This window comes from Brevundimonas sp., assembly GCF_035626535.1.
Lineage (GTDB): Bacteria > Pseudomonadota > Alphaproteobacteria > Caulobacterales > Caulobacteraceae > Brevundimonas.
Genome location: NZ_DASPNO010000053.1, coordinates 1 through 56,163, shown reverse-complemented (window position 1 = coordinate 56,163; position 56,163 = coordinate 1). Strand labels below are relative to the sequence as shown.

General features: G+C 67.4%; 53 protein-coding genes. 28 read left to right on the top strand and 25 right to left on the bottom strand.

Annotation, left to right across the window (positions count from 1 at the left end; genetic code table 11):
- Positions 1-54: 54 nt before the first annotated feature.
- A complete protein-coding gene (rpoZ, locus tag VEC04_RS07715; RefSeq protein ID WP_324775494.1) occupies positions 55-414 on the bottom strand; it encodes a DNA-directed RNA polymerase subunit omega in 360 nt (119 codons plus the stop codon).
- A gap of 85 nt (positions 415-499) precedes the next feature.
- Positions 500-1,057, bottom strand: a complete 558-nt coding sequence (gene folK / locus VEC04_RS07710; RefSeq protein WP_324775493.1) for a 2-amino-4-hydroxy-6-hydroxymethyldihydropteridine diphosphokinase — start codon at positions 1,055-1,057, stop codon at positions 500-502.
- Here folK and VEC04_RS07705 point away from each other — a divergent pair.
- The 3 genes from VEC04_RS07705 (at position 1,056) to VEC04_RS07695 (ending at position 2,603) form a co-directional block, all read left to right on the top strand.
- Complete coding sequence (locus VEC04_RS07705) at positions 1,056-1,625, top strand: NYN domain-containing protein (protein WP_324775491.1); 570 nt, start codon at positions 1,056-1,058, stop codon at positions 1,623-1,625. The genes folK and VEC04_RS07705 overlap by 2 nt on opposite strands.
- Positions 1,622-2,266, top strand: coding sequence for a uracil-DNA glycosylase (locus VEC04_RS07700; RefSeq protein ID WP_324775489.1), 645 nt, complete (start codon positions 1,622-1,624; stop codon positions 2,264-2,266). The genes VEC04_RS07705 and VEC04_RS07700 overlap by 4 nt, the downstream gene beginning before the upstream one ends.
- 133 nt (positions 2,267-2,399) lie before the next feature.
- The gene (locus tag VEC04_RS07695) at positions 2,400-2,603 is read left to right on the top strand and encodes a hypothetical protein (RefSeq protein ID WP_324775487.1); all 204 of its coding nucleotides are present in this window, start codon (positions 2,400-2,402) and stop codon (positions 2,601-2,603) included.
- Here VEC04_RS07695 and smpB read toward each other — a convergent pair.
- Both smpB and dapA read right to left on the bottom strand, forming a co-directional pair.
- Positions 2,600-3,070, bottom strand: coding sequence for an SsrA-binding protein SmpB (gene smpB, locus VEC04_RS07690; protein ID WP_324775486.1), 471 nt, complete (start codon positions 3,068-3,070; stop codon positions 2,600-2,602). The genes VEC04_RS07695 and smpB overlap by 4 nt on opposite strands.
- The gene (gene dapA / locus VEC04_RS07685) at positions 3,070-3,957 is read right to left on the bottom strand and encodes a 4-hydroxy-tetrahydrodipicolinate synthase (protein WP_324775483.1); all 888 of its coding nucleotides are present in this window, start codon (positions 3,955-3,957) and stop codon (positions 3,070-3,072) included. Before dapA ends, smpB begins: the two co-directional genes overlap by 1 nt.
- Before the next feature lie 112 nt (positions 3,958-4,069).
- Between dapA and VEC04_RS07680 the strand changes: the two genes are divergently transcribed.
- The gene (locus VEC04_RS07680) at positions 4,070-6,139 is read left to right on the top strand and encodes a lytic transglycosylase domain-containing protein (RefSeq protein ID WP_324775481.1); all 2,070 of its coding nucleotides are present in this window, start codon (positions 4,070-4,072) and stop codon (positions 6,137-6,139) included.
- Here VEC04_RS07680 and VEC04_RS07675 read toward each other — a convergent pair.
- Genes VEC04_RS07675 through VEC04_RS07660 form a run of 4 tightly spaced genes read right to left on the bottom strand, consistent with a single transcriptional unit; the run spans position 6,094 to position 9,324 of the window.
- Positions 6,094-6,873, bottom strand: a complete 780-nt coding sequence (locus VEC04_RS07675; RefSeq protein ID WP_324775701.1) for an ABC transporter ATP-binding protein — start codon at positions 6,871-6,873, stop codon at positions 6,094-6,096. The two genes, VEC04_RS07680 and VEC04_RS07675, sit on opposite strands and share 46 nt — an antisense overlap.
- A gap of 14 nt (positions 6,874-6,887) precedes the next feature.
- Complete coding sequence (locus VEC04_RS07670; protein ID WP_324775479.1) at positions 6,888-7,877, bottom strand: iron ABC transporter permease; 990 nt, start codon at positions 7,875-7,877, stop codon at positions 6,888-6,890.
- A complete protein-coding gene (locus VEC04_RS07665; protein ID WP_324775477.1) occupies positions 7,874-8,695 on the bottom strand; it encodes an ABC transporter substrate-binding protein in 822 nt (273 codons plus the stop codon). Before VEC04_RS07665 ends, VEC04_RS07670 begins: the two co-directional genes overlap by 4 nt.
- Positions 8,692-9,324: a TetR/AcrR family transcriptional regulator gene (locus tag VEC04_RS07660; protein WP_324775475.1), complete on the bottom strand. Its 633-nt coding sequence runs from the start codon at positions 9,322-9,324 to the stop codon at positions 8,692-8,694. Before VEC04_RS07660 ends, VEC04_RS07665 begins: the two co-directional genes overlap by 4 nt.
- 179 nt (positions 9,325-9,503) lie before the next feature.
- On the opposite strand from VEC04_RS07660, the gene VEC04_RS07655 reads away from it, so the two are divergent.
- Complete coding sequence (locus tag VEC04_RS07655; protein WP_324775473.1) at positions 9,504-10,487, top strand: glycosyltransferase; 984 nt, start codon at positions 9,504-9,506, stop codon at positions 10,485-10,487.
- A 959-nt stretch (positions 10,488-11,446) separates the two neighbouring features.
- Entirely contained in the window at positions 11,447-11,575 is a 129-nt protein-coding gene (locus VEC04_RS07650) for a hypothetical protein (RefSeq protein ID WP_324775471.1), read from the top strand.
- A 509-nt stretch (positions 11,576-12,084) separates the two neighbouring features.
- Here the strand turns inward: VEC04_RS07650 and VEC04_RS07645 are convergent.
- A complete protein-coding gene (locus tag VEC04_RS07645; RefSeq protein ID WP_324775469.1) occupies positions 12,085-18,762 on the bottom strand; it encodes an RHS repeat-associated core domain-containing protein in 6,678 nt (2,225 codons plus the stop codon).
- 155 nt (positions 18,763-18,917) lie between these two features.
- Between VEC04_RS07645 and VEC04_RS07640 the strand changes: the two genes are divergently transcribed.
- Both VEC04_RS07640 and VEC04_RS07635 read left to right on the top strand, forming a co-directional pair.
- Entirely contained in the window at positions 18,918-19,280 is a 363-nt protein-coding gene (locus VEC04_RS07640; RefSeq protein WP_324775467.1) for a hypothetical protein, read from the top strand.
- Positions 19,277-20,080 (top strand): RHS repeat domain-containing protein, encoded by an 804-nt coding sequence (locus VEC04_RS07635; RefSeq protein WP_324775465.1) that lies wholly within the window; start codon positions 19,277-19,279, stop codon positions 20,078-20,080. Before VEC04_RS07640 ends, VEC04_RS07635 begins: the two co-directional genes overlap by 4 nt.
- Positions 20,081-20,083: 3 nt before the next feature.
- Here the strand turns inward: VEC04_RS07635 and VEC04_RS07630 are convergent, their stop codons facing one another.
- The 3 genes from VEC04_RS07630 to gspG are packed head-to-tail and all read right to left on the bottom strand — an operon-like array spanning position 20,084 to position 23,209.
- Positions 20,084-20,749, bottom strand: a complete 666-nt coding sequence (locus VEC04_RS07630; RefSeq protein ID WP_324775463.1) for a hypothetical protein — start codon at positions 20,747-20,749, stop codon at positions 20,084-20,086.
- The gene (gene gspD / locus VEC04_RS07625) at positions 20,727-22,754 is read right to left on the bottom strand and encodes a type II secretion system secretin GspD (protein WP_324775461.1); all 2,028 of its coding nucleotides are present in this window, start codon (positions 22,752-22,754) and stop codon (positions 20,727-20,729) included. The genes VEC04_RS07630 and gspD overlap by 23 nt, the downstream gene beginning before the upstream one ends.
- Positions 22,751-23,209, bottom strand: a complete 459-nt coding sequence (gene gspG / locus VEC04_RS07620; protein ID WP_324775459.1) for a type II secretion system major pseudopilin GspG — start codon at positions 23,207-23,209, stop codon at positions 22,751-22,753. Before gspG ends, gspD begins: the two co-directional genes overlap by 4 nt.
- Before the next feature lie 73 nt (positions 23,210-23,282).
- Between gspG and VEC04_RS07615 the strand changes: the two genes are divergently transcribed.
- The 8 genes from VEC04_RS07615 to VEC04_RS07580 are packed head-to-tail and all read left to right on the top strand — an operon-like array spanning position 23,283 to position 29,232.
- Positions 23,283-24,980, top strand: coding sequence for a GspE/PulE family protein (locus VEC04_RS07615; protein ID WP_324775457.1), 1,698 nt, complete (start codon positions 23,283-23,285; stop codon positions 24,978-24,980).
- The gene (locus tag VEC04_RS07610; RefSeq protein WP_324775455.1) at positions 24,977-26,167 is read left to right on the top strand and encodes a type II secretion system F family protein; all 1,191 of its coding nucleotides are present in this window, start codon (positions 24,977-24,979) and stop codon (positions 26,165-26,167) included. Before VEC04_RS07615 ends, VEC04_RS07610 begins: the two co-directional genes overlap by 4 nt.
- Positions 26,157-26,543 (top strand): hypothetical protein, encoded by a 387-nt coding sequence (locus tag VEC04_RS07605; RefSeq protein ID WP_324775453.1) that lies wholly within the window; start codon positions 26,157-26,159, stop codon positions 26,541-26,543. The genes VEC04_RS07610 and VEC04_RS07605 overlap by 11 nt, the downstream gene beginning before the upstream one ends.
- Positions 26,543-26,800: a hypothetical protein gene (locus VEC04_RS07600; RefSeq protein WP_324775451.1), complete on the top strand. Its 258-nt coding sequence runs from the start codon at positions 26,543-26,545 to the stop codon at positions 26,798-26,800. The genes VEC04_RS07605 and VEC04_RS07600 overlap by 1 nt, the downstream gene beginning before the upstream one ends.
- A complete protein-coding gene (locus VEC04_RS07595) occupies positions 26,770-27,546 on the top strand; it encodes a hypothetical protein (RefSeq protein WP_324775449.1) in 777 nt (258 codons plus the stop codon). The genes VEC04_RS07600 and VEC04_RS07595 overlap by 31 nt, the downstream gene beginning before the upstream one ends.
- Positions 27,543-28,028: a hypothetical protein gene (locus VEC04_RS07590; protein ID WP_324775447.1), complete on the top strand. Its 486-nt coding sequence runs from the start codon at positions 27,543-27,545 to the stop codon at positions 28,026-28,028. Before VEC04_RS07595 ends, VEC04_RS07590 begins: the two co-directional genes overlap by 4 nt.
- Before the next feature lie 47 nt (positions 28,029-28,075).
- Positions 28,076-28,492 (top strand): hypothetical protein, encoded by a 417-nt coding sequence (locus VEC04_RS07585; RefSeq protein WP_324775445.1) that lies wholly within the window; start codon positions 28,076-28,078, stop codon positions 28,490-28,492.
- Positions 28,489-29,232: a prepilin peptidase gene (locus VEC04_RS07580; RefSeq protein WP_324775443.1), complete on the top strand. Its 744-nt coding sequence runs from the start codon at positions 28,489-28,491 to the stop codon at positions 29,230-29,232. Before VEC04_RS07585 ends, VEC04_RS07580 begins: the two co-directional genes overlap by 4 nt.
- 31 nt (positions 29,233-29,263) lie before the next feature.
- On the opposite strand, the gene VEC04_RS07575 is transcribed toward VEC04_RS07580, so the two are convergent.
- Both VEC04_RS07575 and VEC04_RS07570 read right to left on the bottom strand, forming a co-directional pair.
- The gene (locus tag VEC04_RS07575) at positions 29,264-31,945 is read right to left on the bottom strand and encodes a type IV secretory system conjugative DNA transfer family protein (RefSeq protein ID WP_324775441.1); all 2,682 of its coding nucleotides are present in this window, start codon (positions 31,943-31,945) and stop codon (positions 29,264-29,266) included.
- Between the two features lie 3 nt (positions 31,946-31,948).
- Positions 31,949-32,323 carry a hypothetical protein gene (locus VEC04_RS07570; protein ID WP_324775439.1) on the bottom strand — a complete coding sequence of 125 codons (375 nt, stop codon included), beginning with the start codon at positions 32,321-32,323 and terminating at the stop codon, positions 31,949-31,951.
- Between the two features lie 366 nt (positions 32,324-32,689).
- On the opposite strand from VEC04_RS07570, the gene VEC04_RS07565 reads away from it, so the two are divergent.
- The 5 genes from VEC04_RS07565 (at position 32,690) to VEC04_RS07545 (ending at position 34,750) form a co-directional block, all read left to right on the top strand.
- A complete protein-coding gene (locus VEC04_RS07565) occupies positions 32,690-33,151 on the top strand; it encodes a helix-turn-helix transcriptional regulator (RefSeq protein WP_324775437.1) in 462 nt (153 codons plus the stop codon).
- A 23-nt stretch (positions 33,152-33,174) separates the two neighbouring features.
- On the top strand, positions 33,175-33,504 hold the full coding sequence (locus VEC04_RS07560; protein WP_324775435.1) for a hypothetical protein: 330 nt from the start codon (positions 33,175-33,177) through the stop codon (positions 33,502-33,504).
- Between the two features lie 19 nt (positions 33,505-33,523).
- Positions 33,524-33,952, top strand: coding sequence for a hypothetical protein (locus tag VEC04_RS07555; RefSeq protein ID WP_324775433.1), 429 nt, complete (start codon positions 33,524-33,526; stop codon positions 33,950-33,952).
- 68 nt (positions 33,953-34,020) lie between these two features.
- On the top strand, positions 34,021-34,290 hold the full coding sequence (locus tag VEC04_RS07550; RefSeq protein WP_324775431.1) for a hypothetical protein: 270 nt from the start codon (positions 34,021-34,023) through the stop codon (positions 34,288-34,290).
- 67 nt (positions 34,291-34,357) lie between these two features.
- Positions 34,358-34,750, top strand: coding sequence for a helix-turn-helix transcriptional regulator (locus tag VEC04_RS07545; protein WP_324775429.1), 393 nt, complete (start codon positions 34,358-34,360; stop codon positions 34,748-34,750).
- Between the two features lie 41 nt (positions 34,751-34,791).
- Here VEC04_RS07545 and VEC04_RS07540 read toward each other — a convergent pair whose 3' ends face one another.
- From VEC04_RS07540 to VEC04_RS07530, 3 genes are all read right to left on the bottom strand, one after another.
- Entirely contained in the window at positions 34,792-35,301 is a 510-nt protein-coding gene (locus VEC04_RS07540; protein WP_324775428.1) for a hypothetical protein, read from the bottom strand.
- Positions 35,298-35,639 (bottom strand): helix-turn-helix transcriptional regulator, encoded by a 342-nt coding sequence (locus VEC04_RS07535; protein ID WP_324775426.1) that lies wholly within the window; start codon positions 35,637-35,639, stop codon positions 35,298-35,300. The genes VEC04_RS07540 and VEC04_RS07535 overlap by 4 nt, the downstream gene beginning before the upstream one ends.
- A 136-nt stretch (positions 35,640-35,775) precedes the next feature.
- Positions 35,776-37,083 (bottom strand): hypothetical protein, encoded by a 1,308-nt coding sequence (locus tag VEC04_RS07530; protein WP_324775424.1) that lies wholly within the window; start codon positions 37,081-37,083, stop codon positions 35,776-35,778.
- Between the two features lie 376 nt (positions 37,084-37,459).
- Between VEC04_RS07530 and VEC04_RS07525 the strand changes: the two genes are divergently transcribed.
- Entirely contained in the window at positions 37,460-39,397 is a 1,938-nt protein-coding gene (locus VEC04_RS07525; RefSeq protein WP_324775422.1) for a ParB/RepB/Spo0J family partition protein, read from the top strand.
- A 242-nt stretch (positions 39,398-39,639) separates the two neighbouring features.
- Positions 39,640-41,397, top strand: a complete 1,758-nt coding sequence (locus VEC04_RS07520; protein ID WP_324775420.1) for a recombinase family protein — start codon at positions 39,640-39,642, stop codon at positions 41,395-41,397.
- On the opposite strand, the gene VEC04_RS07515 is transcribed toward VEC04_RS07520, so the two are convergent.
- Together VEC04_RS07515 and VEC04_RS07510 are read right to left on the bottom strand one after the other, a co-directional pair.
- Positions 41,330-42,640 (bottom strand): nucleotide-binding domain-containing protein, encoded by a 1,311-nt coding sequence (locus VEC04_RS07515; RefSeq protein ID WP_324775419.1) that lies wholly within the window; start codon positions 42,638-42,640, stop codon positions 41,330-41,332. The genes VEC04_RS07520 and VEC04_RS07515 overlap by 68 nt on opposite strands.
- A 1-nt stretch (position 42,641) precedes the next feature.
- On the bottom strand, positions 42,642-43,151 hold the full coding sequence (locus VEC04_RS07510) for a hypothetical protein (protein WP_324775417.1): 510 nt from the start codon (positions 43,149-43,151) through the stop codon (positions 42,642-42,644).
- Positions 43,152-43,878: 727 nt separating this feature from the next.
- On the opposite strand from VEC04_RS07510, the gene VEC04_RS07505 reads away from it, so the two are divergent.
- On the top strand, positions 43,879-44,586 hold the full coding sequence (locus VEC04_RS07505) for a hypothetical protein (protein WP_324775415.1): 708 nt from the start codon (positions 43,879-43,881) through the stop codon (positions 44,584-44,586).
- Positions 44,587-45,387: 801 nt separating this feature from the next.
- Positions 45,388-46,218 (top strand): transglutaminase family protein, encoded by an 831-nt coding sequence (locus VEC04_RS07500; protein WP_324775413.1) that lies wholly within the window; start codon positions 45,388-45,390, stop codon positions 46,216-46,218.
- Positions 46,219-46,774: 556 nt separating this feature from the next.
- Here the strand turns inward: VEC04_RS07500 and VEC04_RS07495 are convergent.
- From VEC04_RS07495 to VEC04_RS07480, 4 genes are all read right to left on the bottom strand, one after another.
- Complete coding sequence (locus VEC04_RS07495; RefSeq protein WP_324775411.1) at positions 46,775-47,581, bottom strand: hypothetical protein; 807 nt, start codon at positions 47,579-47,581, stop codon at positions 46,775-46,777.
- A 124-nt stretch (positions 47,582-47,705) separates the two neighbouring features.
- Entirely contained in the window at positions 47,706-49,163 is a 1,458-nt protein-coding gene (locus VEC04_RS07490; RefSeq protein ID WP_324775409.1) for a hypothetical protein, read from the bottom strand.
- A gap of 37 nt (positions 49,164-49,200) precedes the next feature.
- Positions 49,201-50,013 (bottom strand): hypothetical protein, encoded by an 813-nt coding sequence (locus VEC04_RS07485; RefSeq protein WP_324775407.1) that lies wholly within the window; start codon positions 50,011-50,013, stop codon positions 49,201-49,203.
- 68 nt (positions 50,014-50,081) lie between these two features.
- Positions 50,082-50,540, bottom strand: coding sequence for a hypothetical protein (locus VEC04_RS07480; protein ID WP_324775405.1), 459 nt, complete (start codon positions 50,538-50,540; stop codon positions 50,082-50,084).
- 444 nt (positions 50,541-50,984) lie between these two features.
- Between VEC04_RS07480 and VEC04_RS14205 the strand changes: the two genes are divergently transcribed.
- Positions 50,985-51,614 carry a putative immunity protein gene (locus VEC04_RS14205; protein ID WP_414642660.1) on the top strand — a complete coding sequence of 210 codons (630 nt, stop codon included), beginning with the start codon at positions 50,985-50,987 and terminating at the stop codon, positions 51,612-51,614.
- Positions 51,615-52,048: 434 nt separating this feature from the next.
- Here VEC04_RS14205 and VEC04_RS07475 read toward each other — a convergent pair whose 3' ends face one another.
- Entirely contained in the window at positions 52,049-54,100 is a 2,052-nt protein-coding gene (locus VEC04_RS07475; RefSeq protein ID WP_324775403.1) for a PAS domain S-box protein, read from the bottom strand.
- Between the two features lie 242 nt (positions 54,101-54,342).
- On the opposite strand from VEC04_RS07475, the gene VEC04_RS07470 reads away from it, so the two are divergent.
- Entirely contained in the window at positions 54,343-54,642 is a 300-nt protein-coding gene (locus VEC04_RS07470) for a hypothetical protein (RefSeq protein ID WP_324775401.1), read from the top strand.
- A 156-nt stretch (positions 54,643-54,798) separates the two neighbouring features.
- Here the strand turns inward: VEC04_RS07470 and VEC04_RS07465 are convergent, their stop codons facing one another.
- Positions 54,799-55,128 (bottom strand): hypothetical protein, encoded by a 330-nt coding sequence (locus VEC04_RS07465; RefSeq protein ID WP_324775399.1) that lies wholly within the window; start codon positions 55,126-55,128, stop codon positions 54,799-54,801.
- A gap of 113 nt (positions 55,129-55,241) precedes the next feature.
- Here VEC04_RS07465 and VEC04_RS07460 point away from each other — a divergent pair, with 113 nt between their 5' ends.
- Complete coding sequence (locus VEC04_RS07460; protein ID WP_324775397.1) at positions 55,242-55,658, top strand: hypothetical protein; 417 nt, start codon at positions 55,242-55,244, stop codon at positions 55,656-55,658.
- Positions 55,659-56,163 lie beyond the last annotated feature (505 nt).

Genomic DNA, 56,163 nt, shown 5'->3' with positions numbered 1-56,163 from the left:
CGGGCTGCGAGGTCCGCGCCGGCAGGATGGTGATACCTTTGGCGGGTTCGGCCGTCAGTACCGCTCCTCCTGGCCGCCGTCGCGATCGCTTTGCAGCGCGCGGATCAGCTCGGCTTCCGCCATGTTCATGTGCTGCGGCTCGGCCAGCAGGGCCACGACCTCGGCCTCGTCCTCGGCTTCGGTACGCTCGTCGACGCGCTGCAGGGTGACGACGATGTTTTCCTGCAGTTCGTCCGGGCTGACGGTGTCTTCCGCCAGTTCGCGCAGGGCGACGACCGGGTTCTTGTCGTTGTCGCGATCGATGGTCAGCGGCGCGCCGTTGGCGATGGAGCGGGCGCGGTGGCCGGCCAGCAGAACCAGACCAAAACGGTTCGGCACCTTCTCGATGCAGTCTTCGACAGTGACGCGGGCCATGAAATTCCTCGAGCGCGGGGGAGAACCGCACAAAATATAGGGTCGGAGGCCATTGTGCAACGCCGCATAGGCGGGAATGAGGCGATCAGCGCGCTGGAGCCGCGTCCTGCCCGATGGTCGCCCTCTCCGCCAGTTCGGCCGCATGGGCGCCGTCGGGATGTTCCCACTCCGGCGCGATCTCCGCCAGCGGGCCCATCACGAACTTCCGTTCCGCCGCCCTTGGGTGGGGCAGGATCAGGCCGTCGAGGTCGCCGCTCAGCCGGCCGTAGGCGATCAGGTCGAGATCGAGGGTGCGCGGGGCGTTCCGCGCGCCGCGCCGCCGGCCGAAGGCCTCCTCGATCCGGCCCAGGGCCGCCATCAGGCCGTGCGGGTCATGAGCCGTGCGCACCACGACCACGCCGTTCAGGAACGGCGGTTCGTCCGGATCCGGCCAGGCGGCCGAACGCCACCACGACGACCGCATCACCACATCAATCCCCTCGGAGCGGAACCGGGCCAGCGCCGCCTCCAGCGCCTCGCGGCAATCCCGCCAGGCCCCCTTGTCATTGCAGCCCAGCGCGACGATGACGGCCTCGTCCAGATCGACGTCGCCGTCCATTTCGACGGTGACCGGGACGTCCATATTTTCGGGACCGATTTCCATGACGCCTTATCCGACCGAGCGCATCGCCCTCTTCATCGATGGGGCCAACCTGTATTCCGCCGCCAAGGCGCTGAACGCCGACCTCGACTTCAGCCGGCTGCTGGAGATGTATCGCGCAAACGGTGTTCTGGTTCGCGCCTATTATTTCACGGCGGTGATCGAGGGCGAAGAGTTCTCGCCGATCAAGCCGCTGGTCGACTGGCTCGACTACAACGGCTTCACCGTGGTGACCAAGCCGGTGAAGCGGTTCACGGACGCCCAGGGCCATTCGCGGACCAAGGGCAATATGGACATTGAGATCGCCGTCGACATGCTGGAGCTGGCGCCGCGCGTGGATCACGTCGTGCTGTTCAGCGGCGACGGCGACTTTCGGCGGCTGGTGCAGGCGGTGCAGGCCAAGGGCGTGCGGGTCACCGTCGTCTCGACGATGAAGAGCCAGCCGCCGCAGATCGCTGACGAGCTCAGGCGCCAGGCCGACGCCTTCGTGGAGTTGAACGACCTGCTGCCGGAGATCGGACGGCCGCGGACACCCGGCGCCTCGCCGTCCGCCCGGGTGTTCGATCAATGATCCCGCCGTACCCGCCCGAGGCCCCGCGTGACTGCCCGCTCTGCCCGCGGCTGGTCCAATACCGGCTGGAGAATGCGCGGCAGAACCCCGGCTGGTGGAACGGCGCGGCGCCGTCGTTCGGCGACCCGCAGGCGCGCCTGCTGATCGCCGGCCTCGCACCGGGGCGCACCGGGGCCAACCGCACCGGCCGGCCGTTCACCGGCGATCACGCCGGCTGGCTGCTCTACGAGACCCTGCAGAAATCCGGCTTCGCGCGCGGCCGGTACGATCCGAACGGCGACGACGACCTGGAGCTGGTCGACTGCATGATCACCAATGCGGTCCGCTGCGCCCCGCCGGGCAACAAGCCCCTGCCGGTCGAGGAGGCGACCTGCCGGCCGTTCCTGCAGTCGCGGCTGGCGGCCCTGCCCCGGCTCAGGGTCATCCTCACCCTGGGCGACGTATCGCGGCGCAACGTGCTGAAGGCGCTCGGCAAACCCGCCAGCGCCATGCCGGCTGGCCACGGAGCCCAGGCGCAGATCGGCCCCTATGTGCTCTTGAACAGCTACCACTGCTCCCGGCTCAACACGAACACGGGCCGGCTCAGCCCGGAGATGTTCGAGGACATCTTTGAGCGGGCCCGGGCGCTCATCGAAACGTGATCGAACATTGGTCGCCCAGCCGCCGGACTGTGTTTCCCCTGCCACGCGAATCAGCGGTCGTCGGGTGTAGCCTCCATCCTCAGGAACAGCGTCGCCGAACCCGCGTTGATCGAGCGGGACCTGGGAGGTTGTCATGCGTAGGACGGAACGGGGTGCGTTCACTCCGGAAGAGCGGAAGGCGGCGCTCTGGGCGCTGCTGGTTGCGGGCGTCATCGCGTTCGCGGCCCTGATGATCCAGCAATGGACGCAGCCATCGCTCGGCCCCTGGGGCGCGGATCAGGCGGCGGTTTCGATGCCGGGCGTGCTGGAGGCGCAACCGGTCGCCTCGGGCCTCTAGCCGCGTTCCTTCATCAGCCGCGCCTTGTCGCGCTGCCAGTCGCGCTGCGCCGTGGCCTCGCGCTTGTCGTGCAGCTTCTTGCCCTTGGCCAGGGCGATCTCCAGCTTCGCCTTGCCCGCCTCGTTCAGGTACAGCTTGACGGGGATGATGGTCTGGCCGTCGCGCTGGACCGCGCCGATCATCTTGTCGATCTGCTTGCGGTGCAACAGCAGCTTTCGCGGCCGGCGCGGCTCGTGATTGAAGCGGTTGGCCTGTTTGTAGGGCGGGATGTCTGCGTTGATCAGAACGATCTCGCGCCCCTCCACCGCCGCGTAGGATTCCGCGATATTGGCCCGGCCGTCGCGCAGCGCCTTGATCTCGGTGCCCAGCAGCTGGATCCCGGCCTCGGTGTAGTCCTCGAGGAAATAGTCGAATTTCGCCCGGCGGTTCTCGGCGATGAGTTTGGTCTTCGGCTTCTCGGAGGCCATCAGGCGACGCCCGCCTCCGCCATGGCCCGGTCGATCGCCGGCTTCACGGAGTCGCTGGTCGGGGCCAGCGGCAGGCGCACCTCCTCGGTGCAGAAGCCGAGCCGGGCCAGGGCGTACTTCGTCGGCGACGGCGAGTTGTCGAGGAACAGCCCCTTGTGCAGGCCGATCAGCCGGTCCTGCCACTGGCGGGCCGTGGCATAGTCGCCGGCCGCGGCCGCCTCGTGCAGGGCCACCATGGCTTCCGGGGCGACGTTGGACGTCACCGAGATCACCCCGACGCCGCCGTGGGCGTGGTAGCCGAGGTAGCTCGGATCGTCGCCAGAAATCAGGTCGAACTGCTGGTCGAGGATGTTCGCCCGCATCCAGCTGACCCGCGCCAGATCGCCGGTGGCGTCCTTGATGCCGACGATGTTCGGATGCGCCGCCAGCCGGGCGACCGTCTCGTTGGCCAGATCCACGCCGGTGCGGCCCGGCACGTTGTAGAGCACGACGGGCAGCTGGACCGCCTCGGCGATGGCCTCGAAATGCGCGGCCATACCGGCCTGCGAGGGCCGGTTGTAGTAGGGGGTGACGACCAGCGCGCCGTCCGCGCCGACGGTCTTGGCGTGGCGGACCAGATCGATCGATTTGTCAGTGGCCGACGAACCCGCGCCGGCGATGACCCGCGTGCGGCCGGCGGCGACCTGGACGCACAATTCGACGACGCGCTTGTGCTCGTCGAGATGCAGCGAGGCGCTCTCGCCCGTGGTGCCCATCGGCACGACGCCGTGAACCCCGGCCGCGATCTGGCGTTCCAGCAGCGCCCTGAAGGCGGCTTCGTCCACCTTTCCGTCACGAAGTGGTGTGATCAGGGCGGTGATCACGCCCTTGAACAAAGGGGCGGGCATTGAAACGATGGTCCTGCGTGGGAAAGGGGCGATGCGCCCCGAAGCGAAGCGTGGGAGGTTAGGTTGCCGGCGACGCCGCCGCAACCGTCATGGAATGGAGATCGGACACGGCATGATCGCAACCAGTCTCGCGGCCGCCCTGGCTCTGCTCGCCCCCGCGCCCGAAACGCTGGTTCCGCAGGAAACGCCGTATTCGGCCGTGGCGCCGCAGGGTGTCCAGGCGCGGGTCCTGAACGATCAGGACACCGCCCTCTTCCGCCAGGGACTGGCCCAGGCCCGGGCCCGCGACGTCGTCGGCGCGCGCGCCACCGCGGCGCAGATCGGCGACCCGGTCGCTCGCAAGCTGGTTGAATGGGCCCTGCTCGACACCTCGGCGACGCAACTGCCGTACAGCGATCTCGCCGCCGCCCAGTCCGCCTTCGCCGGCTGGCCCCGGGCCGAGAGCCGGCGCGAGGCCGCCGAACGCGCGCTCGACCTCGCTTACGCGGGTCCGGACGCGGCCCTCGCCCTGTTCGCCCGCTCGGCGCCGACGACGACCGAGGGCGCCATCGCCCTGACCGATGCGCTGGAACAGCGCGGCCGCCGGGACGAGGCCCGCGCCCTCATCACCGAATGGTGGCGCACCCGCTCCTTCGACGAGCCGCTGCAGACGCGGATCCTGACGCGCTGGGGCGGCTGGCTGACCCAAGCCGACCACGAGGCGCGGCTGAACATGCTGCTGCTGGGGCCGCACGGCCCGGCGACCCGGGCGATGACGCAGATGGTGTCGCCGCAGCGGCGGGCGGTGGCCGAGGCGGCGATGGCCCTGCGCTCCGCCTACAGTCCCGACGCGGTCGTGGCCGGACTGACCCCGTCGCAGGCGATGGACCCGGCCGTGGTGCTGGAGCGGGTCCGCATCCTGCGCTCGCAGAACCGCCAGTCCGAGGGCTTCGCCCTGCTGGCCGCCCTGCCGGCCGCGCCATTGCACACCGAGGGCCAGAACACGCTGTGGAGCGAGCGGCGCAACTACTTCCTCGACGCCCTGGAGCGCCGCAACTGGCAGGCGGCTTACGATTCCATGGCCGGTCACGGCTTTCCGTCGGGCGAGCGCAAGGTCGATGCGGAGTTCTTCGCCGGCTGGGTCGCCCTGACCAAGCTGAACGACCCGGCCCGCGCCGGCACCCATTTCGAGATCCTGCGACAGTCGTCCTCGACCCCGATCACCCAAGGCCGGGCGCTGTACTGGCTGGGCCGCGCCGCGGAGGCCCGGGGCAATACGCCGGCGGCGGTCCAGTTCTACCGGAACGGCGCGCAGCACATCCAAAGCTTCTACGGCCAGCTGGCGGCCGAGAAGGCCGGCCAGACCACCCTCACCCTGCCCCCCGACCCGGTCCCGACCGCGGCCGATCGCGCGGCCTTCGAAGCCAACGAGGTCGTTCGCGCCCTGCGGATCCTCGGCGAGACAGGAGAGACCAGCCTGTTCCGCGTCTTCGCCTATCAGCTGGACGACGATCTGCCGGATGCGGCGCAGCTCGCCCTGCTGATGGACCTGTCCCGAGCCTATGGCGAAGGCTTCACGGCCATGATGGTCGGCCGCGCCGCCAGCCAGCGCGGCTTCCTGATGCCTGAGCGGCAATACCCGATCCGGATTCCGCCGCAGGTCGCGGGCGCCGCCCCGCTGGAGTTCACCCAGGCCATCACGCGCCAGGAATCCAGCTTCGATCCGCGCGCCCGGTCGCACGCCAACGCCCGCGGCTTGATGCAGTTCGTGCCGGCCACTGGCCGGGCGGTGGCGCGTCAGCTGGGCCTGCCCTATTCGGACGAGCGGCTTTACGACGGCGACTTCAACATGACCCTGGGCAGTTTCCATCTCGGGGATCTGATGAATGATTTCGGCGGGTCCATGCTGCTGACGACGATCGCCTACAACGCCGGTCCGGCCCGCCCGCCGCAGTGGGTGGCCCGCTGCGGCGATCCCCGCGGCGGCCAGGTCGACCCCGTCGACTTCATCGAATGCGCGCCCTTCACCGAGACGCGCAACTACATGATGCGGGTGATGGAAAATATGTCGGTCTACAAGGCCCGGCTGAACGGAGGATCGGCGCCGCTGACCCTGTCCAGCGACCTGCGCCGCGGCGCGCCGGCGGGCCCGCAGCCCTATGTCTCCAGCGGCTCCATGACGGATCCGACGGGCGGGGAATGACGGCGCCCAGCTGACAGCAGCGGCCCGTCGGGTCCGTCGATCCAGCGGCCCGAGAGGCCGAACACCGCCTGGAGGACCTCGGTCGTCAGCGCCTGCAGGGGGCGGGCGTCGGCGACCACCCGGCCATGGTGCAGCACCACCACCCGGTCGGCGAACCTGGCCGCCAGCGGCAGGTCGTGGAGGCTGGCCAGCACCGCCTGCCCGGCGTTGGCGCGGGCGCGCAGCCGCTCAAGCACCATCAACTGGGCGTCCGGGTCCAGGCCGGCGATCGGTTCGTCGACGAGCAGAGCCCGGGCGTCCGTGGCGAGGGCCCGCGCCAGCAGCACCCGCGCCCGCTCGCCCCCCGACATCTCCGCCACCCCCCGGTCCGCCAGATGGGCCGCCTCGACGTCGGCGAGCGCCCGTCGAGCCCGGTCCAGGGCTTCTTCCGCTGCGAGGAAGGGCGCGCCCAGCGCCGCGACCTCGATCGCCGGCAGGTTCCAGGCGATGCGCCGCTCCTGGGGCAGGTAGGCCGCCCGCGCCGCCCGCTCCTGCGCCGACAAGGTCGCGACGTCATCGCCTCCGAGCCGGGCGACGCCTCCCGTCAATGGAAGCAGTCCCGCGAAGGCGCGGATCACGCTGGACTTCCCGGCGCCATTGGGTCCGACGATCGCCGCGAGTTCGCCGGCGCCCACCTGCAGACCGGCGCCGTCGAGCACGGCGCGCCCGCCCAGTCGAGCGACGGCGTCCTGCATGAGCAGCGACGGCGTCACAGCCGCCACTCCCGCGCCGCCCGCCACGCGATCAGAGCGAACAGCGGCGCGCCGACCAGGGCCGTGAACACACCCAGCTTCAGCTCCTGATCGGTCGGCGTCAGCCGCGCCAGCAGATCGGCCAGCACCAGCATCAGCCCGCCGGCCAGAGCGGACGGCAGGAGCAGGCGGGCGGGATCGCCGCGCACCGCGCTTCGCACCAGATGCGGCGCGGCGAGGCCGACGAAACCGATCACACCGGCCACGGCCACCGCGGCTCCGGTGGCCAGAGCCGTCGCCAGCAGGGCCAGCAGCCGAAGCCGGGCCATGGGCAGGCCCGAAGTCCGCGCCGTCTCCTCGCCGAGGCTGAGCATCCGCAAACCGGGCGCCGCCAGCGCCGCCAGCGCCGCCGCCGCCAGAACCGCCGGGGTGACCCAGGCCACATCGAACCAGCTGCGGTTCTGCACCGACCCCAGCAGCCAGTTCATCACCTCGGCGGTGGCGATCGGGGATCGCGACAGGTTGAAGATCAGCGCCGTCGCCGCGCCGGCGAAACTGGACACCGCCACGCCGAACAGGATCAGGGCCTCGGGCGAGCGAACCCGCGCCGAGAACAGCACCAGCAGGCCGCCGGCGAGAACGGCGCCGGCCAGCGCGGCGACTTCGACGGCGCCGGGCAACACCGCCCACCCCAGCACGATGGCGCCGGCTGCGCCCAGCGCCGCCAAGGCCGACACCCCCAGCACGCCGGGATCCGCCAATGGATTCCTCAGCAGGCCCTGCATCACGGCTCCGGAAAGCCCCAGCGCCGCCCCGACCATCAACGCGGTGACCGCACGCGGCGCCCTTACCGTCCACATCACCTCCGCCGGTCCGGACGATGGATCGGTGAAGGCCTGTCCCAGCTGAACCGCGTCAAAGGCCGTTTCGCCGAACAGGACAGCCGCCAGCCCCGCCAGCGCGATCAGCGCGGCGAGGACGAGCGAAAGGCGTGCGGGCCCGGTCACCCGGCCGACCTCAACATCGCCGCCGCGTCCGCCGCGAACCAGGCGGGGCAGGTCAGGCTCGCCGCCGGCAACCGCGCCGCCACCCGGCCTTTGGCGGCTCTGCGGACGGCCGGGTGGCGGCCGGGGCCGCGCCAGTCGCCGCGCGACTGGTCGAAGAAGCCGAGCACGAACCGCGCCGGCCGCCACAGGACGATGCGCTCGACGCTCACGGGCGCGAATCCCGGAGCGCCGACCAGATTGACCAGCCCCGCGGCGCTCAGGATGGAATCGACCAGGGTGCCGCGTCCGGCCGTGAATCCGCCGGCCGTCAGATACAGGGCCGGCCGTTTCGGCGCGCCGCCGGCGGGCGCCGCCAGGCGCAATCGGGCGTCCATCCGGGCGATCAGCGCCTCTCCGCGGGAGGGAGTGCCGAGCGCCGACGCCGCCGTCCGGATGTTCGCGCGGACACCCTCGAAGTTCGCGGCGTCAGCAATGGTGACGACGCGGACCCCGCGGGCCTCCAGCCGGGCCAGCAGCCGCGCATCGCCGCCCCAGTAGCGGACGACGACGTCTGGCTGGAACGCCATCGCGCTCTCCAGCGTCGGTCGCATCCGGCGACGGCCCGCCGCCGCCTCCCGCATCCACGAATCCGGATCGTCGGCGCGAGGGGAAAGGGCCAGCTCCGCCCCGGGCGCCAGCGCCAGTGCATATTGGTCGCCGCACTGATCCAGCGACATGACCCGCAGGGGGCGGCTCTCCTCTGCGCCGGCCGGCGCGCCGCTCGCCGTCAGGGCGAGAACCAGTGCGGCGGCCGCCAACCCCGCGGCGGCGCGCCTCACGGCTTCATCAGCCCTGCGAACAACCCGTCCAGCAGGGTGGCGACCAGCGTCTCGCGATCCGCCCAGTCGAAATACGGCTTGGTGATCATCAGGGACACCACGCCGTGGCATCCGGCCCAGAGAGCCTGGGCCGTCGTCCGCGCATCGCCGCGCAGCAGGCCGTCGGTCTCGGCGTCCTCGACCACCTGCTCGAACGACCGGTAGAGGGCCCCGCCCAGTTCCTGGGCCGCTGACATGGCCCCATGCTGGAGCTCAACCGGCCGGGTCATATAGACCAGACGATAGGCGTTCGGATTGTCGAAGCCGAAGTCGATATAGGCGCGCATCATCCGCCGCAGCCGCTGCTCCGGCCCGCCGGGTTCGGCCACGACGGCGAGGTTCAGCTCCAGCAAGGCTGCAAAAGCCTGGCGGCAGATCTCATGCAGGATCTCGCCCTTCTCGGCGAAATGCATGTAGAGCGCGGTGGAGGACAGGCCGACCTCGTCGGCGATCTTCCGGATAGTGGCGCCCTCGTAGCCGTGCTCGACGAAGATGCGCTCGGCGGCGGCCAGAATCTCGGCGCGGCGAGCGTGGCCCTCGCCCTTGGGCTTGCGCTGGGATCGCGGATTCAGGACGGCGGGGGCGGTCACGTTTGGCGGGACTCCGAACTCGGAAACCTTGAATAGCGGCATTCCCCGTCACGCGCCAACCGCTTGCCCCCCGCGAATCAGCGCGTTAACCCTTCGCCATGGGCAGGGCGGGGATCAGCGATCGTCGTGATCGCGGGCGCGACACAGCGCGCCACGGGCCGCCCCGGTTAAGCAGCGCCATGTGGCGCGGTCTCTCCGGCTTCCAGTGGCTGGCGCTGTCCGGCGCAGTCGCAGCGGTGGGCGTCCTGCTCTCGTTTCGCCCCGACGTGATCGGACCCGTGGCGGTGGCGGGCGCCGCGACGACCTTCCTGACCGTCTCCGTGTGGCGGGTCCTGCTCGTAGTGCTGAGCTCCCCGCCCGCCGGTCACGCGGATCAGCCGCCCGACGCGCTTCCGCCCTACACCGTTCTTGTGGCGCTTCACGATGAGGCGGAGGTAATGGACCAGCTGGTTGGGCGACTGGCGCGGCTCGACTATCCGACGGATCGTCTGCAGGGGCTGCTGATCCTCGAGGCCGACGATCATCAAACCATCGCCGCGGCGCTGGCCGCGGCTCGGCCGGCGTGGCTGGAGGTCTTCGTCGCTCCGCCGGGCCGCCCCCGGACCAAGCCCCGCGCCCTCAACTGCGCCCTGCCCCATGTCACCGGCGATTTGCTCACCGTCTACGACGCCGAGGACGAGCCCGACCCGTTGCAGCTGCGGGAGGCGGCCACGCAGTTCGCCGCGGATGCGGATGGACGGCTGGCGTGCCTGCAGGCCCCGCTGCGGATCCGGCGGGGACGCCGAGGGGTAGAAGCCTCGCCGTTCCTCGATCGCCAGTTCGCCGCCGAATACGCCAGCCTGTTCGAGACCGCCCTCCCCGGCATGGCCCACCTCGGTCTGCCCTTCCCCCTTGGCGGCACAAGCAACCACTTCCGCGTCGACGTGCTGCGCGAGATCGGCGGCTGGGACAGCTTCAACGTCACCGAGGACGCCGATCTCGGCTTCCGGCTGTGGTCCCGAGGCTGGCGTCTCGGAGTCATCAGCCGCCCGACGTGGGAGACGCCGCCGGGACACCTCGCCGACTGGCTGCCGCAAAGGGCGAGTTGCGTTTCCCTTTTTGCGGGGAGAATTGCCGATCACTTTGCAGGTGATCCGGCCCGACATGGAGCGTTGGCAGGGTGAGTCCTTGCCAGTTCAACTGCGGCGTCGGCGCAAGGGCTTGGGCCTCTCTCAGAGTGAACTTGGGACAATCTTCAATCGTAGCCGTTCGACCGTGTTTGAGTGGGAAACCGGCCGGCTTTCAATTCCGTCGACAGTTGCGGTTTGGGTTTATGCGATCGATCCAAGCTAGGGCGTCAGCACTCCTCGCCCCCAAGTCTTCCTGCAGACTGCTCTTGTGACAGGAGGACCGACCGAGCTCAGCGATGAAGTGCAGACATTCGCCCCACCGGAGTCGAATCCCTACTTTGCATAAACTATTGTGAATAATCGAAGCCAGGTTTCCCTTGAGGCGGACGGTGCCACACAGCCGTGCTGTCGGCGGCGCGGCGGTACTTGGTGAGACTTGGAAAGGTGAGCCCGACTATTGCAGCGTGTGTGGATCAGCACTCACCCGTCCTCGCCCTTGAAGGTGCGATCGACACCACCATCAGATCTACAGAGGCGATGCAATTCGGCCCCGCCTTCAATAGATCCCCCCTGACACTGGACCACCCAAGTTGAAGCCACACACTTGCGTTCGAAGTTGGCTTCACTGCCGAATGCCACTCTCTGCTCAGGAGTGAGTTGCAACCATATAGCCCGGCACTCGGCATCCTTCTCCGTTGAAGGTGTCGGTTGTGCATCCGGCTCTTGCGGTGAACAAGCCACTAGGAATGAAATAATTCCTACCGTCGTCACATCTTTAAACATTTAAATCACCTGACAGCTTCTTAGCTCTGGATTCTGTACACAGCGCGGGGTGCGAGTGCTCGGATTGCGATAGTGAGGAGCGCTCGATTCCAACGCGGGTGAGCGGGATCTAGGGCGGGGCCTTCACTCCCTCTAGGCGCTCGGCCGAACCTCGCCGACGACCAGCCGCTGGGCTATCCTTGACCGCGACAGGGGCGCCTCGGCGCCCGGACCCCGAAGCGGACCGAACCATGGCCGATGCATTCACGATCAACTTCGTCATCGGCCTGGCCGTCGTCGGAGCCGGCATCGCCGGCCTCTACGCCCTCAAGGCGCTCCTCCAAGCCCTGTCCAAGCCGCGCGACCACCACGAGCGCTGAGCCGGAACGGCGTGCCGCTACGGCCAAGGCTGTCAGACAATGTCGGCGCGAAGCCTATCCTGCACTCGGTCGCTCACCGACCCCCTTTATCCGGCACTCGGTCGCTCACCGACCCCCTTTATCCGGCCGGGCGATCAGCCAGAATATCACTAGGGTGATGGTACATCCGATCAGCACCGCTCCGCTTTGAAGCGCTAGAGCATTCAGATTTAGGTGTTCTGGCCTCATCAATGCCGGCCTAAGGAATAGCCACACCGACAAGACGACCGCGTAGACTACGGCCAAGCCGAGGTACGCAGGCAGGCCGACCCACCGCCTTTGGGTCATCCACAGATACGCGGGAAGCCCGGTTAGCAGCGCAACTGGATACCCGAGCATTGCTGACAATCTCAGCGCCCAAAGCCCTTCAGAGGCGTTGCCCGAAATCGTTGCGACTAACAAAGCCAGAATTCCAAAAGCGACTGGTGCAATCAGAAACGCCAACCCAGCTCGAATATTAAAGCCGTGCATCATCGGCATCCCATCAATGTGTAAGAACACGTTGGGCCAGAGGGCCGAGTCGGCGGAGGCGGACGCTGACCTCTCCACACGCCGTTGATTGCCCCGGCAAAAGGAGCGCCCGGTCGCTGCAGGTCGCCATTGCCCTCACCCCGATTATGAATGGTTGAAGTGCCGTCGGCGTTAGGCACCACCTCCCGAACGACTATACCAGGGAAAAGAGGATGGCCCGGCAAGGTAACGTTCACGACCACAGGATTTCCACTGACCGTATTGGTAGTCGTGATCGACGATACGGGACTGATATCCCCGGGCAGTCCGCCAATCACTGGTGTGGCATCATTTCTAGTACCGCCCGGAGTCGCAGGGCTAGGATCGCCCGGCGTGGGGTTCTGCTGAACCCAATTCCTGGTCGCATCGACGCCCAAGTGTGACTGCGCGGTTTCGTCATAATAGTGGAAGTCGCTTCGCGAGGCGTCAGTCCCAGGAAAACTATCCGTCGTCTTGAATGTGACATTGTAGTCTTTGGTGACGCAGTTCGTTGTCCCTGCCTCAGTGTTATTCTTGCATTCCATCCCGGTCGGATCGGTCAGGTTCACCGGATCGTTTGCGACGTAGAGATACAGGTTCGGATCGTCCTTAGTCCCAATCGGATCACTAGACAGGAACTGTCCCAAGCGCGGAGAATAGTATCGCGCCCGGTACTGATACAGCCCTGTCTCCTCATCGTACTGCCGCCCGGCATAACCGAACGGACTGTGCTGCGGCGTCGTCGTCGCATCGCCCCCGAACTCTCCGTAAGGCGAATAGCTGGCCACACCGACCGTCTCCCCGGCGCTGTTCGACGTGGCGATCACCGACCCTTGGTGGTCGGTGTGATGCCAGTAGACGTCCCCTGTCGGTGTCACCGTCGCCAGCCGTGCGTCCATCGCGCCCGTGCCATCGGGGATAAAGCGTCGGAGCAAGTCGCCGTTAACGTCATACTCCGCTAGTTCATCCATCCCCGACCACATCATCCGCCGGGTAACTCCGTTGACCACCTTCTTGGTGCGGCGATCATCGGAGTCATAATGGTAACTCGCAGTCAGCGGCGAAACCGCGGCGTTGTTGGTGACCACACCCAAGCGGTTGCCGTAGGTCCAGTGATAGGTCCAGGTGACCGGGGTCCCGCCGACGACGGGCGTGCGCACCTCTTGGGACAGGTTGCCGTTGCCGTCGAAGGATAGCGCCCTCGATGTAACACTATCCGTCTCGGACGCTACCTGGTTCATCACATTCGCCGCCCCGTAACTGCGGGCGTATGTCAGCGTCGGCATCCACTCGAAGGCCGGTTGATCAATCCCAATCGAGGTAATCTTGCCCGCCGCGTCGTGGCCGTAGGAGAAGCTCACCGCCCCCGGCCCTGTTCCTGCGACAAAGCCATGGCTCAGCACCGCAAGATCGCTATCCGCATCATAGGTGTAGGTGGTGTCGGCGGCCGCACCCGGCCGATCCATTCTAGTGAGGCGGCTGAGAGAGTCGTGGTCCAGGGCCACGACTTGCGGCGCGCCTGCGGGTCCCGGGAAGTTCACCGACTTGACCCGATTGGCCGCGTCGTAGGCGTAAGCGGCTGTCCAGGCGCCCGGCCAAGTGATCGAGGTCCGGTTGCTGACAGTGTCGTAGCCGTACCCGGTGGTGAAGCTGATCCCCGCCACGCCCTCCGGCCGCCACTGTTCGGAGGTCAGCCGTCCGGCTTGGTCATAGCTATAGGTTCGGACATCGCGGTTCAGCGCCTCATCGTAGGTATTGGTCTGCGTGGTCTGGTTCGACACCGCCCGCCAGACAGGTCGGCCAGCCAGGTCGTAGTTCGCCCGGCTGTTGCGGCCCCTGTACTTGTAGGCGGTTTCGCTGTTGGCGTACTCCCGCACGTGGAAGTCCCGGCCCATGCCGTCGTAGAAGACGCTCGCCCAGTGATTGGCGCGGGTCTTGCGCACTACCACCTGCCCCCGCTCGTCCATCGCCGTCCACGCCTGCAGGGTGTTCGGGTAGATGGTTCGAATCGGCCGGCCGACGCCGTCGTACTGCTGCTGGGTGACGTTGCCTCGGGCGTCGATTTCCGCGCTCTGCAAGCCTCCGGCATTGTATTGAAAGCGCCGCCAGCGGGTCTCGGTGAAGCCGGCGTCCTGCGGCAGCTCGGTCGAGAACCCACAGGAGCCCGCCGCCGCCCTTTGGAAGCGATGGATTTCGGTCGGCTGACCGGCTGCGTTATAGACGGTGTGCGTGGCCCGGCGTTCGCCGTCGATCACGGTCACCGGGCGGTCCACGGCGTCGTAGCAGGTCCGGGTCAGATCGCCGTCGGGGTCTGTCACGGTCAGAGGCTTGTGCGTCGCCGAATAGGCGGTGATGGTGTCACGCCACGTGTTGCCGGTCGAGTCCCACTGCCGCACCAGGTCCAGGTCCCCATCGATATTGTAGCTCCAGATGGTCTTGATGGCCGTGCTGGCCGGCCCGTCTTCGGTCCGCTTGCGGCGCAGGTTATCATAGGTCGATGTGGTGACGTTGTTGCGGGCGTCGGTCACCTTGGTGACGTTGCCGACCACGTCGCATTCCATCCTCGTGATCATCCCGGCCACGCCAGCGGGCTGAGCCGACATGGTCGTGGAGGTCAGGCAGAAAGCCGGCATCGTGGACTCACCGTACGCCATCGTTGACCGGATGCCAGTTGGATCCTGCGTCCACACAGGCCGACCCCGATTGTCATAGCCGGTCGCCCAGGTCGGGTGCTCGAGGACATTGTTGTTAAGCCCGTTCTCGACCCTCGGACCCCTGATCAGGGTCACCAGCCCTTGGGAGTTGTACTCCATCTCCCACTCGCGGACCTGGGGATCCGCCTCGGTCGCGGGCAGGACGATTTTGGTCGGCCGGGTCGGCCACGTCGTGTTGGCGTACTCCGCCTTGACGACGATCTCCTGGCACCACCAAGCCTGCTGCTGGACAGTCAGACCGGTGGCGCAGTTGGCGAGCGGCGACTGTTTGCGTTCTCTGAGGTTGCCGAGCCTGTCGTAGGTGAACTCGGTGGTGTCGCCCCAAGGCGTCTGCATCCAGCTCGACCGGCCGGCCCCGTCGTAGCGGGCGCGGGAGGTCCGGCCCATGGCGTCCGCCGCCGTCACCAGACGCCCATCGTCGTCGTAGGTCTGCCGGATCACCGCGTCCGTGGCGTCCTTGGCCGCGGAGTAGGTGAAGGTCGAGGGATAGTAGACCGTCTTGCGGTTCTGGGCGTCGAAGGCCTCGGCCACATAAGGCGCAACTTGGCCGCCGACGGCGCGCCAGTCGAACCGCGCTCGCGGCGTCGTGACGCCTTCATCACTCACTTGGGTCAGGACCTGCTGATAATCCATCGGAAAGACCGCCGTCGCCAAGCCGCCCGTGGGGAAGCCGTACGTATAGATCCGCTTGCGCAGTCCGGGCCGTTGCGCGCTGTACAGCTGGAAAGCGCAGAAATTGACGAACTGCGGGCAGTAGGTCAGGTGTTCGAAGTTGATCTCGTCAGGCCCCGCCTGGACTTTGGTCAGACGGCCGCCGCCGCTCAGCGCCTCATGACACGCTTGCGGGTCCCCCATCGTTGGGCAGTGTTCGATCATCGCCTGGGTCGGCGTCTGGGTATGGGTGAAGGTGAGCGTCGCCCCCAGATTGTTCGAGACCGACTCCAGCGCCGGCGTATTGGTGTCCGTTCCCCCGCCGTAGGTCAGGGTGATCACGACGCCCGTGGGGAAGGTCCAGGATGTCGCGACGCCATGAAGGTTGGTGGAGGTGGACAAGGTGCTGGGGTTCTCGACATCGCGGAACGCCATCACCGACCCGTCGGCCAGGGTCCAGTTGATCTCGCGCGTATCGGCGCCGATGAACGGCGCGCTGGCGGGCGCGATGGATTCCGTCGGTGAGGCCGGATTGCGCCAGCTCCCGTCGACCATGCGCACGAAGCGGCTGGACTGACCCCCGCCGCTCACGGTGACGATATTGGTGGCGACCTGCTCCTGCAGGAAATCCAGGGCGATCCCCGAAACAACGGCGGCCTGGAGGGTGTCGGCTCGCCCCGCTTCCAGGGCGATCATCGCCGCCATCAGCATAGGCGCCGCAGTCTCCGTCCCGGCCTGAGGCAACAGGGTGCCGACATCCATGGCGTGGCTGACCGAACTCTCCCAATTGTGTGTCCAGCCCATGCCCAAGCCGCTTGTTCCCTCCATGGGCCCGGTTGAGACATAGCTGCGCGAGAAACTGAGGCTGTAGGGGAAGTCGCCCTGACCGATCGAGAGTTCGGCTCCCTCGCTGAAGGAGAGTGTGCCGGTTCGAAGGTCCACGGCGCCGAGCAGGGAGCCGGCGACATTGGCCGCTATCCGCCGCGACTCCGCCTTGCCGAGATAATCGACCGGATTGGGGGTCTCCTGCTCCGCGCCCTTACGGAAAGCGATCAATGGATTGGCATGACCGGTCTCTTCGGCCGAAGAGCGGATGATCCACGCCTGCTCCGACCCATCGTTGCGCCGCGCCAGGAAGGCATTCACGCCGCCCGTCGTGGTCGCCACGACGGAGTAGCCCTTGGTTAGATAGGCCTCGATCCTGTCCTTCGTGTCGGCATTTACGTCTGCTGGAAGGCTCGTGGTCGAACCAGGCGCCGTCAGAACTTTCAGGCCCGTGCCGGTCGCCAGACGCCGTGGCGCAGTGATGACCTGGAAAGGCGAGCCCTTAAAGGACGGACGCTCCATCCCGCTTTGGCTCAGCGCCAGCGCTTCCTCCGTCACCGCCAGGGCCGCAAGGGCCGACAGAATATGATGCGGCTGATCGGCGCCATTGGCGGCGATGCCGACCGACGTCTCGATATCCAGGACATTGTCACCGGTCGTGAGCGCCACGCCGATGGAATGCTGGTGAAAAATGCGCGCGCCGGACAGCGGCTCCAGGATAGCGACGGTCCCGTCGAACAGATCGGTCCAGCCGTTGAGCAGGGAGTCCTTGCGGGTTCCCATCTCGGCGACGGCGACCTCTCCCGTAGCGAAGGGACCGTTTCCATAGGCGCTGTCCGGCACCCAATAACGCCAATCCACGCCGGTCGCCTCATCGCAATCGCTCGGGCTGTCTACGTGCCACTCCCAACGCTCAAGATCCGGGTTCCAGACCGGGGGCTTCAGGTAGCACTGGTCAAAGTCGCGCCCGGCGGGGACGATACGATGCTGCTGGATAGGGTCGTACGCGGCGGCCCAGGCGGCCTTGCGGCCGCCGTTGCCCCCCGCTGTGCGCAGGAGTATGTCAGCGCGCTTGCCCGCCTGCAGTTGCTTAACGACGGTTTCATCGCCGAAGGTGCCCAGGTTTGCTGTCGGAGCCCCAGTCTTGCGCGCGGCGTACGGGTGGTCGATGGTCATGGTGAGCCGGCGCCCGTCAGGCGGATGCTGTCCTGGGACGTTGGCGCAAAAGACGTGAACACCGTCGCACGGATTGATCGACAGACCACCATCCAGCTCATCGGCGAAGTAGGCCGCGGCATCAGCGTCGAGGTGTTCCTTCTTGCGGACGGCAACCCGTAGAACGCCGTCTCGAAACTGCGCCTGGGTTCGCCAACCGTAGATGCTCGGCAGGTCGAAGACATGATCGAAGCCCGCCGCCTGCAGCCGCAGGGTGGCCCGATAGGGCGTCGGCACGTCGCCGGTCCAGCGGGTGGAGACGCTGGCCTGCCGCGGCAGGGTGATATTGCGCGGGGCCGCCTCGGTGCGGACGATCTCCCAGCCGCCGGTCAGCTGCTTCAGCGACTTTTCCGTGTGGTTGTTGATCAAGTTGGTCTGCAGCGCCATAGCGTAGGCGACCATATCGTTCTCGATGTGGGTCGCGTTGACGCCGTTCAGGTCGCCGCCGCTGACAGATACCCCCGAGGAGACGTTGCTCCAGGCCGCCGACGCACTCGTGTCGGCCGCTGCCCACAAATCGACGCCGGTGATTTTGGTTGTCGTCTTCAGCGACGGATCGAAGGCGTACCACTGGTCATCGATAAACGCCTCGACCCAGACGTGCAGCATCTGCACGTCGGATAGGGTCGCGCCCAGATTGGCGCACGAGGTCGTCCCGTTGTTGATCGTCGCGGGCGTACCCGCTGTGGCGAGCAGGATGCAGGCCTGACGGCCGGTATCGACCCGCAAGATCGACTTGGCATCCGCGCCGGTGAGGTTGACCGTGCCGAACACATAGCGGGCCTGGATGTTCGACGTCCGAAGCAGCTCGACCATGAGCTGGGCCTGATCGAAGGATCCGCCCGATCCGTCCAGCAGCACCCCGTCGGCCCCCTTGTGCAGCCCGAACTGCGGCTCGAACAGGATGCTGTTGTGGACGAATTGGTAAATCCGGTCCGGGTCGTTCTCCAGCGAGCGCGCCAGGGCGACGATACGAGCGCTGGGCGCAGGCGCTGCGGGAGAGGCAGGCGTGCCGTAAACGGTGACGAGATCGCTGCTGGTCGGGGAGACCAGGTTGTACTGCAGCGAGAGCCGCATGCCGGGCAGATCGGACGGGGTCTGGGCGGAGTTGTAGTAGGCGGGCCAGGTCTGCGCCCAAGCGAAGGGCTTCAGCAGCGCCAGTGACGCGACGATCGCGACAGCCGCCAGGGCCAGCGTGGCGAAAACGGCGCCCTTGCCGGTCAGGACGCGGCCCGCAGGCCTGATGCGATCCACCCAAAACTTCACAGCCGTCCCCCGACGTGATTGCGCCGCTTAGGTGGACCACGCCGAAGGCGGGATGAAAAGGTGAAATCTCCACCATGGGTTGGATGGCGCTTTACGCCTGTGGGAAGCTGGGCTTTAGTCTTCCTGTTTCGGGGGAGGCGTGAGTGAACATTCGGGCGCGGGCCGCACAGTGGCTGGACGGAACCGGGCGCGGAATCCGCAGCGGGGTCGCCTGGCTCGAACATGAAGCCCGCCTGACGTTCGACGGGAATCGCTGGGCCGGCGCCGTCAGCTGGAGGGACCGCGCGGCGGCCGTTTCCTGGCCGCGCGCCGGCGTCGCTGGAGCCTTGACCGTTCTGATCGCCGGCTCTCTCTGGGTCGTGCTTCAGCCGGATCGCCAGCCCGGGCCGCCCCGCCTGCCGACCGATCAGGAGTGGCGCGCCAGTCAGTCCGCGGCGGCAGCCATGCAGGCCGACCTCTCGCCGACCCTGGCGGCGGCCAACCGTTCGGAGCCGGCCACGCAATGACCCTGCGATCACTCCTCAAGGTTGGCGTCACGGCTTTGGCCTTGTTCGCCGCGGTGCCGGCCTCAGCCGATGTGCAATACGTTTACGACAGCTCGGGGCGGCTGATCAAAGCCATCTATTCCAACGGCGTCGTCATCCAGTATCGCTACGACGCCGCCGGCAACCGCACCCAGATCGTCACCTCGCAACCGCCCAATTCGCCGCCGGTCGCCGTCAACGACACGGCCTCCGTCAGCGCCTCCGCCAGCGTCAACATTTCCGTTCGCGCCAACGACAGCGATCCCGACGGCAACAGCTTGACGGTCATCCAGGTCGGGACGCCCAGCGGCGGAAGCGTCGTCATCCAGGGCGGCCAGACCTATGTCCGCTATACGGCGCCGGCCGCGGTCGGGACCTATAACTTCACCTACACGATTTCGGACAACGCGGGCGGCACGGCGACGGCGACCGTGACGGTGACCGTATCGTCGGCCAACGCGGCGCCGGTTGCCATCGACGACACCGCCAGCACCACGGTCAGCCTGTCCCAGTCGATCTTCGTCCTCTCGAACGACACCGACGCCAACGGCCACACCCTGACCGTCACCGGCGTGTCGAACGTGACCGGCGGGTCCGCCACCATACCCAGCGGCGGCGGCTATGTGGATTACATGGCGCCGGCCACGGCCGGCTCCTATTCGTTCACCTACACCGTCAGCGACGGCCACGGCGGGACCGACACCGGCCTGGTCACCGTCGAGGTCGGCCTGGGCGAGGAATGCGTTCCGACCAGCGAGAACCAGTGCGAGGTCGGCCCCTGACGATTAGCAGGTGAACGGCCCGGTCAGCCGCCGGTAGTCATGCACCACCCAGCCATCGGCCCGGCCCGTGAAGCGGGCCCGGACCCACAGCGCCCGCTCGCCATCCTCGGTTTGCAGACGGGCCCGGACATCGAGCTGATCTCCGGCGGAGACGCCCTGGATGGCGGAGATGGCGACGGCCTCGGCCCGCACCGCCGGGGCACGGCCATAGGTCAGGGCGCGTCGCAGGCAATCCTCGGCGGCCGCGTTCAACCGTAGCCGCCTCGAGAGTGAGGCCATATCCGGCGTCTCGCTCGGGTCGACCGATCCAGTCATTTCCACACCCGCTTGCGCCAAGGCTGCCCGTACGACTTCGAGATCGTCCGCCGCCGAATCGGCCTTGGCGCTCACAAGCGAGATCAGGATGTCGGGCTTGCCCGAGGCCTCCGCCGGCTGCTCGAGCGCCGCAGACTGGCCGGCGGTGAGGCGACCGAGCGCGGCGGCGACGGCGCTCTCCAGGGCGATGCGGGTTCGGATCTCGCGTGCCTCGTCGGCCGCGGCGGCGAGATAGGCCTGCAGCCCGACGGCCAGCGCGCCGCCGAACAGGGCGAGGCCGGTGGCAAACGAGATCGCTAGGAGGGAGACATAGCCCTCCCGCCCTCTCGGGTCAGGGCTCGACGGGCGTCTCAACCGGTAGTCCCAGCGCCTGCAGCCGCGCCACCATCTCAGCGGAGACCGCGTCGATGTCCGAACGGGCGCGGATCACCGTCGGACGCAGGAACATCACCAGCTCGGTCTGCCGCTCGGTCGTGTCGCGCGAGCGGAACAGCGCGCCGAGCGCCGGGATGCGGCTCAGGTACGGCACGCCGGTGTCGCCCAGGCTGCGGCTGGAGCGAAGGAGTCCACCGAGCACGACGAGCTGCCCGTCCTCGACCTGGATGCGGGTGCTCAAGCGCCGCTGCTGGATGGTCGGCGAGTCGATGTCCGACGAGGTCGTGCCGGACACCTCGCTCACTTCCTGTTCGATCTGGATGAACATGCGCCCGCTCTCGGTCACCCGCGGCGTCACCGACAGGACCACCCCGGTGTCCCGGTACTGCACGCTGTTGACGATGCGGCTGTCGTCGTTCAACCCGACCGCCGTCTGAGTGATGATCGGCACCTGGTCCCCGACCTGCAGTTCGGCGCTTTCGTTGGAGAGCACCAGGATGCGCGGCGTGGAGATCAGCTGCACGTCGGTGACGGTCGAGAGCGCGTTCAGCACGGCGCGAACGTCGAGGTTCAGGTAGCGGACGGAGAGGCCAGGGAAGCCGGGCGCGGCGTCATCATTGGCGCCCGAGGAGAAGCCGCCGGTCAGGTCGCCGTCGTCAAAGAACCATTGCACGCCAAAGCGCAGCCGGTCGTTCAGCGTCACCTCGGCGATCGTCGCCTCGATGAGCACCTGCGGCGGCGGCGCGTCGAGCTCGCGCACAATGTCCAGCACGTTGCGGTATTCCGCGTCGTCTGCGAGCAGGATCAGGGAATTGGTTCGCGCGTCCGCGGTCAGCCGCAGGGCCCCGGCCATCCCCGCGCCTGACGACCCGGCGAGGGGAGACGAACCCTCCGCGGACGCGGGCGCCGTCGCCGCGGACGGGGACTCCCCTGCCGCCGTGGCCCCAGGTGCGCCCGCCGTCCCCGTCCCGAGCAGAGACGACAGGGTGGTGACGAACTGGTCGGCCTCCAGGTTGGCCAACGGGATCGAACGCAGACGGCGCGCGGCCGGCGGCGGCGCGCGGTCGAAGCGCTGGATCCATTCCGCCGCCCGATCGAGCCCGGCGGTCGAGCGGGCGATGACCAACAAGCCGTTCAGCCGACCGAGCTCGATGAACTGGATCTGGTTGCCCATAGGGCCGTCCGCCCCCCCGAAGACCTGACGGATTTCGGAGGCGATGTCGGCCGGGGTGGCGTGCCGGACGGGAAAGAACTGCAGGCTTTTGCCTTCGAGCCAGTCCACGTCGAGCGACCGCGCGGTGCGCACCAGGGCGTTCACCGTGGTCGGGTCTCCGGAAATGTACAGCTGCTCGCGGGCGGGATCGGCCCGCACGGTGGCCCCCTCCCCGGCCAGCGGCTCCAGCAGGCGGGCGATCTCGGCCGCGCCGATCGATCTCGCCTGATAGACGGCCGTACCGGCCAAGGCGTCGACCCCTTCCCGGGCGACGACGGGCGGGGCGTTCAGTCGCGACGCCTGGGCGGCGGGCACGATGGCGTAGCCGCCTCCCTCGGCGACAAGGGCGGCGTTGAGGCTGCGAAGGGCGCGATCGAAGCTGGCGAGCGCCTCGGCCTCGCTCATGCGACCTGTCAGGCTGAGGGTCAGGGCGCCCTGCACCGACGGGTCGATGCGGAAGGAGCGCCGCAGGGTCTGCCCCAGGATCGCGTCGGCGACGGCGGCGACCGGCGCCTGATCGAACACGACATTGAAGGTCCGCACGGGCGAACGCTCAACCGCCGGCGACGCCGGCACCCGCGCCTCGCTCTCGATCCGCCAGGCCAGGTCATCGGCGGTCTCCGGCGTCTGGGCCGGATCGGGAACGGAAGCGGGAGCGGCGGGGCGGCTTTGCGGAATGACCGCCAGATCCGGACGGATGCTCCGCGGGGTCTCGCAGGCGGCGAGCAAGCCGAGACCGGCCGCGACAAGGGCGCGCGTGGCGATCTTCATCGGGCCGTTCCCAGGACGATGTCGCGCTTGAAACCGGCGCCGCCGGGGGCGCCGTCGGCGCCGTAGCTGGTCAGGGTGAACCGGTCTCCCGCCGCGGCGGGCGGCGCATAGACGATGGCGCGACCCCACGGATCCTTGGTCAGCGCGGGATCCGACAGGTAGGGGCCCGCCCATTCGGCGACGCCCTCGGGCGGATCCATGAGGGCGTCCAGCCCCTCCTCGCGGGTCGGATAGCGCGCCAAGTCGGCGGAATACATCTCCAGCGCGGCGGCCACGCTCTCCATCTTCAGGCGGGCGGCCCGTACCTTGGCGCGGTCCATCTGTCCGAGGGTCTGGGGCACGACGATGGCGCTGATCAGGCCGATGATGACCAGTACCACCAGCATTTCGGTGAGGGTGTAGCCCGCCCGGCGGATGCGCGCGGTTCGTCTCGCGCCCTCGGCTGATTTCTCCATGGCTCCCCCCGAACCAACACGCTACTCATGATCGACTATAGGGGGGAGCGGAGCCGAGTCCACGGCGTTTCATATGGTTAGACCTACACCTGTCGACGAGTTCGAGCTGCCGGCGCCCGCCGACACCCGGTCGGTCCTGGCCGAGGCCCTTCAGTTGGGCGGCAGCGCCCTCGCCCGCGCCCAGCGCGCCAGCGCCAGTTCGGGTCAGCCGCTGGCCGTGGCCTTGAGCCTGCTCGGCCTGGCCACCGAAGAGGCGATCGCCGAGGCCTGCAGCGCCCTGCATGACGCGCCGCGTTGGCCCGACGGCGTTCCGATCGAGCGGCTGGAGTTGCCGGGTCTCAGCGTGCGGTTCCTGCAGGATCGCTATGCCGTCGCCATGTCCGACGAAGAGGGCGGCTGGTGCCTCGGCCTGGTCGACCCCGGGGACGAAACCACCCGCGAGGCGCTGCGCTTCGCGCTCGGCCGCGACATCCCCGTGCGCACCATCACGCTCAGCGCTTGGCGGCGCGTGCAGGACGTGGCCGAACCCGCCGCCGAGACCGCGCGGCCGGCCGCCGCCGCGGCCACCTGGCTGGATGACGCCGAGCGGCTGAAGGACATTGCCCGGGACGCCCCGGTCGTTCGTCTCTCCGAACAGATCCTCGAGCGCGCCTTCCTGCTCAACGCCTCGGACGTGCATGTCGAGCAGAAGAGCGACCACACCCGGGTGCGCTTCAGGATCGACGGCGCCTTGCAGGATCAGGAACGGCTCGGCGTCGACATCGGGCCGGCCCTGATCGCCCGGATCAAGGTCCTCTCCGACCTCGATGTCGCCGAGCGCCGCGCCCCACAGGACGGGCGCACCACGATCAATGTCCGCGGCGTCCCGGTCGATGTCCGCATCTCGACGGCGCCGACGGTGTTCGGCGAATCCCTTGTCGTTCGCCTGCTCACCCGGCGCGACGTCGACTATTCCCTTGAGCGGCTTGGCCTGCGGCTCCCGGTCGCCGCCGGCCTTAGCCAGCTCCTTATGCGCGGCCACGGCCTGTTGCTGGTCACCGGCCCCACCGGCAGCGGCAAGACGACCACCCTCTACGCTGGGTTGCGCCAACTGGCCTCGGCCCGGAACAAGATCCTCACCGTCGAGGATCCGGTCGAATACGTCTTCGAGGACATCCTGCAGAGCCAAGTCAATGAGGCGGCCGGCTTCACCTTCTCGACCGCCCTGCGGTCCTTTCTGCGTCACGACCCCGACGTCATCCTGGTCGGCGAGATCCGCGACACGGAAACCGCACGCCTGGCCGTGCAAGCGAGTCTGACCGGCCATCTGGTGCTCGCCACCGTGCACACCAACGATGCGGCCACCACGCCGTCGCGGCTCATCGACATGGGGGTCGAGCGCTATCTGCTCGGCGACGCCCTGATCGGGGTCATGGCGCAACGCCTCGTGGCCCAGCTCTGCCAGGCCTGCAAGACGACCAGCCCGCTGGACGCCGATGAAACCGCCGCCCTGGGTGAGGCCGGATTGTCCCTGCGGCCGTCCTTGGTGGGACGGGCGCAGGGTTGTCCCGCCTGCGGCGGGGCCGGGCGCCGCGGCCGGAGGGCGGTGAGCGAACTCATGGTCTGCACGCCCGAACTGGGCGAGTTGATCGGCGCGGGCGCCCACGCCTCGATCCTGCGCCGACACCTGGTCGACCAGCCCGGCTACGCCACCTTGCGACAGGACGCGCTCGAACAATCGGCGGAAGGTCTGCTCGACTGGGGCGACGCCTGGCGCGTCGCCGACCGATGAAGGCCTTTCGCTATACCGCGCTCGGCCCGGACGGACGCCGCCTGCGCGGGGTCAGTTATGCGCCGGGCGCGGCCGCCCTGCGCGATCGTCTGGTGGAGGCGCGCCTTCACCCGCTCACCATCCAGCCGACCCTGCTGCAGCAGCGGGGTGGGTTGCGCCTGACCGACGCCGAGGCGGCGCGGTTCGGCCGCGACCTGGCCCAGCTGATGACCAGCGGCATGGCGCTGGCCCAGGCCTTGGCCCTGCTGGAGACGCGGGAAACCCCACGCATGAGCGCGATCGCCCGCGAGGTGCGACAGCGATTGATCGCCGGCGAACCCCTGTCCCGCGCGCTCGAGGCCGCGGACGGCGGGCCCGCCCGGTTCCTGCAGGCCCTGGCCCGGGGCGGCGAGGCCTCCGGTCGCCAGAGCGAGGTGCTCGCCGCCGGAGCGCGGTCGCTCGCCGCCGCCGATCAGCTGAAGAAGCGGCTGATCACCCTGTGCCTCTACCCCGCCTTCGTCATCCTCGTCGCCCTCGGCTCGATCGCCATCTACGCCTACGCCGTGCTCCCCTCCCTGGAGCCGGCGTTCGAGGGCATGGGCGGCGACATTCCGGCCCAGACCCAGGCCGTGCTGACCTTCGGGGTCATCGTGCGGGTGTTGCTGCCCATTCTGGCCGCGGCGACTGGCGGTCTGGCCGTCGCGATGACGCTGTTCGCGCCCGTGCGGCGCTCGGCCGGCGATGGGGTCGCCCGCCTGCTGATGCGCGGCAAGCGCTCGCCGCTGCGCGACTTCGTCTTCGCCAATCTCGCCGCCCGCCTCGCCGTCATGCTCCACGCCGGCGTTCCCCTCGCGCCGGCCTGGCGGCTGGCCCGCGAGCCGGTGAGCATAAGCTCGCTCGGCCGCGCCCTTGCGGCGCAGGACGAGCGTCTGATGGAAGGCGTGCGACTGTCGGAGGTGCTGCGGCGCATCCCCGCCTGTCCCCCCGACCTGATCCACTATGTCCTGATGGGCGAACACTCCGGGCAGGTGAGCGCGGCTCTGAACGACGGCGCCGCGCTGCTGGGCGCTCGCGCCCAGGAAGCGATCGAACGGCTGCTGTCCGTTCTCACGCCTCTGGTCATCATCGTCGTCGGCGCCATGGTCGGACTGATCACCATGATGGTGTTCCAGGGTTTGCTCGCTGTGGGAGACGCCGTTGCCTCCTGACGCAAGCAGCGCCCGCGGCGGCTATCTGACCATCGACGCCATGGTGGCGCTCACGATCACCGTTCTGGCGGTCGCCGCCGCCGTGGCGCTGGCCTCCAACGCGGTCTCGCGCATGGCCCAGGCGCGAGATCGCTTGACGGCGACGAGGATCGCCGACGATCTCTACGAGGATCTTTACGCGGGCGAGCGCGCCGGCGGACAACAGGTCGGCGAGACGGAGGGGCGTTCATGGACCTACACCAGCACCGGCGCCGGCACCGACGACGTCCCGTCCGCGGCGCGGCGGGTGCGCATCGTGGTCGACCGGCGCTTCGGCCCGGACCTGGTCGTCGAAGCGGTCGTGCCGCCCGCGCCGGCTACAGCGTCCTCGAACTGATGATCGCCATGACGGTCGCCTCGATTCTGCTGGTCGGCGTCGGCGCCGGCTATTCCGCGCTCGCCCGCGCCAGCCAGCAGCTCGCCCTGTCCCAGGCGGGGCTCGCCGATCGGCCCGCGCCGGGGTGCCGACCCGACGCCGCCGAGATCGCTGCGTCGGCCAAAGACCGCATCCGCTACCGGTGCGACCTTCCCGAACGCTGCGAATACGATACCGTCAGTCAATCATGCCGCTCGACGACCTCTCCCTCGACCTGAAGCCGGCCTCCGCGCCGCGACCCGAGCTGGAGGTGATGACGCGCGTGCTGCGGCTGCCGACCCGGTCGCTCCGGCAGGCGCGCGCCATCACGCGCCTGCAGCTGGACCGCCTCTCCCCCCTGCCCGTCGCCGACACCGTCTTCGAACTGGCGCCGCTCGGCCACGAGGCCGGCGAAACCGTCTATGCGCTCGGCGTCCTGCGGCGCTCGGCCCTGGCCGATCCGGCCTTCGGCGCCCAGCGGATCGTCGCGGTCGCCAAGACCGTCGGCGGGCAGGACGTCGTCTTCCGCTTCCGCAACGCGGGCGCCGTCGACGATCGCGAGGCGCGGTGGCTGCGGCATGCGCCCAGGGCGGCGATGGTCTGTCTCGGCCTCGCCGCGGTCGCCCTGGCCGGGCAGTTGCGGGCCGAGCAATGGCGTGAACGCCGCCTGCCCGAGATCGCCGCCGAACAACGTCTCGCCGCCCGCGCGGCCCGCCTCGTCGCCCAGCAGGCCGCGGCGCGAGCCGATTGGGCCGCTCTCGGGCGAACCGACGCCGCGACCCGCTATCTGTGTGCGGCGACCCGGATCGCGGCCGTCCGCCCGGACGGCGTGGCGGTGACCGGCGCCGCCGCCGACGGGCAGCGCGTGAGCTTGACGCTCGCCCCGGGAACGGACGCCGCATCCCTGGTCGCAGCCCTGGAGTTGCCCCCGGCCGCCGGAGCCCAGACTCTGGCCGTGACCTTCCCAAGCGAGGTCTGCGGATGACGCGGCGCACCCTCTGGCTCAACCGGGGCGCGGCGCTGGCGGCCGTCGGACTCACCCTTGTCGCCCTGACCTCCGCCCTTGCCGCGGGACGCGATCTTCGCGCCGTGACGACGGCCGGCGACCGGCCGGGCGGCGCTCCGATCACGGCCGACAAGGCCGCGCCGTGGACGCCAGGACGGCCCCTGCTGCGGCGCAACGGCGCGACCGCCGAGATCGCCATCGGCGAGCACCTCAACGGGCGGCTCGCCGAACTGGGATTGACGGTTCTTGCGGTGGACGCTTCGAACCTGCGCCCCTTGGGCGGCGGCCTGCACCTCGCGGAGGTGCGCGTCCAGGCGCTAGGCGACGCCGCCGCCTCGGCCGCGGTCGCCAACTGGATCGCCGTCAATCGCGAAGCCGTCCGGCTCAAATCCCTGACGCTCGGTCTCGGACCGACCCGGGAAGGGACCGTGGCGCTCGTGCTGCTGATGGTGATCGCATGACGCAGCTCGGGCGGCTTTGGGCCTCCGCGGTTCTCGGCGCGTGCGCCTTGGCGACGCTCGTCATCCTGATCTGGCCGGCCGCCGCGGCCCGCCCCCCGGCAGCGCCGGGCGTGGACCGCTATTTCGGAGCGGATCACCAGGCGCGCCGGAGCGGTCCCGTCGCGGGCTTTCCCCTTCGGCTTCACGCGGCCGGAGCGGAACCGACCGTAGTCGCCCCGACCGCCGTCCCGGTCCTGGTCGGTCTCGCCGGCCGGCGCGCCTATTTGCGCAGCGCCGACTCCGGCGAAGTCGAGGGCGTGTCCATCGGGCAAACCCTGGATGGATGGCGACTGGTCGCCGTGACCGGACGCAGCGCCACCGTCCGCGGACCGGCCGGAGATCGGAGCCTCGAGCTGTTCGCCGCGACCGAGCCGACCTCGGACGCGGCTCCGGATCCGGCCACCGATCCAGCCGCCGGCGGATGACGCCGCCGCTTCTCGCCGTGGCGCTGGGCGTGGCGGGTCTGATCGTCGGCAGTTTTCTCGGACTGGTCAGCCTGCGCCTGCCCGCCGGCGAGGATGTCGTGACTGGCCGATCCCGCTGCGGTGGGTGCGGACGGACTCTGGCCTGGCCGGATCTCGTCCCGGTCGCCAGCTACGCCGCCAGCCGCGGGCGATGCCGGACCTGCGGAAGCGCGATTCCCGTCCGCTATCCGCTCCTCGAACTGGCGGCCGCCGGCGTGGGAGTCTGGGCCGCGCTCGCCGGCCCGGACCCGGCCGGCGCGGTGTTCACGGCGCTGCTCGGCTGGCAGCTGCTGTTGATCGCCACGGTGGACCTCCAGCATCTCTGGCTGCCGGACCGGCTCACCCTGCCGCTGCTGGCGTCCGGTCTGTTCGCCGTGGGCTGGCTCGAGCGCGCCGGGCTCCGCGACGCCGTCCTGGGCGCCGGGCTCGGCTTCGCGGCGCTGTGGCTCTTCGGTTTCGCCTACCGCCGGCTGCGCGGCCGGGACGGGCTCGGCGGGGGCGATCCCTTCCTGTTCGCGGCCGGGGGCGCGTGGGTCGGCTGGCAGGGCCTGCCGCCCGTCCTCCTGATCGCGTCCGCGGCGGGCGTCGGCCTCGTCGTGGCGCGGCGGGCGGTCGGCGGCCGCCCGGCGGCGGACGCCCGGATCGCCTTCGCCCCGCTTCTCGGTCTCGGCGTCTGGCTGGTCTGGCTGATGCGGATCTGACCGGCGACCGGTCCGATCGCGCTGCCGTCGCTCACGTTTCGCGCGATAGCGAACGGGCTACGATCCGGGCCACCGCGTCGTGCCGCGTCCGGGTTTCGTCCGCCGGGGCCGAAACGCGGCTGACCTTCACCCGGTAGCCTTTCACCACGGTTTCGCTCGGCTCCGGCGGGGGCGCCAGAGCCTGGATGTAGTCCGGCAGGCCCTCCGGCGTGAGAAGCGCCACCCGGTTCCGATCGGGCTCGTCCAGGCCCGCCAGCACGGCGTCGCGGAAGCGCACGCCGGTCGCGCGCGACTTGACCACCACCAGCGCCGCCTGATCGACGCCGCCCGACAGGCATTTGCGGAGATTGGCGGCCTCGTGGGCGCCCGGCGTGGTGACCGACACCTCGAAGGCGACGCGCAGGCCGTCCCGCTCGAGCAACACGTCCGCCTGACCGCCGCCGACGGAAGCCTCGACGGTGGCGCGGAAGCCCTGCTGCTGGCCGAGCTCGCGGATCAGCGCCTGCAGATAGCGGTGCTGCGGACCGCCCTTGCCGGGCTCGACGGCCGGTCGGGTGGGACGGACCGGCGGCGGACCTGGCGGGCCCGGTAAGAGGACGACGTCCTCCGCGTCCGGCAGGGGCGGGTGCGGTGCGCCGACGTCGGGAGGTCGGGCCGCGGCGGGCGCCGGCGGCGCTTCGGCGGAGGCCGTGGGAAACGCCGGCAGCTCCGCCTCCATCGGCGCGCCGCAGTAGCGCGTCCGGTTGGCGTCCAGCAGACGCTCGAAGGCCTCCGCGCTCGAGGTCGGTTGCCGCTCCAGATAGCCGAGCGGGGTGGTGAGGCGCACCGCTCCAGGCGTCATGTTCTTCAGCCACGCGGCGAACTCGGTGCGGTCGCGCCGCCGGCGCATGCCTTCGATGAAGTCGGCCGTGGTGTGCAGTTCGTCGGCGAAGGCGCGGGCGTCGCGGGCCGACACCCCGCCGGCGAACTTCAACGAGGTGTTGGCGTGCAGCGCCGCGCGCAGCCGCGGCGACAGCTGATCCAGGGTCTGGTGCGCCAGGGTCAGGCCGACGCGATACTTGCGGGCCTGATTGAGGATGGTCTCGACATCGTCCCCGAAATACTCCTGCGCCTCGTCGATGTAGACGAAGGTCGGCGTCCGCTTCTCCGCCGCAATGACCGACCGCTCCAGCGCCGCCTGGGCGATCATGGCGATGAAGAACCGCCCCAGCAGGGCGCTGCCGTCCGACTTGAGCAGGTCCTTGGCGGTGGAGACGAGGATGATCTTGCCTTCGTTCATGGCCGCGTAGAGGTCGAGCTTGTTCTCGCGCTGCAAGAACATGCGCTCGAAGGCCGGGGTCGACAGCACGCCCCACAGCCGGCGCAGGATCTGCTTCTTGGTGGCGGCGAAGGACGGGGCGAAGAACTCGGTGGCGAAGAAATGCCGCGCCGAGCCCTGCAGCCGGCCCATGTGCGGCTTGAACGGCGCGCCGTCCTCCATGACCTGCATCAGGGTGTGGAGGGTGGCGCCCGGAATGGTGATCATCAGCCGCGCCAGATAGCGGAAGATCACCCCCTGCTTCTGGGTCAGCTCGGCCCCGAGCATGGCCCCGAAGAAGGTCTCGTAGAGCTCGACGACGCCGTTCAGCACCCGCTCCCGGTCGACGGCCGAATAGCCCTCGGTCCGATCCAGATGGGCGTCGAACAGGTTGAGCGCGGCCGGGAACTCGATGTCCGACGGATCAACCAGCACCAGCCGGTCGGCGAGGCTCCCTTCCGACTCCGGCGAGAACAGCTCCAGCCGCAGCAGCTTCTGGATCAGGTCGCCCTGGCTGTCGATCACCACCACGGAGCGGCCGTCCTCGACCGCCTTGACCAGATCGTCGTGGATCAGCCGCTGCAGCAGCTGGGTCTTGCCGTGGCCGGTGCCGCCGATGATGTGGCAATGCTCGAAGCGCATCGCGTCGGGCACCCGGAACGGCACCGGCAGGTCGAGCAGGTCGGCGAAGGGCGTGCCCGCCAGGTACAGTTCGACCAGTTCGGACGGGGTCTTGCCCTTCTGCCGCGTCGGGACGATCAGCCGGTCGGAGACGGCCTGCGGATCGGCCTCCGGCGAGAAGCCCGAGGCGACGAGCATGTTGGTGATCAGCCGCACCCGCAGGCGCTCGAACAGTTCCAGCCGCAGCGGCTCGTCGTCATAGGGCAGCATGACAAAGCGCTCGACGGCCTCCGCCGGATCGTCGAGCAGTTCGATCAGGGGCACGCCGAGCGCATCGCCGCCCTCCGTGTCCCAAGGGGCGAAGCACCCCTCCGGCAGCGTCTGGAACAGGCGGCGCAAGCCCTCCCGGAGTCGGCCCCGGACGAGGCCGAACATGCGTTCAAAGTCCCCCGCCCAGCGGCGCCGGCGCACGAGCAGCTTGCGGACCTCGACGGCGACCGCCGCGTCGCCTTCGATCACCGGCCAGTCGGCTTCCAACGCGATCAGATCCTCGCCGCGCAGCACCCCCTCGGCCGCATCGGTGGCGGCGATCAGCACCGGCAACGCGGGGATGCGGTCGCAGGTCCGAATCACGTCCTTGACCACCTCGATGGCCAGATCGTCGACCGGCGTCTCGGCCAGGGGCGAGGCGCGCCACAGGGCCTCTACCTCGGCCCAGCGCTCGCGCGTCTCCTGCAGCTCCCGCCCGCGGGTGCCGCCGGCGAGCCAGTTGGTAAGGTCGCTTCGGCCGAACACGCGCTACAGTTCGAGGACTTCTTCGCCACCGAAATGGGAGGCGGCGTCGAGCACGGCCTTGAAGGTCCGCGCCGCCTCGCGGATCTGCTCCTCGATGGCCAGCAGCTCGACCACGTCCTTGACCTCGATGCGCTTGCCGCCCTCGAGATCCTTCACCGTCAGGGTCAGGGTCACCGCCTTCCAGGCCAGTCGCGAGGCCACCCCCAGCAGGCCGCTGCCGCCGGTGATCTCGTGGCTGGCGTAAAGCTCCGTGTCCTGGAGCTTATATTTGCGGATGCGCTCCCTCTCGTCGGCGGACAGGTCCGCCCGCACCTCGAGGGTGAAGAGCACCTTGCCCAGCAGGCCCGCGCGCTGGTCACGCCGTATCAGCAGTTTCATCGCCCCCTCCCAGAGCATCGCCGCGAGGCCCCGCCGCCGGCTCCGCTCTGCAGCGGTCGCCTCGCTTGCCGCGCGGTGTCCGCCGCATTGATCCGCCAATCCAGGCCGGAGCGGCAGGGAGATCGCACGCCGAGGCGCAGACCCTGCACGTCGCCGGCCGCCTATCCACGCTCGTTCAAGCTGCCGCACGTTACCTAAAGTATTATATTTGGCAACCACCGTTCTCCGACGGGTGGGCCGCTGCGAGCGCGACCCAACACGCTCGGCCTCTGCACCCCGAGCCCGGCTCGTCGGGGCGGGGCCCGATTCGAGAATCCCGTCTGGCGCCCGCGTCTTAACCAACATAGGCTGCGACGCGGAGGGGCGATGACGGGACGACTTACACAGCGTCAGCTGGAGTGCTTGCGGCTGTCGGCGACGATGACCGACAAGGATATCGGTCGGCACCTCGGCATCTCACACCACACGGTCAGTCTTCATATTCGCGAAGCCCTCCGCCGGCTTGAGGTTTCATCCCGGAAGGCGGCGTTGCGCCGACTAGCATGCGAACCGCTATACGGACTGGACGCTATGGCCGTCGCGCCGACCCCGGCGCTGGATCGGCCTGCGCCGGGCGATCCGGCGGATGACGCGCGGGGACTGATCGAGACCCCGACCGCCGCCTGGTTTCTACCGCCGCCGCCGCGGCGCGGTTTCCGGCTCGGTCTGGTTCTCGTCTTCGCCGCCGTCGCCGCCTTGATCACGGTCGGGATTGTGAGTGTGGTGTCCGGAGCCGTCGGGGCCCTGGCGTCGCACGCGCCGCCCGCCGCCAACCTGACGCAGGACTGATCACCAGCGTTAGGAACCAGATTATGAAGAACAGACATGTCGGCGTCCGGATCGCCCGCCGCCTCCAGACTGCGGAACACGCCGTCGACAAGGCCATGGTCGAGACCAGCGCCCTGATCCAGGCCATGATCGAGAGCCGGGCCGATGCGGGGTTCGCGGCGGCGGTCGGGCACCCCGCCCTCCTCGACATGGTGCGCGGGCTGTCCCAACTCGCCGAGGCCAGGGGCGCCGTGGTGGACGGCCACAACGGGCTCGCCGCCGTGGCCGAGGCTCACGCGATCGGCTGGAGACTGGACGGGCCGCTCGAGGACAAGCCGATCGCCGTCGTCGAGGCGGTCCCGGCGGCCGCCTGAGGCGGGTCTGGGAGCCGGCATGACCTCAACGCAGCTCTCCGTCCTGTGCCTGAGCATCCTCAGCATCGGGCTCCAGCTGTGGAAGGGCCGGGGCGCGGAACGGCTCGCCGCTCTCGCCTTTCTGGCGGCGATGCTGGTCACGCCCTTGGTGGACGGCGTCCAGATCGACGGGCTGCGATGGGGTGTCGCCCTCGTCTCGGTCAGCCTCTTCGGCGCCCTGCTCTGGTTGAGCCTGACGGCCGACCGTTGGTGGCTGATGGCGGCGGCGGGCGTGCAGTTGCTCACCGTCGCCACCTATCCGGTGGCCATGCTCACTCCGGACGGACAGGTCTGGGCCAACGTCACCTTCCGCTTCGTCGTCTGGGTCGAGTTGATGCTGATCGGGCTATTCGGCGTGTGGGAGGCCCGCACGGCGACCTACGCCCGGCCGCGTTCGGCCGGCGGCTGAGCGCTCGATCCCATCATTCCAATGTTCGCGGCCAAGCCGCAACCACCGTCCCGAGGGGGGACTGCATCATGTCTGACAAATGGACTTTTGAGACAGCCTTCGATTTCTGGCGCCGGCACGTCACGACGGATCTGGAAGCGGTCTGGGACCGCTTCGTCTCGGCCGAGGCCTTCCTGCTCGACCACAAGCCGGGAACGCCGCTCGAGGCGGACGGCGTCTTCGAGGTCCTGCTCGAACAGGGATCGGATGGACGAGGCGACGGGCGCGACCGACGCGCGCTCCAGCGCCTTCGCGCCTATGTTCGCGGCCTCCCCCAGGCCCTCGCGGCGGCGGCCTAGGATACGCGGCTGACCGCTCTTGCCTCGCCGGGGCTCTTTCGGCCAAGGTCGCCCCAAGGAGACCTGTATGCCGCGCGCCATCGCCACCACCGACCCCGTCGATCTCGTCGTGGGCCAACGGCTGAAAGCCGCCCGGCAGCGCTGCGGCCTGTCCCAAGCCGAGCTCGGCAAGGCGATGAACCTGAGCTTCCAGCAGGTCCAGAAATACGAGCGGGGCACCAACCGCATCTCGGCCTCGATGTTGGTCCGCGCCGGCAAGGCGCTCGGCGTGCCTGTGGCCGACTTCTTTCCGGACGTCGAACCCGATCCGGCGGCCGACTCCCGTATCGATATCCGGTCGCTACGCGGCGGCGAGGCGCTCACGGAGCATTTCGCGGCCATGGGGCCAGAGCGACGCGCCCTCCTGCTGCAGATCGCCCAAGCGTTCGCGCTCGGGCCGGATGACCGCTCCTCCGGCTAGCCGCTACGGGGGCGTTCCGCCGACCCGTCTGCCGGGCGGGACTAGAGGCCTTGGCGATAATGCGCCAGACCGACGGCGGCGGCGGCGAACAGCGCGCCGCGTGCGTCCTCGCTCTCCCAAGGCCTGCGCCGCTTTGGCAACCGGTGGCGGAACGCTTCGCAATGCCGCGCGACGGCCTCGGCGATCTCCCGTCGCGTGCGCGCCTTCACCTCCGAAAAAGCCTCGCGCACCTCGGCGCGGCTGTAGACGGCGGTTTCGACGCCGCGGTGGTCGGCGGCGCGCCGAACCGCCCGGCAGAGATCGGCGATGCGCAAGGCGCGGCGGGTCGTGGCGCGGTCGTAGGCCTCGAGCACGAGGGTTTCGGGGGCGGAGCGGTCGAGCAGCCGCTCGAGACGGCGCAGGCAGCTGGCGTTCTTGTCCGCCCCCACCGAAACCAGGCCCCAGTCGACCGGTGCGAAGGGGCCCTCGAACAGCACCCAACCGAAGCCGCGGCTGGTCGGATGGAAGGCGAGCACCCGCTCGCCGGCGGCCGTCGCCACGACGGAGCTCATACGATGTCCGGGTTAGGCGTGCGCCCGATCATCTCGAGCAGCAGGGCGCGCTTGCGCGCGGCCCCGGCGTCGACGCGGCCGCGCAGCTGCTGATCCAGGCGCGCGGCGTGGCGCATGACCACGTCGTGGTTCTCCTCGAACAGATCCGGAAACAGTTCGGCGACGCCGACGCCGAACACCGCCTCGCAGCGGATGGCGAACGGCAGGCTCGGCCGCCCCTGGCCGAGTTCGAGCCGGGAGACGACGCTGCGCGAGGCGTGGCCGAGCAGCAGGGCGAGCTCGCGTTGGGACAGCGCCCATCGCTTGCGATGGAGGCTGAGATAGTTGCGGTGGGACATAGGCGGGGAGCGTTAGATGAGCGACCGATGACGATCGTTCCGTCATCTTCCCCTGAACGGCGCCTTGGCCGTAGACGGCCGATTGCCCCGCGCGGCGACCGCCGCCGGCCGGGGCCGCGGCCCCTCCCGGGGCCCGTCAGGCCGCCGCGGATTCGACCGGAACGCCGTAGCGGGCGGCCAAGGCCTCGACCTTGCCGCGCTCGCCGGCGGGGATCACGAAGACGCCGTTGGACTTGGCCGTGGCCAGCTTCAGCCGTTCGCGCAGGCGCCAGCCGACCTGGCGCGGACTGGCCGGCGGCGTGCGGCTGTCACCGCCAAGCCGGTTGAAGGCCTCGGTCACCGCCGAGACGGTGACGCGGCCTCCGGCGGGGTCGGCGAAGCGCTCGGCGAGCGCCTGGACCAACAGGCCCTCGGGCGAGGCGGCGCGTTCAGCGGCCATACGTCGCTGCTCACGGGACATCGCCTGATGGAGCTCGGCGCGCAGGGCCGGGTCCTCCATCAGCGACAGCAGGGACAGGGCGGTCTGGTTGAGGCGCGGATCGACGCCGGCGGCTTGGCGATCCGGGTGCGGCCGCACGCGCGCGCGCTGCGTCAGCCGCCAGGCGAGGAGCGCGTTGCGCAGGTCGAGCGCCTCCCGGTGCAGCTCCGGCGGGGTCTGGATCGGGATGTCCGACCGCAGCGGCCGCTGCCCGGTCTCCTCGGTCAGGAAGCGGCTCTCGAGCGCCCGGTCGGCGAAGCCGTGCCGCATGGCCACCAGCTTGGGTCCGTAAACCCGGAAGGCGCGTGGATTGAGCTCCTTGTGCCGGTTGGTCATGGTCCGCAGCACCGGCAGGCCGGCGGTGTTGCCGTTGTTGAGGATCTTGCTCAGCGGCGCGGTCGCGTCCGAGAAGCGGAAATCCGCCTCGTCGAGCACCAGGGTGCCGCCGAAGGCGTCGAGCACATGGAAGATCGGCGACACCGTCGAGGCGCCCGAGGCGAAGAACGGCTTGTAGCAGAGCGCCCCGATGGCGGTCAGGGCACGGGTCTTGCCGGTGCCGTAGTCGCCCCTCAGCCGCAGGTACGGCAGTTCGTGGAAGGCGTCGTAGACCCAGCTCAGCAGCACATAGTGGGCGGCGATCGCCTCGAAGGTCGGCGACAGGTCGACGTAGCGGTGCAGGAAGGCCTGCACCCCGGCCACCAGCGCCGCCTGGGTGGTGAAGGCCCCGACGGCGGAGGGCAGCAGGACGCAGCCGGTGGCGATCAGATTGTTGTCGGCGGCGTAGGGGACGAGCCGCTCACCGTCGGCGAGGTCGATCGCGTCATGGACGGCGACGGGTCCGTCTGGGTCCGCCAAGGCCAGGGCCGTGGCGCGGCGCTCCGGGTCGTAGAGCAGCTCGATCAGCCGCCCGTCGGGCAGAACGCGCGAGACGGTCGGCGTCGGCCCTGAAGTGGCGCGGTCGCTCATGACCTTCAGCCTACGCCCCGCGGGGCGAGCGGAAAGACGGTCGGCGGTCGCGTGGAGAGTCTTTCGAGACAGGCCCGCTTCAGTATAGCGCGCCGGGGCGCGCGTTTTTCCAGAGGTGGGGATGGCGGGCCGGATCGAGCCGCCGGCGCGGCCGTCCTCTCCGTAGAGCTAAGGGACTCCGTCCCTCGCGCGCGCCAGGGTGCGCGGCTGCGCCGCCGGCCCGCGGGGTGTCCCCGGTCTTCCTTCGCTGCGCTCCGTGCAGACCGGGCGATCCCCCTCCCCGCGGTCCGCCCTGGCCCTTGCTACCCCTGGTCTCGCCGACGGGCAGGGGAGCAGGCGGAATTTCGCCTGCTCCCCAACCCTAGGAGACGTGATCATGACTGCCGCTTTCGAAACCGCGCCGACCGCCGAAGCCGCCGTCCCGGAGCATGGGACCGTGGCCTTCATTCCGCTCAACCGGCTCAAGAAGTCGCCGCGCAACGCCCGCAAGACGCCGCACAGCGCCGCCGACATCGAGGCGCTGGCGGCCAGCACTCGCGAGAAGGGCATCCTCCAGCCGCCCGTGGTCGAGCCTGAGCTCGGGCCGGACGGACAGCCGACCGGCGACTACCTCGTCACCATCGGCGAGGGCCGCCGGCTGTCGCAACTGCTCCGCGCCAAGCGCAAGGAGATCAGGAAGACCCAGCCGATCCGCTGCGTCGTCGACACCGCCCACGACGCCTTCGAGATCAGCCTCGACGAAAACGTCACTCGCTTCGCCATGCACCCCGCCGACCAGTTCGAGGCCTTCCGCGATCTCGCGGACAACAAGGGCTGGGGCGCCGAGGAGATCGGGGCGCGCTTCGGGGTGTCACCCACTCTGGTCCGGCGGCGCATGCGGCTCGGAGCGGTCAGCCCGGTCTTGATGGCCGCCTACCGGACCGGGGACCTGACGCTGGACCAGTTGATGGCCTTCGCGGTCAGCGAGGATCACGCCCGGCAGGAACAGGTGTTCGCCGGCCTGTCCTGGAATCGCTCCCCGACCTTCATCCGACGCATGATGACCGAGCACGAGGTCGAGGCCTCCGACCGGCGCGCCCGCTACGTCGGCGTCGAAGCCTATGAGGCGGCGGGCGGAACGGTCCGGCGCGACCTGTTCAGCGAGGACGGCTCGGGCTGGTTCGCGGACGCCGCCCTGCTCGACCGGATGGCGCTGGAGAAGCTGGCCGCCGAGGCGGAGGCCGTGCGCGCCGCCGAGGGCTGGCGGTGGGCGGAAGGTCGGCTCGACCATCCCTACGACCACGGTTGCCGCCGGGTCTATCCGCGCGTGGTGGAGCCGGACGCGGAGACGCAGGCCCGGCTCGACGCCCTCGCCGAGGAGTACGACGCCATCGTCGCGTCCTGCGGCGAGGATGAGTGTCTGACCGAGGAACAGGACGCCCGCCTGACCGAGATCGACGCCGAACTGGCGGCGGCCCGGCCGGAGCGCTACGACCCCGAGGCGGTGGCGCGCGGCGGCCTGTTCGCCGTCCTCGCCCACGAGGGTGTCCGCATCGAGCGCGGCTTCATCCGGCCAGAGGACGAGGCGCAAGCGGAAACCGAGCCGGATGCCGGGAGCGGCAGGGACGATGATGCGGAGCGCGAGGCCGACGCGCCAGACGATCAGGCGGACCGGACGGAAACCCGCAAGACCCTGTCCGAACGGCTGGTCGCCGACCTCACCGCCCACCGCACGGCGGCGCTGCGCGACGCCCTCGCCGAACAGCCGCAGGCCGCCTTCCTCGCCGCCCTGCACGCCCTGACCCTGCAGACCTTCTATTGCGGCGGCGAAACCTGCCTCGACCTCCAGATCGCCAGCCTCGCGCTGGAGGGCCATGCCGAGGGTCTGGCGGAGACGGCGGCGGGGCGCGCGCTCGAGGCGCGGCACGCCCTCTGGGCGGGCCAGCTTCCCGACGACCCGGAGGCCCTGCTGGCGGCCTTGCAGGCCCTGCCCGACGAGGGGCGGCTGGCCCTGTTCGCCCATGTCGTCTCGCTCGGCGTCAACGCCGTGCAGCGGGTCGGGACCTCGCGCCGCGCTCTGGCCCACGCCGGGGTTCTGGCCGAACTCGTCGGCCTCGACATGGGCCGCTACTGGACCGTCACCGCGAGCAGCTATCTCGGCCGCGTCACCAAGGCCCTGATCGCCGAGGCCGTGGCCGAAGGCGTCTCGCCCGAGGCGGCTGGACCGCTGGTCAGCCTCGACAAGGCGAGCATGGCCGCCAAGGCGGAAGACCTCCTGAAAGACACGGGCTGGCTGCCGCCGTTGCTGCGTCGGTCCGGGGCCGCTCCGGAGTAACCGGGGCGGGAGGGCCGTCGCCGAAGGCGGCCCTCCCCTGCTCCGGGCGGCCCCGGCCAAGGCGAACGCCCGCCGTGCGCGACGGGCGCGCCCGGGCTCCAATGTCTGAGCCGGTTCGGCGTTCTCTCCCCAGCCGCGACTCGCGGCCAAGGCCCCGGCGCCCTAGACTGGCAATTCGTCCTGAGAGCTTCCGACACCGCCCCTTCGGGGATGTCAGGGAGGTCAGGGACGTCCCCTCCCCTATGAAATACTTTCTCTACTGCCGGAAATCCTCGGAGGCCGAGGATCGTCAGGTGTTGTCCATCGAATCCCAGCGCCGCGAGCTGGAGCGACTTCTGAACACCTCGCCGGGGGTCGAGGTGGTGGAGATCATCGAGGAGTCTCGGAGCGCCATGACGCCGGGCCGGCCTCGTTTCGACGCCATGGTCGCGCGCATCGAAGCGGGCGAGGCGCAGGGCATCGCCACCTGGGCCCCCGACCGTCTAGCGCGCAACTCCATCGACGGAGGCCGGCTGGTCTACCTGCTCGATCGTGGCGTGCTGAAGGACCTGAAATTCTCGACCTACACCTTCGAGAACAACTCGCAGGGCAAGTTCATGCTGCAGATCATGTTCGGCCAGTCGAAATACTATTCCGACGCCCTCTCCGAAAACGTCAAACGCGGCAACCGCACCAAGCTGGAGAACGGCTGGCGGCCCAATCGCGCGCCGCTCGGCTATCGCAACGACCGCGCCAGCCGCACCATCGTCGCCGACCCGACCTATTTCCCGCTGATCAAGGGCCTGTTCCGTCTGGTCGCCCATCGCAGCTGCAGCATCCACGCGGCAGCGCGCATCGCCCGCGACGACTGGGGCTTCATCACCCCGCCCGCGCACGGCAAGCCGGGCGTGCCGCTGCCGGACAGCACCGCCCACCGCATCCTCACCGATCCCTTCTACGCCGGCGTCATCGTCTGGAACGGCCGCACCTGGCCCGGCAAGCATCCGCCGGCCGTGCAGCTCGGGACCTTCGAACGACTGCAGGTGGCGCTGCGCCGGACGGTGTCCATGCCGCCGACGCTGGAGGTGCCCTATCGCGGCCTGATCCGCTGCGGCCGCTGCGGGCGCGCCATCACCGCCGAACGCAAGCAGAAGCGGGCGCGCCGCTACCTCTATTATCACTGCGCCCGCCGCAAGCTCGACGACCGCTGCCCGGAACCGTCCGTCGAGGCCAAGGCCCTCGACAACCAGATCCTCGAGTTCCTGCGCACCCTGCAGTTGGAGCCGGGTCTGCACGAGTGGATGATCGAGCAGTTCGTCCGGCAGGAGCAGGAGATGGCGCGGCTGAACGCCGCGCACCGAACCACGCTGGAAGCGTCGTTGCGCGATGTCGACCGGCAGGCCGATGCGCTCACCACCCTGATGCTTAGGGGACAACTGACGGAGGCCGAGTTCAAGGCGCAGCGTGGCCGTCTCGAGACGGAGCGCGGCGAGATCGCCGCGCGGCTGGAAAGCGCCCGGTCAGGGGGATTGGGGATCGAACCCCTGCGCGATCTGCTGCGGGCCAGCAATCAGGCCGCGGATTGGTTTTCGCGCGCCGACGCGGACGAAAAGCGGATGATCCTGAAATTGGTGGGATCGAACCCCACCCTGATGGACAAAAAACTCAGCATTCAGGCCGCGCCACCGTTCGTGGAGGTGGCGAAAATGAACGCCTGTCCCAGTCTGCTGGCGGACTGGGACGAGGATCGAAACACGTCACATTGCGCACTGGTGCGGGCCATCGAAGAGATGCCGAAGCGAGACGAGTTCGTGCGTCTTCTACGAAGCGTGTGTGTGCGCTTTAAGGACGACGTAATAGACGTAATCAACGTCCCCGAAGTCCCTGACGTCCCCGGATCAGACTGCCGGGTGGTGGTTCAGGGTAGACGTCCTAGCAACCGGCAACTCGTGGCTAACCCTGACCCCATTGCAACACCACGTTCTGACGGGACCGCCCGATGCAAACGCCATCGCGGATAGCAAAGCACTCCACATAATGGGTTCCGTTGTACTTCGTGTTTTCCGGGTCCTGATGTGTTCGATGATCCGTTATCTCGCCTCGGGGCTCGGGACTGGCGTCGTCATTCTTGACCTTCCACTTGTATACGTCTGCAGGGGGTGCATCGGCACCGAGGCGGAACTCGATCTTTCGGTCAGTACCAATGCGGCCAATCCGGTCCAAGATCATCCGTCGGAAGCTGCCTGCGCGCTCCAGTGCGGTGGCGGTTATCGAGAACTCCACTTCGGTTAGCATCGGAATGCCAGAGTCGAAGAGATAGGCCTCGGTCTGACTCGCACGATGACGCTCTCCTGCCGACAGGAGGTCCTCCATCGCTGCATCCGAGTTGCTCAGTTCCTCAAGCTTGATGAGGAAGGCGTCCCGGGAGCGAATGATTTTTGTCCGGTCCGCATGACTAAGGTCCGCTACGTACGCATCGATATTTCGCTCGGGATCGGCTCTGTCGGGGATCTGCGGATAGCGAACCAAGTCCGGCAGCGCTCGAAAGAATTCAAAGACAGCACCGAAAATATCAATGTCTGGATTGGCAACGAATGACCGGGTGATTGCCTGTTCAAGGTGGAAAGACTTCAACGCGAAATCAGGGTCTGCCCTCTTGCAAGCTGATCGCCAACCTTTTGCGATCTTCACCGCTTTTCGGAAGTCCTCGTTTGCTTGGTTTATGGCTGAGGCAACAGCGATATACCCCCGCGGATCGGACTTGATCCAGGTCATCGCTTTTTCGCCGCGAGATACCTGTTCGACGATCTGCCGCCGCTCGCGATGAGAACGAACGGCGATTTCGGGAACGACGTACATGTCCGTCCCAAACTCATTCATTTCGGAGGAGTAGGCCGGCACTATATCGACGCCAAACTTCTCTTCCCCGTTCTCCAAGAAGCGAAGCGTCACAGAGTGGGTTTGGCGCGCGATCTGAAGTTCGAAATCCGTTGGATTCACGTACTCGGCGCGGAGCCTCGCTTCGAGTTGGCGTAACGCTTCAGAAGGATCATGAGCGATCGGGTCCCAAGCGCCCAAGACGTATAGAACGTCGAGATCGTGGAGCGGCGTGATGGCCGTGTACCTTGGATATGAGCCGATCTGCAGGCAGTTCGCCTCTCCGAGCACATCCCGAACCGACGTATAGACGCGGGTTACAAACTGTCGCTCGTTCTCTGTCGGGGATAGGTGCTCCTGCGCATATCGGCGCAGAAGCGCATTCACCTCATTCCTTCGCATAGCTGGTGGTCATGATCGAAGTGACGAGGTCGTTCAAAAGGCGGCCGCGGAAATTCGTAACTGAGCTGTGCCGCCGACCATCGAGTTGCGCCATCTGCTCGTCCGGAATCCGGCCTTGGTCGTACGGTTGATACACAACCAACGCGCATTTCGGTCCTTTGCGCCTCATGACCTCATCGAGGTGCGCGTTCCAGTCTGGCCAATACATGAGAAAAACGGAGGCCCCTTCAGAGTCGTCAATCTCTCGGATCGAAGGAATGATAAGTAGGTTCTTTTCCCTGAAAAGCTTCGACTCCACGAGGAGCTGACGCAGGCTTGTGAGATTGTCGCCTGACGCGAAGATTGCGATCTTCCGATGCGCTAGGCCATTACCCAAGCGATACAGAATTGGCGCAATACCTGATCCCCACAGGAATAGTCCATAGATCACGCCGACGGCTAGAACTACGAATTCAATCACCCCAACCCAGAAGAAGAACGCCTCAGCAGTTTCCATGCTGAAATCATACGCCCCCGATTCACCTACGCAACCTCCGGCATTAGGCTGCCTGGAGTTCGAACTTCACACAGTGTCGCTTTGGGCCCTCTGTCAGTGCGGAGATGTCCGAGAAAACCACAGCTTAGGTATGCTGTTTTGTGAAGGGGGTCAGTTGACGCCTTCAGAGTCGCGTAGCTGGCGGACTGAGACGAGGATCGAAACACGTCAGGTTGCGCACTGGCGCAGGCCATCGCAGAGATGCCGAAGCGCGACGAGTTCGTCAGGCTGCTTCGGAAGGTCTCTGCGCACTTTGAGGAGGACGTAATCGACGTGATCAACGTCCCCGAAGTCCCTGACGTCCTCGGAAGCAGAGCTTTCAGCGCTCGGTAGCTTGCTCGACCCGCTTTCTCCGGGGCCGGGGTGGTGTCCGAACACTGCGGGTTTCATAAGGATGTTCGTACCGCGGCGACAAGCGACGGCCTTAGAGCGTGGCTCGACCTCTCGAAAGACGAGGAGCTGAAGGCCGTGGTTCGTGAGATGCGTGGGATTGTGAGTGCTGCGTCAGCCGAGCAGAAGGATGCCGCATAGGACGTATCGACGTCCCCAACATCCCTGTCCGGGCTAACCTTGGCGCAAGCCGTCGCCTGCCTCCCGGGAGCAAAAATGGTCGCCGCCGATCCCGAGCATGGGCAGCTTGACCGTTGTGGACCGTGGGTTGATGGTGGGAAGCATTGGGAGGACGGGCATGACCAAGGGGAAGTTGTTGCGATACTCGGCCGTGTGTCTGGCCATATGGTTGGCCACGGCGACGAGCGGTCAAGCAACGTTCCTGAGTTCTGATCCTGTCGGAACGAAGGACGACCCTAACCTCTACCTTTACGTCGGCTTGGACCCCGTCAACCGGATGGACCCGACCGGCAAGACCTGCATCGAAGTAGGCACGACCCGAAACCGAACCTACTCGTGCAAGATCGACTGGGTTCGAGACCGCAACGGAGAGGTCAGGGCCCCCACGGCCGCTGAAAACCGACAATTCGCGTCCTTCAACGAAAACTATACCAGAGCCGTCAACCAGCTGATGGCAAATCCCAATCGAAGGGTGCCCATCACTATCCCCGGGCCAGGACCCGCTTCGAGCCGCTCCTTCACCGTGAGCGCTCGTGAGGTCGGCAGCGGCCTCATCAGACGGCAATTCACGGCCATCCCCTCCCGAGACGGAGGGGCGCAGACCGATCGCGGGCATACGTATGTCTATGCTCAAGGGCTGCGGGGGCAGGGCATCGTCGGCAGAGACACCGCGTTGGGGCAAAGGGTACTCGTTGTTCACGAGGGGATCCATCGACGGCCGGCCGAGAACGGAATGTTGATCGCGCCCCGCCTCGGTCATGAGCCGTGGGACACTAACCATCAAGATCCCTACAACGACGCCGCCAGAGTACTTCTGGGTGAGTAGGATCGGCACGATGTCTCTCGCTTTCCTTTCACTGCTCCTTTGGACGTTGGGAGGATGCGGCTCCCACGATCTAGACAGGGCTGCTCCCGGCCAAGCCGCCTCGCCCGGCGCGATCACCTATCTGAATAGCGACCGAACTTCGGCGGTCACGTTCGACAGGGGCGAGTTGACCATAGGCATGACCGAGGAAGCGAGGCGAACCCTGACGGAGGCCGATGGCTTGCGCGGCGACTTTGTATGGGATGCGCCGATCCAACCATGCTCGGACGCCCAGTTCGAGTGCCTCAAGGCCGATCCCTATGTTTTCGCAGTACCGAGAGGCCCCCTTCAAGACGGACAGACCTTCGAACGGGAAGGCGTCCGATTCACGGTCGAGCGATGTGACGACTCGTCATGCGGATCGGTGCTTATCCGGGCCGACTGCGAGTCCTTCGGGCCAGGTCGCCGATGTTCCACGCACCCGCGGGGACGGGCCGCCAGCACGACCCCCGGCGAGGTTACCTACTTCGTCTACCAAAGAGACCGGGGCGTGGTGTCGTTCGGCTCGACCACTAATGGCGCGGGGGGAGCAAGCCTCTCAGACGACTACGTGCTGGCCGGCAGGCGCGGTTTACTGGCGCCTCGTTAGCACGGCCGCCGGTCAGAGCGACGCAACGTAGTAGCGGGGCGGATCACATGGACAGGCGTGACCTTCTTCTAGCTGCTCTTGGCGCGTCGGTGCCCTGCTTTGCCGCCTGCCGGCCACCCTCCCAAGCCGCTCAAAGCCCTGCTCAGGCTGTCCAAGAGATTATCGCCTCGTCTGTGGGGCGTCTGGACTACCTGCACGCCAAGATCGCTCTGGACCGCCTTGTCGACCCCGGCATCAATGCCCGGACCGTAAGGACCGAGATCGAGCGAATGGCGACTGCGGCCCGCGACCTCGCCGGTCACGGCGCATCGGACATCTATCGGTTGGCTGCTGTTCGGAACGTTATCTACGAAGCGGGTCCGTGGAACGATCATCGACCCTTTGGCTATGATCACGACGACCCGTACGGGCAGAACGTCAATAACAAGCTGCTCTCGTCCTATTTGGAGACCCGGCGCGGCAACTGCGTCTCGATGCCCACTCTTTTCCTGATCCTGGCGGACCGGCTTGAGCTCGACGTCGCGTTGTCCGTGGCGCCTCTACATGTGTTCGTTCGGTACAGGCCGACCGAGGGACTGCCGGTGAATCTAGAGACAACCAGCGGCGCACTCCCCGCCCGGGAGGCATGGTATCGCGAGAAGCTGCCCATGACCGATCTGGCCGTCGCGACGGGGGCCTATCTCCGCTCACTGCCGCGCAAGGAAGGGGTGGCGCTGATGGCGACGACGGTGATGGAGAGCCTGACGGATCAGGCCCGCTATCAGGACGCGATCAACGTCGCTGAGGTAATCCTTGAAGCCCATCCACTCGACGTTCAGACGATGGTCCACCAAGGGTCGGTGTACGGAGAGCTTCTCCGGACAGAGTTCTACACGCCTTACCCAACGCCCGATCTGATTCCCCCAAATCTCCGCGCGCGCTATCGGGCGCTGGATCATATGAACCAAACCCTGTTTGCAAGGGCCGAGGCCTTAGGCTGGACTCCGACGGAAGTAGCGCCTTGAGCGGGCGCACGTCGACGACGTTCGAACTTTAACAGCCTCCGGACGGGGCCGAAGCGTGGCTCGAGGAAATTCTAGCACATGCCCAGAGCGAAGAACGTGACCTGACGCTAGCTCAAATGAGGACCATGATGCCGCCTTCAACCTGACCCGCGCATCATGACCCAGATCAACGTCCCTGAAGTCCCTGACGTCCCCGGAAGCAGAGCTTCCATCCCTCAGTAGCTGATCAACCGCTTTCTCCGGCGCCAAGGTGGTGTCCGAACCTGCGAGTATGGTGAGAACGTTCGAACGGCGGCGGCGCAGGACGGCCTGAATGCGTGGCTCGACGCCTGGAGGGGCGAAGAGCTTAAAGCCGCCGGGCGTGAGATGCGTCAGGTCCTCGACGAGGCGACGAGTCTCGTCGCATCGACCGAGCTGAGGGAGGCGGCCTAGGGATAGTTCGACATCCCTGATGTCCCCGACGTCCACCTGGCTCTCGTCGTGTGGAGCCTGCCTCCGGCTTGGCCGTCCAGTCTACGGCCGCCCTGTTCGACGCTACGCGCTTCGGATCGGGGGGTCAGGCGGCGAGCACATCGTAGGCGATCGGAATATGGTCGACATTCATCATCAGCTGACCATAGCCGTTGGCGTCCAGACCGGCCAAGGCGTCGACCGCCGTGGCGGCGATCAGATTCCGCCCGAGCGCGAAATCGATGCAGCCTTGGCTGTTGGGCTTGAAGTCGTAGGTGGTGCCCGCGATCTTGTAGGCTGGGTCGCTCTGCGCGGGGGTGAGCCCCCTGGACCATTGGGAATACGCCGCGGCCTTGGCCGTCCGTGCGACAGGCGAGACCGCGAAGGCCTTGGCGGCCTTGGCCTCGTCTGTCGCGGCGGCGAGACCGTTGTTGAAATCCCCCATGAAGATCGAAGAGGTATCCGCCATGGCGGCCAACGCCAGTTCGACTGCGGTCTTCCCCCCGACCGCGCTGGCGTTGGCGTGGAGGAACCAGACGCTGAGCGGCCGCGCGGTTTTCGGGTCGATCCACGTCGATCGGATCAGGTTCCGCTTGGTCTTGTCACCGCCCCAGTCCGGGTCCGGGATGCCCTCCTCGCTCTTGCATTTGGAGAGCTCGGGGCCGTGGAACAGGATCATATTGAGGTGCGAGCCGGGGTTCAGGCTGACGACCTTGGCCGTATAGCCTTTGAGCCCCATGCTCGCCGCCCAGGCCGCGGCGGCGGCCACGCTGGCGACCTTGACGCTCACTTCGTCGAGGCAGAGGATGTCGGGCTTCACCTGCGCGACCCGCCCCGCGATGATGGCGAGCTTGGCCTTGTCGAAACTGCTCGTCCCGACGGGCGCAGTGCAATTCCAGTACATCACCCTCATCTGACGCCTCGGTGATCAGCCGGGTTGGCGTCGGATCGTCCGACGCAGCGGTCACCCTCGCGGTCGGGCGTCACGGCAACCCGACGGCGATCCTGCCGACGCCCAAGGCGAGCGATCCGCCGCATCAGGTGTTGGCGGCCGCGGGATCGTACAGCATCGACGGATAGTATTTCTCCATCCACGCGTGGGCGATATCCCGCTTGGTCACGTATTTCAGGTAGAAGTTGATCGGGACGCCGGTCTGACCATCCGACGCCTTGGCGACATAGTCGTCGAGCGCGACCTGGAGGGAGTTCAGATCGATCACCTGGTTGGTCGACTGATCGACATCGGCCACGGCGTCGACAGCGGCCTTGATGTAGTCGGACTTCATCTGAGCCATGGCCTCGCCCTTGCGGGCCGCCGCGGCGCCGGACGCGATCGAGGCGTTGCTCGAGTTGGTCGAGTCCTGCAGCGCCGCCAAGGACTCCATGTCCGATTTCGGGTCGCCCTGCAGGGCCTTGACCGAGGTGATCACCTGGTTCGACTTGATCGAGGGGATCAGACCCATCGTGATGACGGAGCAGTGGGACTGGATATTGGTCGTGCTCAGCAGATTCTTCAGACTGCTCGCCGACTGGGCGTCCATGCCCCAGCTGCCCTGGATGTTCTCGAACAACAGATCCTCGTCCGCTTCCGCCCGAGCCTGGAACGCTTGGGACTCCGACGACTGGCTGCTGGTGGTGTCCTCCACCTGCTCGAAATGCACGAAGCCGACGAAGCTGGATCCATAGGTGGCGCCGATCAGGATCGGGAGGGATTTGGCGTCGTCATCGTCCTGGTTGGTCAGCGCCATCTTCTTCATCGAGTTGGGGTCCTCGACGGGGAGTTTGTCGCTGGCCTGCCTGTTGTAGGAGTCGATCGCGGCATCGACATCCAGCACCAGGGGCGAGAACACCTGGGCCTGCCGGCTCGTGCAGTTGGCGCATATGACCAGAGTCCCCACGATGTTATGGTTCTGGCTGGCGCTCGTCATCGAACTGTTGGCGGAGGCGGCGGCCGAAGCGCCGAAGGTCGTTCCCAGGAAGCTCGACACCTTGGCGCCGACGAAGCTCGACACCGCGTCCGCGGCCGACTTCGAGGACTGGGTGTTGTTTTCGTATCGGAAGTACTGGACGTCCATATTCATGGAGTCCGAGCTGATCGGCAGGGCGGTCAGTTGCGAGGCGCTGAAATCGACCGGGCTCTGCAGCTGGGACCCGATCTGGGACTGACCCGACTCGGTCTTGGCCTGAACGATAGCCTGTTCCGCCGCGACGACCTTCTGGCCCAGATCGATCGCGGCATCCAGGATGTTCTTCATCAGATCATCCAGGTTCTTCTGAAAATCGCCGAGCTGGTCCGGCGTCGCGCCAAGGCTGATCAGTTCGCGCGACGTCATGTCCAGGCTCAGCTTCTGGCGCAGCAGGGCGTTGACATGATCGCGGGCCACATCGACGGGCAGTTGCAGCGTCGCGATCTTCTCCAGCACCGCGATGCGGGATGGATCGACGATCATGCCCAGCACGAGCGAAGGATCGTAGGGAATGGTGGATGTCGGCATTCGGGTTCACTCCGGCGGATGGGTTCGGCTCGACGCTTCAGCTTCGCGCCTGTCCCACCGCGCTCTGCGCCCCCGTCCAAAAGATCGAATAGGCCGTCTGGGTGGCGGCGATCAGCGTCGCCTCCGCGACCGCGAGCCCATCCGCGGCATTGTAGAGCTCGGTGTTCAACTGGCCGTAGGCGCCGGCCAGGGCGGTGCCAGCCTGCTGCATCGTCTTCTCATAGGCGAGCAGCGACTGTCCGATCTTCGCCGACCGGACATAGTGCCGAACGTGGGGCTCGGCGCGCACCGGATCCTCGTAGTCGTCGTAGTCTTGCGGCGGCGTCGCCGGATGATTGGCCGCGTCGATTTCCGCCGCCAGCAAAGAGCCGGCCGCGCGCAGTTCGGACTTGTAGATGCGGACCGCCATGCTCCAGTCGTCATACGCCGTCTGCACATGCGAGCCGCTCTGGACGCTGCTCTTGTCGTAGGCGTTGAAGGCGGCCGCAAGGGCGCGGTCGAAAGACCCGTCCAGAACCGCGACCCTTTGAATGGCCGCTGGTCCCCGCATCAGCCGTTGCATCTCCTCGCTCACACGCGGCGCGCGACCGACCTTCGAGACGAACAGGTCCTCGATGCGCTTCAGGCGCGGCTTGGACGACGACGGACCAAACCTTTTACGCATCTCGGCGACCTGGCGTTCGGCCAGTTCCAGAAGCTCGGTCGCCAGTTCGTCGTGAACCGTCGGCAGCGGCTTGAGACCGTCGGGCAGGCCTTCCAGCAGCTCTTCGCGCCGGCGGCGCTCCACCTCGTCTTCGGACTCGATCGGCGCTGCGCCAGCGTCGCTACGGGGTTGCCGCTTCTCAACCATGTCGTCACCTCTCGCTATGGGAACCAGCCGGCGTAAGGCGATAGGCCTTCCGAGATCGGCGCACTAGATTAGTTGGGGTCGATTTTGTTGTAGAGGCCGTATCCCTTTTGGGCACCGACCTGAAAACACCACCCTTCGATAAAACACGGGTGGGAAGTTCCGTAGATCGTGACGTCAAGGGTGGGGCTGCTCTTGACGCTATCTGTATAGAGTTGGAACACTTGCTGAAGGCCTCCGCCGGCGGTGGGGCCTGCACTGGAGTATCGTGTCTTCAGGTCCTTCGTGGTCTTGCCCGCATAGAAGCCGGACTTCGAACCGACGACCACGAGGGCCACATAGACGATGCACTGTCCCTCGGGATCCGCGATGCTCTTGACGGCGGTCCAGGCGCTGTCCGCGGTGTCGCTCGCCATCGTGAAGCGCTTGTCGAAAAGTATCTGGACCTTGCCCCCATACCCGGCGCTGGCGTTGTCGAACTTGCAGACGAAGTTTTGCGGACCCGTGCCTACGCCGATCAGGTTCGACACCGTTGGCATTCAAGCCGTTCCGTCCGTTAAAGTAGCGCTGATTTCGTTAAAGTAGAGGCTACGCGTTTTTTGCGGTTTGGAAAGCGTATTCGACCGCGGGTGGACAGATTTTTTCGAAGCCGCGCAACATCGCGGAAATTCCGCGCAGTTCGGCGACCCAAAGCGGGGCGGCGCATGGCCGCCTCTGGCACCGGAACGCGTTCAGGCTCTCTGTCGCGGCAGAAGGGACGGCGGGACCAGTCTCGGGGTGAGAGGTCCAGTGGCCCTTGGGCGACGCGAAGGATGGAACAGAGTAGGTCCGCCAGGCGCCAAGAGCGGACGTTCGCCGGCGGAAAACGGACCTCCTTCCAGCGTCGAGGTGCGGGGGTCCGCTCTTGACCCTTTGCGGACGGCTTGAACCTGCGTTCTGGCCGAAGCGCCATCCTTTGATTTGCGGCCAAGAACGTGTTGGTTTGCCGCCGAAGTGACGGAAGCAGTTTGATCGCTCGAGGAGGCCAGGTGAGGTCACCGCAATCGCTAAGCGAATCCGGCCGGCGCTTGGTCGCAGGATGGGCCGCCGACTGCGCTGAACGAGTGCTCGAACTTTTTGAAACCGAGCGCCCGACTGATGACCGCCCCCGCGCTGCGATCGCCCGAACTCGGGCGTTCGCTCGCGGAGAGCTGAACACCGCGGTCGAAATTCGCCGTCGTTTCGTCGATGGGGGAGCTGCCCGTGAGGCGAGGTCTCCGGCCGCTGCCGCTGCCGCCAGAGCCGCAGGACAAGCTGCAGCCGTCTGCCATATGGGCGCGCACGCACTCGGAGCCGCGGCGTATGCTGTCAAGGCCGCCAGTCTGGCGGCTCCTGACCGGCGAGCAGTGGCTGCAGAGGAAATTCACTGGCAGCTCACGCACATGACCGCAGAGGTCCGGGCCGCTCTGCAAACCCTTCCGGCGATCGGAGAGTGCCGATCAGGCCCCTTGGGGCCCGGGCTCCTTGCGGCGGGTCAACTCGGGGAGATTATCCGTGCCCTCCAGACCGGTCTCGCCGAAGTACCCCAAAGCAGGGTTCGTCCTGACACGTTGCCTATCGAGTGATTTTGGCGGCGGCGACCGTCACCGAGTCGGCCACGGCGGCTCAGCGCCAGGAGCGGTCCTCCACTCCGCCCTTGAGCGGACTTTCCGTCCTGGTCCTGCGGAACGTCCGCTTCCGCGAGCAGCAGGACGCAGTCCCTGAGCCCGGCCGATCGCCCGGGTCATGCGGTCCGCTTCCGAGACCGCCTCCCGGACCACATATGGGTCCAAGCCAACGACATAGAGCCGTCCCCGCACCAGCGGTCCAAGGCGACGGAAGATCTCGGACCGGAAATAGGGCGAGAACCCCTCGACGGCGCCGACCAGGTCCTATCGCTTCCGGCGCAAGCTCCAAATCAAACCGGAGAGCGCGGTGATCAGGATCGCGAAAGCGCTGATGTGTTCCGGTGTGATGGTCACGACGTTCTCCTCGCAGGTGATCAGCGAGGAGTATATTCCTACCCCGCGTCGGAATCGGACGTAGTCTGGAGCGGACTACGCTGCAAGGCCGCGATCGCCTCCGCCAGCTCGCGCTGCAGGAACGGCTTGGCCAGCCGCGGAAGTTCGGGTGAAAGCCCCTCCAGATCGGCGTAACCCGATATCACGAGAACTGGCAGATCGGGCCGGTCGAGGTTCAGTTGATGGGCGAGTTCGCTGCCCGTGATCCCGGGCATCAGGTGGTCAGTGATCACCAGATCGGCCGTCAAGCCGGCCCGGAGCTTCGCCAGGGCGGTCTCCGCGGATTCCACCTCGACGACACGAAATCCGAGCTCCGCCAGCATCTCCGCGGTGCTGTCCCTGACCAGATCCTCGTCGTCCACGAGGAGTGCAATTCCGGCTTGCGGCGTCGTCCGGACTGAAGATGGCGCGGTCTCGGCCGGCTCCCCGGTCGCCGCCTCCGGGAGCCAGAGCTCGACGTTCGTTCCGAGCCCCGGAGCACTGTGCAGCTTCACGGCGCCGCCGAGTTGCGCCGCCAGTCCATGGACCATCGACAGACCGAGACCTGTCCCCCGGCCTACGCCCTTGGTGGAAAAGAACGGCTCAACGGCTCTGGCGAGCGTCACCTCATCCATGCCCGTCCCGGTGTCCGCGACAGAGATGACGATGTATCGGCCGGGAACCAGTTCCCCCTCGGACCTCTCCAGCGTCCTCGGCTCGGCGGCGAGGTTCAAGGCTCCCCCTTCTGGCATGGCGTCGCGGGCGTTCACGGCGAGATTCAGGATCGCCATCTCGAGCTGGTTCACCTCCGCCAACGCCGGCGGAAGGCCGCTCTGGATGTCGACCGCCACCCGGATTCGCGGGCCCACGGTGCTGCCGATGAGCTCGGCCATGCTGTCGATGATCTTCCCGACGTCAGTCGGCAGCGGCTGCAGCGGCTGCCGACGGGCGAAGGCAAGGAGCCTCTGAACCAGGGTGCGCGCGCGATCGGCGGAAGCCAGCGCACCCGAGATCAGTCGTTTCGCGCGCTCGTCAGCCGGACCGGATCTCTGGAGAATGTCCAGACCGCCGATGATCGGCGTCAGGAGGTTGTTGAAATCGTGGGCCACCCCGCCGGTGAGCTGGCCCATGGCCTCCATCTTCTGAGCGTGGCGCAGGGCCTCCTCCGTCCTCGCCCGCTCCGCCACCTCGACAGCGACGCGCTGCTCGAGGGTCTCATTGAGGTCCTGCAGCGCCCGCTGCGTCCGCTTCAGGTCGTCGATGTCAGTCACGACAACGATGGCCGCCGCGACATCGCCGCCAGCGTCCATCAGCGGCACGCCGCTGATGCGTGTCCAGATCTCCGGCCCCATGTCCGGCCGATACAGGAACTCCACGCCCTCGATCGTTTCCCCCTGAAGCGCCCGCACGGCGACGAACCGGTCGCGAGGCAGGCGGGCGCCGGTCTCATCGAAGGCGATCCAGTGCGCCTCCGCATCAGGCGTCCTGGACGGAATGGCGCCGTCCGGCGCGTACCGGCGATAGGCCCGGTTGGAGAGGAGAGACTCGCCATCCGGCGCGACGAAGCAGACGCCGACCGGCAGGTTCTCGATCAATGTCGTCAGGCGCGCCCGCTCCTCGACCAGCCGGGCTTCGCTAGCGCGTAATGCTTCCACCGCATGACGTCGCTCCGAGATATCGCGCAGATAGCCCACGAACAGGCGCTCGCCGCCCATCACCGCCAGGGTGATGGCCAGTTCGACTGGAAACTCCCGACCATCCCGATGCCGCGCCTCGATCTCGATCCGTCGCCCGAGCACATGGGCCTCGCCGGTCCTGAGGAAGCGTGACAGGCCGTCCAGGTGAGCGCGATGAAGTCGCTCGGGCACGATCAGGTCGACCATAGGGACACCGATCGCTTCCTCTCGCGTCCAGCCGAAGCTCGCTTCGGCGGCCGCGTTCCAGGCTCGCACCCGGTCGGACTCGTCGATCACGACCACGGCGTCGAGCGCCGCGTCCAGGATCGGTGTCAGCGCTCGAAGGTCAGGTATCAAAGAGGCCCCTCTCCCGGCATGCAACGCGTCAAGCCGCAACTCGTGCCGGGAGCTCTCTATTCAAATTCCCTCCCGAACAAAGCACCCATAACCGACACTGCGCTTCACTTGCCGCCGGCAAGCAGACGTTCCGAGCGTTGCGGTGGTGAACGTCCGCTATCGACCCATAGGCGACATTGACCGTGACCCACTGCTCCGCAATACATTGATCGCATTCTTTTAAGTTCGCCGCCCCGCAACGCCTTTGTTCGACAACGAAAAACTGAGAAAGAAAGCGTCAGATGGGACCACTGTTCGCTGGCATCTTCCTCCTCATGATTGCTGGCGTGGCGACGATAGTTTCGTTCGGCGTGGCCAAGATATTCCTACCTCTGAAATCTGCCGCCATCGCTGCGCTGCTGTTTGTGGGCGTTGGTGGGTTTGGCACTTTGATCGGGCTCTTCGGGCAAGCCCTCTGGCTGCCGCCAAACCTTGAGACCCCTAATGCCGTCCTCATGTATCTCAGCGTCAGCGCGGTTTGCGGCTTCGCCTTGGGCGCGATCGCGGTTTGGATTTTCTTGATGCGACTCCGCTCAAGCTAGATACGGGTTCGAATTTTTCTCGCGGGAATAATCAATCGGCACAGAGTGGTCGCTTGAAATTCCGGGACCGGGCAAATTGTCAAGGTGATGTCCGCTTTCCACCCTTAGCCGACGGTCTGCTCACGACCCATTGCGGACGTTCAGTAGAGGCTGGCCTCAGTAGAGGCTCACCCCACCCGTCGTTTTTTCCATGCGGGCGAAGACCCACAACGGAAGGGCTCCTGCACGCAGATCAGTCGGGTGGTCGAGCCGCTCTATCTCCTCCGCAATCGTCCAAGGCGAGGGAAAGTCTGCAATGACCTCGGTGCCGACGATCTGCGCCCCTTCTTGGTCATCTTCGCTAATGGGGCCATCAAATATAAATCGGAGTTTCACCTCCGTTCCTTGCCAGCCGCAGGTGACAGCCCGCAGCGATGGCGGGACGGCGAAGAGCAATGCCCGCTGGGTGGAAACCATAAGGCGCAAGCGAATGTCGGCATCGTTCATCTGGTCAGGCTAGCTCGACGAACGTCCGCTATCCACTCGTTAGGTGACTGTCGGCTCCCGACCCAAAGCGGACTTCCCCTATGCGTTGCTGTCGAAGCTTGCGAGAAGCGTTTATGACCGCGACGATTCCGAACGCCATCTGCGACGCCATCGCTCAGGCGTTGCCCTTGGTGAAGCATGGTTCCCTGCGGGTCTGGGGGGAGTTTTTCGGGCGGCCATACGACAACATCCACCGGCTTGTCGGCTGCTCGCCTTTAGTGGACGGCGTGCAGTTCACGTTCGATGAGGGCGAAACCCTTACCGTCTGGCATCCCTCGCGATGGGACATCTCGCCCGCCAAATTTGAAATCCTCGAAGCGTCAGGTGTTCGCTGGGAGTGGTTCTACTACGGGAGAGAAAAGTCGCCGGAGAACCGCTACCACATCGAATGGACCGCATGCGGCGACGTGGCTGCGGTCTCAACAAACGTCGATTGGTTTCAGACGTCCTCGGAAATCCGTCGTCAAGGCGCAGCCGTAGAGTTGCTTTGAGTTAGGTCCGCTTCCCACCCTTAGGTGGCGTTCCGCTCCCGACCCAAAGCGGACCTAAGCCTTGGCGTGTATGCCCCGACAATCCCATAGGGCCGTCTGGTGCCAAGCGTGCTAACGGTATCGATGGAAGATCATCCAATACCGTGTGTCGTTGTCGCATTTGAAGGCAGCGTCGTCATCATTGGCCCCGGCGCAATGAACGGCTCCTTTACGCCCGACGCAGCCGACGCCAGCGCCGCCCTCCTTATGGACGCAGCTAGAGAGGCTCGGGCCTATCTGGCCCGCCAGCAGGTCACGCCGCTGTAGCTAGCCGCCTTACCCGATCCGCGAACGCGGCCTAGGCTCGTGGCGCGGAAGTCGGCTATCCACCCTTAGGGGACTCTTGGCTCCCGACCCATTGCAGACCTGGAGCTGGAGCCGCATTGATCGCGCCATGGTCGAAATCGCACTCATTGTCGAAGCCGACGAGCCCGCGCTGTTCTTCTCGTCGGTGAAGGGGGCCGAA

Bases quoted from the DNA above. Each gene is read 5' to 3' on its own strand.
- rpoZ (WP_324775494.1), bottom strand. From the start codon at position 414: ATGGCCCGCGTCACTGTCGAAGACTGCATCGAGAAGGTGCCGAACCGT.
- VEC04_RS07705 (WP_324775491.1), top strand. From the start codon at position 1,056: ATGACGCCTTATCCGACCGAGCGCATCGCCCTCTTCATCGATGGGGCC.
- folK (WP_324775493.1), bottom strand. From the start codon at position 1,057: ATGGAAATCGGTCCCGAAAATATGGACGTCCCGGTCACCGTCGAAATG.
- VEC04_RS07700 (WP_324775489.1), top strand. From the start codon at position 1,622: ATGATCCCGCCGTACCCGCCCGAGGCCCCGCGTGACTGCCCGCTCTGC.
- VEC04_RS07695 (WP_324775487.1), top strand. From the start codon at position 2,400: ATGCGTAGGACGGAACGGGGTGCGTTCACTCCGGAAGAGCGGAAGGCG.
- smpB (WP_324775486.1), bottom strand. From the start codon at position 3,070: ATGGCCTCCGAGAAGCCGAAGACCAAACTCATCGCCGAGAACCGCCGG.
- dapA (WP_324775483.1), bottom strand. From the start codon at position 3,957: ATGCCCGCCCCTTTGTTCAAGGGCGTGATCACCGCCCTGATCACACCA.
- VEC04_RS07680 (WP_324775481.1), top strand. From the start codon at position 4,070: ATGATCGCAACCAGTCTCGCGGCCGCCCTGGCTCTGCTCGCCCCCGCG.
- VEC04_RS07675 (WP_324775701.1), bottom strand. From the start codon at position 6,873: ATGCAGGACGCCGTCGCTCGACTGGGCGGGCGCGCCGTGCTCGACGGC.
- VEC04_RS07655 (WP_324775473.1), top strand. From the start codon at position 9,504: ATGTGGCGCGGTCTCTCCGGCTTCCAGTGGCTGGCGCTGTCCGGCGCA.
- VEC04_RS07650 (WP_324775471.1), top strand. From the start codon at position 11,447: ATGGCCGATGCATTCACGATCAACTTCGTCATCGGCCTGGCCGTCGTC.
- VEC04_RS07635 (WP_324775465.1), top strand. From the start codon at position 19,277: ATGACCCTGCGATCACTCCTCAAGGTTGGCGTCACGGCTTTGGCCTTG.
- gspD (WP_324775461.1), bottom strand. From the start codon at position 22,754: ATGAAGATCGCCACGCGCGCCCTTGTCGCGGCCGGTCTCGGCTTGCTC.
- gspG (WP_324775459.1), bottom strand. From the start codon at position 23,209: ATGGAGAAATCAGCCGAGGGCGCGAGACGAACCGCGCGCATCCGCCGG.
- VEC04_RS07615 (WP_324775457.1), top strand. From the start codon at position 23,283: ATGGTTAGACCTACACCTGTCGACGAGTTCGAGCTGCCGGCGCCCGCC.
- VEC04_RS07610 (WP_324775455.1), top strand. From the start codon at position 24,977: ATGAAGGCCTTTCGCTATACCGCGCTCGGCCCGGACGGACGCCGCCTG.
- VEC04_RS07600 (WP_324775451.1), top strand. From the start codon at position 26,543: ATGATCGCCATGACGGTCGCCTCGATTCTGCTGGTCGGCGTCGGCGCC.
- VEC04_RS07595 (WP_324775449.1), top strand. From the start codon at position 26,770: ATGCCGCTCGACGACCTCTCCCTCGACCTGAAGCCGGCCTCCGCGCCG.
- VEC04_RS07590 (WP_324775447.1), top strand. From the start codon at position 27,543: ATGACGCGGCGCACCCTCTGGCTCAACCGGGGCGCGGCGCTGGCGGCC.
- VEC04_RS07580 (WP_324775443.1), top strand. From the start codon at position 28,489: ATGACGCCGCCGCTTCTCGCCGTGGCGCTGGGCGTGGCGGGTCTGATC.
- VEC04_RS07570 (WP_324775439.1), bottom strand. From the start codon at position 32,323: ATGAAACTGCTGATACGGCGTGACCAGCGCGCGGGCCTGCTGGGCAAG.
- VEC04_RS07565 (WP_324775437.1), top strand. From the start codon at position 32,690: ATGACGGGACGACTTACACAGCGTCAGCTGGAGTGCTTGCGGCTGTCG.
- VEC04_RS07560 (WP_324775435.1), top strand. From the start codon at position 33,175: ATGAAGAACAGACATGTCGGCGTCCGGATCGCCCGCCGCCTCCAGACT.
- VEC04_RS07555 (WP_324775433.1), top strand. From the start codon at position 33,524: ATGACCTCAACGCAGCTCTCCGTCCTGTGCCTGAGCATCCTCAGCATC.
- VEC04_RS07550 (WP_324775431.1), top strand. From the start codon at position 34,021: ATGTCTGACAAATGGACTTTTGAGACAGCCTTCGATTTCTGGCGCCGG.
- VEC04_RS07545 (WP_324775429.1), top strand. From the start codon at position 34,358: ATGCCGCGCGCCATCGCCACCACCGACCCCGTCGATCTCGTCGTGGGC.
- VEC04_RS07540 (WP_324775428.1), bottom strand. From the start codon at position 35,301: ATGAGCTCCGTCGTGGCGACGGCCGCCGGCGAGCGGGTGCTCGCCTTC.
- VEC04_RS07535 (WP_324775426.1), bottom strand. From the start codon at position 35,639: ATGTCCCACCGCAACTATCTCAGCCTCCATCGCAAGCGATGGGCGCTG.
- VEC04_RS07530 (WP_324775424.1), bottom strand. From the start codon at position 37,083: ATGAGCGACCGCGCCACTTCAGGGCCGACGCCGACCGTCTCGCGCGTT.
- VEC04_RS07525 (WP_324775422.1), top strand. From the start codon at position 37,460: ATGACTGCCGCTTTCGAAACCGCGCCGACCGCCGAAGCCGCCGTCCCG.
- VEC04_RS07520 (WP_324775420.1), top strand. From the start codon at position 39,640: ATGAAATACTTTCTCTACTGCCGGAAATCCTCGGAGGCCGAGGATCGT.
- VEC04_RS07510 (WP_324775417.1), bottom strand. From the start codon at position 43,151: ATGGAAACTGCTGAGGCGTTCTTCTTCTGGGTTGGGGTGATTGAATTC.
- VEC04_RS07505 (WP_324775415.1), top strand. From the start codon at position 43,879: ATGACCAAGGGGAAGTTGTTGCGATACTCGGCCGTGTGTCTGGCCATA.
- VEC04_RS07495 (WP_324775411.1), bottom strand. From the start codon at position 47,581: ATGAGGGTGATGTACTGGAATTGCACTGCGCCCGTCGGGACGAGCAGT.
- VEC04_RS07490 (WP_324775409.1), bottom strand. From the start codon at position 49,163: ATGCCGACATCCACCATTCCCTACGATCCTTCGCTCGTGCTGGGCATG.
- VEC04_RS07485 (WP_324775407.1), bottom strand. From the start codon at position 50,013: ATGGTTGAGAAGCGGCAACCCCGTAGCGACGCTGGCGCAGCGCCGATC.
- VEC04_RS07470 (WP_324775401.1), top strand. From the start codon at position 54,343: ATGGGACCACTGTTCGCTGGCATCTTCCTCCTCATGATTGCTGGCGTG.
- VEC04_RS07465 (WP_324775399.1), bottom strand. From the start codon at position 55,128: ATGAACGATGCCGACATTCGCTTGCGCCTTATGGTTTCCACCCAGCGG.
- VEC04_RS07460 (WP_324775397.1), top strand. From the start codon at position 55,242: ATGACCGCGACGATTCCGAACGCCATCTGCGACGCCATCGCTCAGGCG.